Below are 56,695 nucleotides of genomic sequence, written 5' to 3'. Positions count from 1 at the left end.
CGGCTGACCGTCGTACGGGGGCTGACCACCGGCAAGGCGCTGGTGGACTGGCAGCCGGCCGTCGTCCACCCGAAGCTGAAGTCCGGCGAGAAGCTGGTGACCGGGGCCGCCAAGAACCCGGAGATCGAGGCCGTCGACCACGAGGGGCGGGTGCTGACCAAGGAGAAGTACCCCTCCCTCGGGTTCGTCCTGGACGCGCTGCGGCAGAAGTACGGGGCCAAGGCCAACGGCACACCGGGCGTGGAGACCTGGATCGAGGGCGGCGCCGAGGGCACACCCAACCAGACGCTGCTCACCCTGGCCAAGGGCAAGCCCGGCAAGCTGACGACGACGCTCGACGCGGACGTCCAGGCGGCGGCCGAGCGGGCCGTGAAGGACTTCGCGGAGTCCTCCGTGGTGGCGATCGAACCGTCCAACGGGGAGATCCGGGCCGTCGCGGACAACCGCAAGGACGGCTTCCCGGCCTCGCTCCAGGCGTCCGTCGCCCCCGGCTCCACGATGAAGATCGTGACCGGCGCGATGATCATCCAGAACGGGGTGGGCGGGGCGGACCAGCCGGTCGAGTGTCCGGCGACGGTTCCGTGGGAGGGCTACACCTTCCACAACCTCAAGGACTTCACCATCCCGCACGGCACCCTGACCGACGCGTTCGCCCAGTCCTGCAACACCGCCTTCATCAAGCCGGTGAAGCCGCTCACCGGAAAGGGTGTCGCCGGGACCGCGCTCGGCCGGACCGCCCGGGACTACTTCGGGCTCGGCCAGAACAACTGGAAGCTCGGCGGCGTGAAGTCCTTCGACGGCAGCGTCCCGGAGTCCTCCGGCGTGGAGACCGCCGCGTCCTACATCGGGCAGGGCAAGGTCCAGATGAGCCCGCTCGACATGGCGTCCGTCTCGGCCACCGTGATCAACCGCGGCTTCCGCCAGCCGGTGATCGTGCCGCAGAACCTGGACGGCCGCGAACTGGCCACCGCCGAGCCGCTGCCGGGCCCGCTCGCCTCCCAGCTCCAGCAGATGATGCACGCGGCGACCACCGGCAGCGGAACGGCCGTGGGCGCGATGGCGGGGGTGCCCGGACCCAAGGGCGCCAAGACCGGCTCGGCCGAGGTCGACCAGCAGGGCAAGTCCAACAGCTGGTTCACCGGGTACGGCAACGGGCTGGCCGCCGCGGCCCTCGTCCAGTCGGGCGGCCACGGCGTGGACGCTGCGGGGCCGATCGTGGCGCGGGTGCTGCGGGCGGGGTGACGTGGAGGGGGTAAAGGGGTGACGCGGGGCACGGGGAAACGGCCTCGCACGCCCCCCGCGGCTACCGCTAGCGTGCGGGGACATGAGTGCTCAAGAATCCCCTGCCCACCCCCGGTTCGCCGAGGCGCTGCGCGCCCTCGGGCTCGCCGTGGAGGTACGCCGCTTCCCGGACGCGACCAGGACCGCCGCCGAGGCCGCCGCCGCCATCGGCTGCGACATCAGCGAGATCGTCAAGTCGCTGGTCTTCGAGGCGGACGGGGTCCCGGTGATCGTCCTGATGGACGGCTCGTCGCGGGTGGACGTCGAGCTCGTACGGCGTGAGCTGGGCGCGGAGAAGGTGAAGCGGGCGGGGGCCGAGCTCGTACGGGAGACGACCGGTTACGCGATCGGCGGTGTGCCGCCCTTCGGCCATGTGCGCCGCACCCGCGTCCTCGCCGACCGCGCGCTGCTCGACCACGACGTGGTCTGGGCGGCCGCCGGCACGCCTCACACGGTCTTCCCGCTCGACCCGAAGACGCTGATCGGGCACGCCGGCGGCACCTTGGCCGACGTGCGCGAGCGCACCGCGTGAGCCTGGCGGTCGCGCTGGCCGTCCTGCTCGCCGCCGTCACCCACGCGTCCTGGAACGCGATGGCGCACACGATCAAGGACCAGCTGGTCGCGTTCACGCTGATAGGCGGCGGGGCGACGGCGATCGGCGCGGTGCTCGCGCTGTTCACACCGCTGCCCGCGTCCGGCGCCTGGCCGTACCTCATCGCCTCGGCGGCGCTGCACACCGGCTACCAGGCGCTCTTGATGCGCTCCTTCAGCCTCGGCGACTTCGGGCAGATGTATCCGATCGCGCGGGGTACGGCGCCGCTGGTGGTGACCGTGCTGGCGGTGCTGTTCGTCGGCGAGAGCCTGAACGCGTGGCAGGCTTCGGGGGTGGCGGTCGCCTCGGCGGGCCTGGTCGGGATGGCGCTGTGGGGCATCCGGGGCTCGGGGGCCCGGCCGCACTGGCCGGCGCTGCTGGCCGCGCTGGCGACGGGCCTGTCGATCGCGGCGTACACCGTCGTCGACGGCGTCGGCGTCCGCGCGTCGGGCACGCCCGTGGGCTATATCGCGTGGCTGATGATCCTGGAGGGGCTGCTGATCCCGGGGTACGCGGTGTTCCGGCGCCGGGGCGCCCTGTGGGAGCAGCTGCGGCCGTACGCCGCGCGCGGCCTGCTGGGGGCGGCCCTGTCCATGACGGCCTACGGCCTGGTCCTGTGGGCCCAGACGCGGGCGCCACTGGCTCCTGTGGCGGCGCTGCGGGAGTCGAGCATCATCGTGGGGGCGGGGATCGGGGCGCTGCTGTTCAAGGAGCGGTTCGGGGGTGTGCGGATCGCTGCGGCGGGGGTGTTGGTGGTGGGGATCGGGCTGATGCTGCGAGCGGGGTGACCGGGGGTGCGATCCCCCACCCCGCCCCTTCCCTAAACCCGCCGGGGGTGGGTGGGGGCCGGGCCCCCGGGCCCCGTACCGGTCGCGGGACCTGCGGCCCCGCACCCCGCTGCGGGTTCGTCTGCGACCCGGTGGCGGGCTGGTCGCGCAGTTCCCCGCGCCCCTCAGGTAGTCGGCCGCAGCCGGACAACCCAGCTCAGCCACAGGCTTTCAGGGGCGCGGGGAACTGCGCGAGAAGCGGCCACGACCCGCGGACGAACGGGGGTTTGGGGGCGCGGGGAACTGCGCGGGAGGCGGCCACCGGCCCGCAGACGAAGGCCGGGCACCCTAGGGGCGCGGGGAACTGCGCGAGCGACCACCCACGCAGCCGCAGACAAAGGCCGGGCACAAAACGGTGGCGTGTCGCGTTCAATGGACCGGGCGCGGAGATCGCCGCAGTGGCAAGAACAGGAGCGGGCGTGGACGTGCAGGGCTCGGTCGACCCGGGATACGAGGCGGTCAGGGCCGCGTTCGTCCAGAACTTCACCCACCGCGGAGACCGCGGCGCCGCCGTCGCCGTCTACCGCAACGGGCGCAAGGTCGTCGACCTGTGGGGCGGGACCAAGGACGTCGACGGCGACGCCCCCTGGGCCGTCGACACCGCCCAGATCGTCCGCTCCGCCACCAAGGGCCTGGCCGCCGCCGTCCCGCTCCTGCTCCACCAGCGCGGCCAGCTGGACCTGGACGCGCCCGTCGCCACGTACTGGCCCGAGTTCAAGGCCAACGGCAAGGACCGCGCCCTCGTCCGCCATCTGCTGGCCCACCGCGCCGGCGTGCCCGCCCTGGACCGGCCCCTCACCCCGGCCGAGGCCGCCGACGGCGAGTCGGGGGCGGCCGCGGTCGCCGCGCAGACGCCGTTCTGGGAGCCGGGCAGCGGACACGGGTACCACGCCCAGACGTACAGCTGGCTGCTCGGCGAGCTCGTGCGGCGCGTCACCGGCCGCACGCTCGGCCGCTGGGTCGCCGAGGAGATCGCCCGGCCGCTGGGGGCCGACTTCTGGATCGGGCTGCCGGAGGACGAAGCCGCGAGGGTGGGGCGCGTGGGGCCGGCCGAGGCGCCCCGAGCGTCCGGTGCCATCACGCTGCGGCCCAAGCCCGCCGTCGCCGCCGCCTACGCCGACCCCGGCTCCCTCACCCGCCGCGCGTTCGGCGCCATCGACCCGCTCCCGGACGAGAACGACCCCGCCTACCGGGCCGCCGAACTCGCCGCTTCGGCGGGCATCTCGACCGCCCGGGGCCTCGCCCGGTTCTACGCGGCCACGATCGGGGAGGTGGACGGGCGGCGGCTCTTCGCGCCCGCCACCGTCGCCCTGGCCCGGACCGAGGAGTCCGCCGGCCCGGACCGCGTCCTCGTCGTCAACACCCGCTTCGGGCTCGGGTACATGCTGCACGGGCCCGCGTCCCCCCTCCTGGGCCCCGGCTCCTTCGGGCACCCGGGCCGCGGCGGCTCCCTGGGGTTCGCCGACCCGGAGTCCGGCATCGCCTTCGGCTATGTCACCAACGGCCTCCAGAAGGGCGTCACCGCCGACCCGCGCGCCCAGGCCCTGGTGCGCGCGGTCCGGGACGCCCTCACCCCGTAACGCCGCTCACGCCTTGGCGGCGGCCGCCCTCGGGTCGAAGCCGAACGGCAGCTCCAGGCGGTGGGTGCGCATCAGGTCCTCGTCCGAGAGGACGTCCACCGTCTTGCCGTCCGCCGCGATGGTGCCGCCGCTGAGGATCACCGAACGGCCGCACAGCTCGAGGGCGTACGGCAGGTCGTGCGTGACCATCAGCACCGTGACGTCCAACGCCCGCAGGATGTCGGCCAGTTCACGGCGGGAGGCCGGGTCCAGGTTGGACGACGGCTCGTCCAGGACCAGGATCTCCGGTTCCATCGCGAGCACCGTGGCCACCGCGACCCGGCGGCGCTGGCCGAAGGAGAGGTGGTGCGGGGGCCGGTCGGCGAACTCCGCCATCCCCACCCGCTCCAGGGCCGTGCGCACCCGCGCGTCCAGCTCCGCCCCGCGCATCCCGGACGCGGCCGGGCCGAACGCCACGTCCTCCCGGACGGTGGGCATGAACAGCTGGTCGTCGGGGTCCTGGAAGACGATGCCGACCCGGCGGCGGATCTCCGCCAGATTGCGCTTCTCCACCGGCAGCCCGGCCACCTTCACCGAGCCCGCGCCGCCGGTCAGGATGCCGTTGAGGTGCAGGACCAGGGTGGTCTTGCCGGCGCCGTTGGGGCCGAGCAGCGCGACCCGCTCGCCGCGCCCCACCGTCAGGTCGACGCCGAACAGGGCCTGGTGGCCGTCGGGGTAGGCGAAGGCCAGCCCGCTCACCTCGAGGGAGGCGGGGGCAGCGGAAGAAGTCATCGACGTAGTCACAGAGTCCACCCCAACAGACAGATCACCAGAGCCGACGCGGGGAGCGCCGCCGCGTACCGCCACTGCGCACCGGTCGCCGTCACCTCGTCGATGACCGGCATCGAACCCGCGTAACCGCGGCTGACCATGGCCAGATGGACCCGCTCACCGCGCTCGTACGAGCGGATGAAGAGCGCGCCCGCCGACTTGGCGAGGACGCCCCAGGACTTCAGGCCGCTCGCCTCGAAGCCGCGTGAGCGGCGGGCGATCGACATCCGGCGCATCTCGTCCGTGATCACGTCGCCGTAGCGGATCATGAACGACGCGATCTGGACGAGCAGGGACGGGAGCCTGAGCCGCTGGAGGCCCAGCAGCAGGGCCCGCAGGTCCGTCGTGGCGGCCAGGATCACCGAGGCGGCGACCCCGAGCGTGCCCTTGGCGAGCACGTTCCACGCGCCCCACAGCCCGTTCTCGCTCATCGACAGGCCGAGCACGTGCACCTGCTCGCCCGGCACCACGAACGGCATCAGCACCGCGAACGTCACGAACGGGATCTCGATCAGCAGCCGCTTGAGCAGGAAGCCCGCCGGGATCCGGGCGGTGGCCGCCACCGCCGCGATCAGCACCGCGTACAGACCGAAGGCCCAGACCGCCTCGCGCGGGGTCGAGACGACCACGATCACGAAGAGGAAGACGGCCGTGAGCTTGCAGTGCGGGGGCAGCGCGTGGACCGGCGAGGCGGCCTGCCGGTAGAGCTTGTGCGTGTGGCCGGCGCCCATGTCAGACCTTCTCGGTCTCGGGCAGGGCGGTGGGTGTGGCCTCGGCGGCGCTGCCGCGGCGGCGGCGCACCACCCAGAAGATGCCGCTGCCGACGCCGACGGTCACCGCGACGCCGATCATGCCCGCGAGGCCCGTGGCGACCCGGTCGTTGCCGATGTCCTTGACCGAGTAGCCCGCGAGCGGCGAGTCCTCGGTGGCGTGCTTCTTCTCCTGGGTGTCGATGCCCTTGTCGTGGGCGACCTTCTCCAGGCCGTCGGGCGAGGCGGAGGCGTAGAAGGAGAAGAAGCCGGCCAGCAGCAGGGCGGCGACGACGAACGCGGCGCGCACCTTGTGCGTGGAGCGGGCCGCGGCGGGTACGGGCTCGGGAGCGGGGGCGTCGACCAGTTCGCCGCCCACCCGCAGCTTCAGCGGGGTGTGCAGTCCGCGGGCCCCGTGGACGAGGTCGGGCCGTACGGCGATGACCGCGCCCACGGTGAGCGCGGTGATCGCGGCCTCGCCGATGCCGATGAGGACGTGCACGCCGACCATCGCGGTGAGCACCTTGCCGATGGGGACGTCGGTGGTGCCGCCGGCCGCGTAGATCGCGGTGAAGGCGAGGGCGGCGGCCGGAACGGAGAGGAGGGCGGCGACGAAGGTGGCCGCGGTGATGGAGCTCCGCCTGCGGGGCAGCACCTTCACCAGGCCGCGGAAGACGGTGTACGCCACGACCGTCGTCACGATCGCCATGTCGGTGATGTTGACGCCGAGCGCGGTGAGGCCGCCGTCGGCGAAGAGGATGCCCTGCATGAGCAGTACGACGGAGACACAGAGGACGCCGGTGTACGGACCGACGAGTATCGCCGCGAGCGCCCCGCCGAGCAGATGGCCGCTGGTGCCCGCGGCCACCGGGAAGTTCAGCATCTGCACGGCGAAGATGAACGCCGCGACCAGGCCCGCGAGCGGGGCCGTCTTCTCGTCGAGTTCACGTCGGGCCCCGCGCAGGCTGACCGCGATGGCGGCCGCCGCGCCGACTCCGGCTACCGCGGAGACGGGGGCGTTGATGAATCCGTCCGGGACATGCATGGGTGGTCTCCGCTGGGCCTGGATGGCTGGAACCGTTCGAAGGAACCGCTCGATGATAGTCGTGCACCTGCGAACGGGTCGCAAGAGCGCATACGCGAGATTTACCAACCGTTCTCGCGCCCGGCGCGCCCCCGAAAATATGCGACATTTAATGACAAAGAACATGAAGAGCTGCGCTGAGTGAGTGTGAGGAGCGACTGATGTCCCCCGCCGTCGAGGAACACGCCCGCGCGAGGATCGTCTCGGACGCCCCGCACCACCGCCCCGTTCCGGTCGCCCTGCGCTACGACCCCGCCGAGGACCCGCTGGCCGTGTGCTTCGCCTTTCCCGGCGGCAACGAGTGGGTCTTCCCGCGCTCCCTCCTGGAGGCCGGGCTGCGCGGCCCGACCCGCCGCGGCGACGTCGCCGTCTGGCCCTGCGGACGGGCCCAGACCGTGCTGGAGTTCCACTCGCCGGACGGAGTCGCGGTGGTCCAGTTCGACAGCTCGCCACTGGTCCGCTTTCTGCGTCACACCTACAGCGTGACGCCCGCGCCGAGCGGACGGCCGTAGTCGCCCGGGCGTAGCCGGACGTACGCAACGAAAGAGCCGGCCCCTAACGCGTGCTGCGTAGGGGCCGGCTCCGGCCGCACGGTCCCGTCCCCACAGGCCGTGGGCGTCACGGGGTGACGGGTCAGACGCGCGCGAGCTCGCGGTCGTCGTCGCCGTCCGACGCCTTGGCGGCGTGGGCCTTCAGGCCCTCACCCTCGACGTCGACGTTCGGCAGGACCTTGTCCAGCCAGCGCGGCAGCCACCAGGCCTTGGAGCCGAGCAGCGCGAGCACCGCCGGGACGATGGCCATCCGGACCACGAAGGCGTCGAAGAAGACCGCGATCGCCAGGGCGAAGCCGATCATCTTGATCATCTGGTCGCTGGCCCCGATGAAGCCGGAGAAGACCGCGATCATGATCACCGCGGCGGCGGTGACCACCCGGGCGCCGTGCCGGAAACCGGTCACGATCGCCTGGCCCGGGCGCTCGCCGTGGACGAAGGCCTCGCGCATCCGGGTGACCAGGAAGACCTCGTAGTCCATGGCCAGACCGAAGACCACACCGACCATGAAGATCGGCATCATCGACATGATCGGGCCGGGGTTCTCCACCCCGAAGAGCCCGCCGAGCCAGCCCCACTGGAAGACCGCGACGACCGCGCCGAGGGCGGCGACCACCGAGAGCAGGAAGCCGAGGGCCGCCTTGAGCGGGACCAGGATGGAACGGAAGACCACCATCAGGAGCAGGAAGGCCAGGCCCACCACGAGCGCCAGATAGGGCAGCAGCGCGTCGTTCATGCGCTGGGAGAAGTCGATGTTCATCGCGGTCGCGCCGGTGACCAGGACCTCGGCCTTGGTCTGCGACCTGATGTCCTTGCCCGCGTCCCGGATCGACTGGACCAGGTCCTCGGTGTCCGTGGAGGACGGCTTGGATTTCGGGATGACCGTGATGGTCGCGGTGTCGCCCTCCTTGTTGAGGGCGGGCGCCATGACCTCGGCGACGTCGGGAAGCTTCTTGATGGTGTCCGAGGTGCGGTCGGCCGCGGCCTTGGCACCGCCGGACGCCTTGGCGCCGTCCACGACGATCATCAGCGGGCCGTTGAAGCCCGGGCCGAAGCCGTCGGAGAGGGTGTCGTAGGCGCGGCGCTGGGTCGTCGAGGTCGGCTGCGAGCCGTCGTCGGGCAGACCCATCTCCAGGGAGGCGGCCGGGACGGCGATGGCGCCGAGCCCGATCACACCGGCGAGCAGCACCCAGATCGGCCTGCGCAGCACGAAGCTGGACCAGCGGGTGCCCATGTTCGGCTTGGCCTCGCTCGGGGCCTCGACCGTGCCGGCCTCCATCTTCTTGCGGGTGCGGCGGCCGAAGACGCGCTTGCCCGCGAAGCCGAGCACCGCCGGGATCAGGGTGAGCGCGATCAGTACGGCGATGACGACCGTACCGGCCGCGGCCACGCCCATCTTGGTGAGCATCGGGATGTTGACGACCGCGAGGCCGCACAGCGCGATGACGACGGTCAGACCGGCGAAGACGACCGCGGAACCGGCCGTTCCGACGGCCCGGCCGATGGCCTCCTCGCGGTCCCGGCCCTCGCGGAGCTCAGCCCGGTAGCGCGAGACGATGAAGAGCGCGTAGTCGATGCCGACCGCGAGGCCGATCATCGAGGCCAGCGTGGAGGTGGTGTTGCCGAGGTCCAGGACGTTGGCGAGCGCGGTGATGGTCGAGACGCCGATGCCCACGCCGATGATGGCGGTGATCAGCGGGAGACCGGCCGCGATCAGCGAGCCGAAGGTGATCATCAGCACGATGCCGGCGATCACCACACCGATGATCTCGCCGGAGCCCGTCTCGGGCTTGGCCTGGAGCGCGTCACCGCCGATCTCGACGGTGAGCCCGGCCTTCTCGGCGGCCTTGCCGGAGTCCTCCAGCGACTTGCGGTCGCTGTCCTCCAGGGCCATGCCGTTGACCTTGTACTTCACGGATATGTACGCGGTCGAGCCGTCCTTGGAGACGGCGTTCGCCTGGTACGGGTCGGTCACCGAGGCGACCTGCTTCGAGCCCTTGGGCAGGTCGGCGACGACCTTGTTGACCTGGTCCTTGCTGGCCGGGTCGTTCATCGTCTTGCCGGCCGGGGCCTTGAAGACGATGCGGGCGGTGGCGCCGTCGGCGCTGCCTCCCGGGAAGCGCTGCTCCAGCAGGTCGAAGGCCTTCTGGGCCTCCGTGCCGGGCATCGAGAAGGAGCTGGCGGAAGGAGTGGAGGCGGACGCGGCGCCGAATCCGGCGAGGAACAGCAGCGCCACCCACACGAGGGCGACATAGCGGCGGCGCCGGAAGGCGAACCTGCCGAGTCGGTAGAGGAACGTGGCCACGAGGGCGTACTCCCGATCGGTCGTTGGCTTACAGGGCGTGGATGACCAGCCCGACGACGAGAGCGGCGTACGTCAGGTGGGGCAGGTTGGTGGGGAGCTAGACGGGATCGCCGAGGGCGGGGAGGACCACGGCGTCGATGTAGTTTCCGAGGAAGGCCTTGTCGATCGCCTTGTCCTCGACGAGCTGCCGGGCGACGAAGGCGCCGACCAGCATGTGTACGACATAGGGGAGCGCGGGGTTGTCCGCGCGGACCTCGCCGCGTTCCACCGCACGCCGCAGCACCTGGTCGAGGCCGGTGATCTCCGGCTCGATCAGCACTTCGCGCAGCGCCTGGTGGAGGTCCGGGTTGTCGTGGACGGCGTGCATCAGACCCCGCATCAGCGCGGAGTCCTTCTCCAGCTTGCAGTCGTCCTCAAGACCGACCAGCTCGTGGAAGTCGCGGCGCAGCGAGCCGGTGTCGATCTCATGGAGAGCCGACGGCTTGTTGTGCCGCAGCGCACGGGCGACCAGCTCCGGCTTGTTCCCCCACTGACGGTAGAGGGTGGCCTTGCTGGAGCGGGTACGGGCGGCGACGGCGTCCATCGTCAGGGCGTCGTAACCGACCTCGCGCAGCAGGTCGAGCACCGACTCGTACAGCTCTGCCTCACGTTCGGCCGTGAGCCTGCTTGCCATTCTCGACCTCCCATCCGAACGAAACGGTTTCGTACTCGTTCGAATGTAACGCCTTCATCGAGCGAAACGAAATCGTTTCGCTTGTGTTCTGTGCCACAACTGCCCAGGGTCCATAAGTTGCCGCACTCCCGTGGCGCGGAAAGCATTGACGAGTGAGCGACGCACCCGAGGACGACCAGCAGCCGGCGCCCGTCACCGACGGCGCCTACCTTCGCTTCCCGCATCTGCACGACGACTTGCTCTGCTTCGCCGCCGAGGACGACCTGTGGGTCGCGCCCCTCGTCCCGGCCGGCCACAGCCCCTCCCGGGCCTGGCGGGTCACGGTCGACGGCACCAAGGTCAGCCACCCGCGGTTCTCCCCCGACGGCAGCCAGATCGCGTACACGACCTGGCGCAGCCTGGACCCGGAGATCCATCTGGCCCCAGTCGCGGGCGGCCCGGCCCGGCGGCTGACCTACTGGGGATCGACCGACACCCGGGTCTGCGGCTGGACCCCCGACGGCCACATCCTGGCCGTCTCCTCGCACGGCCAGCCCTTCTCGTACTTCTCCTGGGCCTACAGCGTCCCCACCGACGGCTCCCCCGGCGGGCGGCTGCCCTGGGGCCCGGTCTCCGACATCGCCTGCGCCGACCTCGACGGCGAGCGCCGCACCCTGCTGCTCACCGGGAAGCCGCCGCACGAGCCCGCCGCCTGGAAGCGCTACCGGGGCGGCGCCATGGGCCGGCTGTGGCTGCACGGCAAGCGGCTGCTGCCGGACATCGGCGGCCATCTCGACTCGGTGATGTTCGTGGCGGACCGGATCGCCTTCCTCTCCGACCACGAGGGCGTCGGCAACCTCTACTCCTGTCTGCCCGACGGCTCCGACCTGCGCCGCCACACCGACCACGACGAGTACTACGCCCGGCACGCCTCCTCGGACGGGCGCCGGGTGGTCTACCAGTGCGCGGGCGACCTGTGGATCGTGGACGCGCTCACCCCCGACTCGGCGCCCCGCCGCCTGGACGTGCGCCTGGGCGGTCCGCGCGCCGGGCGCCGCACCTACCAGGTGCCCGCGGCCAGCCATGTGGACGCGCTCTCGGTCGACACCACCGGCCGGGCCAGCGCGATCGTGGTGCGCGGCAGCCTGTACTGGCTCACCCACCGCGACGGCCCGGCCCGCACGATCACCGACACCGCGGGGGTACGGGTGCGCCTGCCCGAGATGCTCGGCACCGGCGGCCAGGTGGCGTATGTGACGGACGCGGACGGCGAGGACGCGGTCGAGATCGCCTACCTCCCCCGCGCCAGCGGCGACCGCGAGCCCCGGCGGCTGGCCTCCGGCGAGCTGGGCCGGGTCCAGGAGCTGCTCTCCGACCCGGAGGGCGAGCGCCTCGCGATCGCCTCGCACGACGGCCGGCTGCTGCTCATCGACGCCGGTGAGGACTCCGACGGCGAGGTCACCGAGCTGATCCGCTCGCTCAACGGCCCCGTCCGCGATCTGGCGTTCTCCCCCGACGGCAACTGGCTGACCTGGTCCCACCCGGGCATCGGCCGCTCACTGCGGCAGATCAAGATGGCCCGGATCGCGGGCCCCGGCGCCCGGCTGATCGTGGATGTGACCAACGGCCGCTTCGAGGACGAGAACCCGGTGTTCACCCGGGACGGCCGCTATCTCGCGTTCCTGTCCTGGCGCGGCTTCGACCCGGTGTACGACGTGCACACCGGCGACCTCTCCTTCCCGCTGGGCTGCCGTCCGTATCTCGTCCCGCTCTCCTCGGCCACCCCCTCGCCGTTCGCGCTGCTGCCCGACGGGCGCCCGGCCGCGGGCGGGCTCGACCCGCTGGAGGAGTCGGGCGACGGCACGGTCACCGTGGAGGTGGAGGGCCTGGAGAGCAGGGTGACGCCGTTCCCGGTGGCCGCCTCCAAGTACTCGGCGCTCCACCCGGTCTCCGGCGGCGGCCTGGTGTGGCTGCGGTGGCCGATCTCGGGCGCGCTGGGCGAGACCTTCGCCAACCCGGCGGACACCTCGGGCCGCCCGACCCTGGAGCACTTCGACATCACCAAGGCCCGCAAGACCGAACTCGTCGACCACCTCGACTGGTTCGCGGTGAGCGGCGACGGCAGCCGGCTGGTGGTCGTGGACGAGGGCGACCTGCGGGCCGTGCCCGCCACCGAGTCCGGCGACAGCGACTCCACCATCTACCTCGACCTGCGCCGGATCCTGCACGAGGTCGACCCGCCCTCCGAGTGGCGCCAGGCCTACGACGAGGCGGGCCGGATCATCCGCGCCTACTTCTGGGAGCCGCAGATGTGCGGCATCGACTGGAAGGCGGTGCTCGACCAGTACCGCCCGCTGGTCGAACGGGTCGCCTCCCCCGACGAGTTCGCGGACCTGCTGCGCGAGGTGCTGGGCGAGCTGGGCACCTCGCACGCGTACGTCTCGGCCGCGCGCCGCAACGAGGGGCCGCCCCACTACCAGCGCCCCCAGGGGCTGCTCGGCGCCAACTTCGTGCACCGCGAGGAGGGCTGGATGGTGCGGCGCATCCTGCCCGGCGACTCCTCCGACTCCAAGGCCCGCTCGCCGCTGGCCGGCACCGGCATCCGCGAGGGCGCGGTGCTCACCCATGTCGACGGCCGCCCGGTGGACCCGGTGGCGGGCCCCTTCCCGCTGCTCGCCGGCTCGGGGGGCACCACGGTCGAGCTGACCTTCCAGCCCGCCGAGGGCGAGGGCCGCTCCCGCCGGGTCGCGGTCGTGCCCCTGGTGGACGAGCGCCCGCTGCGCTACCAGGACTGGGTGGCCAAGCGCCGTGCGGTGGTACGGGAGCTGAGCGGCGAAAAGTGTGGCTATCTGCACATCCCGGACATGGGCGGCTCGGGATGGGCCCAGTTCAACCGGGATCTGCGCCTGGAGATGTCCCGCCCGGCGCTGATCGTCGACGTACGCGGCAACGCGGGCGGCCACATCAGCGAGCTGGTGATCGAGAAGCTCACCCGGAAGATCATCGGCTGGGACCTGACCCGGGACGCCCAGCCGGTCTCGTACGCCTCCAACGCGCCCCGGGGCCCGGTGGTGGCCCTGGCCGACGAGGCGACCTCGTCCGACGGCGACATGATCACGGCGGCCTTCCGGCTGCTGCGCCTGGGGCCGGTGGTGGGCCAGCGCACCTGGGGCGGGGTGGTCGGGATGACCGGGCGCCACACGCTGGGGGACGGCACGGTGATCACGGTGCCGATGAACGCGGCCTGGTTCGACAGCTACCACTGGTCGATCGAGAACCACGGGGTGGAGCCGGACCTGGAGATCCTGCGCACGCCGCTGGACTGGGCGGAGGGGCGCCACGCCCAGCTGGACGACGCGGTGCGGCTGGCGCTGGACCTGCTCGCGGGCACGCCGGCGGCGTCGCCGCCCGGGTACACGAACACTCCGGATCGGCGACGGCCCGAGCTCCCACCGAGGTGATGCGTCTGCGGCTGATCCGTGGCTGCTCGCGCCCCTAAAACCAGACTTCGTCTGCCGGTGCGTGGTGGGCTGGTCGCGCAGTTCCCCGCGCCCCTAGGGGGTTGCGGTCAGCCGGGGCTTTTAGGGGCGCGGGGAACTGCGCGAGAAGCGGCCACCGGCCCGCAGACGAAGGCGGGTTTAGGGGCGCGGGGAACTGCGCGGCCAGCCCGCCACCGGCCCGCAGACCGGCTCACACCTCGTCCGCGCCCTCCGCCAGGCGGCGGTCCATCGCAAGGGACAGTTCCGCCTCGACCACATGCTTGGCCAGCGGGCGGAGGCGAGACACGTCCTGGTCCGAGGCGTGGGCGTGGAGCAGGTCGACGAACAGGGCCGCCAGCGCGTCCGCGTGGGCGCGGACCTCGCGGCCCGCCGCGAGCACCGCGGCCAGCGGAACGCCCTCACGTACCAGCGCGGCCGAGACGTCGAGCAGCCGCCGGCTGATGTGGACGATCTCCTCGCCGTCGACCGCGAGATAGCCGAGGTCGAGCGCGGCCGCCAGGTTCTCCGGCGTCACCTCGCCCGCGAAGTGGTCGGCCAGCGCCTCGGGCGTCAGCCGGACCGGCGTCTCCTCGGTCGGCTCGACGAGCCCGAGCGCCTCGCCCGCGTCCCGGCCCGACTCGAACGCGGCGGTCAGGTCCGCGATGCCGGAGAGGGTGTGGCCGCGTTCGAGCAGGGCGGCGATGGTGTGCAGCCGGGCCAGATGCCGCTCGTCGTACCAGGCGATCCGGCCCTCCCGCCGCGGTGGCGGGATGAGCCCGCGCTCACGGTAGAACCGCAGCGTGCGTACGGTGATGCCGGCCTTCGCGGCCAGCTCCTCCATGCGGTACTCGCGGGGCGCGGCCGGTCCGCCGCCCCCGGGCCCGCTCTCCACTCCTGCGTCTGCCACGTCCGCCAGCCTATGTTGTACCGCCAGTAACTTTCCCCGGCCGGACCCCTACCGCTCGGTATGCCGCTGCTCTACTCTCCCAATTGCGCCAGTGATTACTGGCAGAGTCGCGTCATACAGACTCTCCGCACAGACGTCCTGCATGGAGGCGGTGGCATGGCCCAGCACGAGCGCAAGCCCGAGCACGTACGGGTGGCGGTGATCGGGTCCGGATTCGGCGGGCTCGGGGCCGCGGTCCGGCTGCGGCGCGAGGGGATCACCGACTTCGTCGTCCTGGAGCGGGCCGGTTCGGTCGGCGGGACCTGGCGGGACAACAGCTATCCCGGATGCGCCTGCGACGTACCGTCGCACCTGTACTCGTTCTCCTTCGCGCCCAACCCGGACTGGCCGCGCACCTTCTCCGGGCAGGAGCACATCCGGGCCTATCTGGAGCACGTCGCCGACACCTTCCGGCTGCGCCCGCACATCCGCTTCGACCACGAAGTGACGCTGATGCGATGGGACGGCGAGCAGCTGTACTGGGTGATCGAGTGCGGCAACGGAGAGGTGCTGCACGCCGACGTCGTGGTCTCCGCGACCGGCCCGCTCTCCGACCCCAAGATCCCCGAGATCCCCGGCCTGGACACCTTCCCCGGCAAGGTCTTCCACTCCGCCCGCTGGGACCACGACTACGACCTGCGCGGCAAGCGCGTCGCCATGATCGGCACCGGCGCCTCCGCGATCCAGATCGTCCCGGCCATCCAGCCCGAGGTGCGCACCCTCACCCTCTTCCAGCGCACCCCGCCCTGGGTCATGCCGCGCGTCGACCGGGCGATCAGCGCGCCCGAGCGCTGGCTGCACCGGCAGCTGCCGTTCACCGGGGCCGCCCGCCGCGGACTGCTGTGGGGCATAAGGGAGTTGCAGGTCAGCGCGTTCACCAAGCGTCCGGGCGAGCTGGGCCTGGTGGAGTCGCTGGCCAAGCGGAACATGGCCCGGGCCATCAAGGACCCGGCGCTGCGCGCCAAGCTGACGCCGGACTACCGCATCGGCTGCAAGCGGATCCTGCTGTCCAGCGAGTACTACCCGACGCTGGCCAAGCCCAATGTGGACCTCGTCGCCGCCGGGCTCAGCGAGGTGCGCGGCTCCACCCTGGTGGCCGCCGACGGCACCGAGACCGAGGCCGACGCGATCGTCTTCGGCACCGGCTTCCACGTCACCGACATGCCGATCGCCGACCGCGTGGTCGGCGCCGAGGGGCACACCCTCGCGGAGGCGTGGAAGGGCGGCATGGAGTCGCTGCGCGGCGCCACCGCCGCCGGGTTCCCCAACTGGATGACGATCATCGGGCCCAACACCGGCCTCGGCAACTCCTCGATGATCCTGATGATCGAGTCGCAGCTCAGCTATATGGCCGACTATCTGCGGCAGTTGGACGTCCTCGGCGGCCGGGTCGCCCTCGCCGCCCGGCCGTCCGCCGTCGGCGCCTGGAACCGCCGCGTCCAGGAGCGCATGAAGCGGACCGTGTGGAACACCGGCGGCTGCACCAGCTGGTACCTGGACGCGAGCGGGCGCAACACCACCATCTGGCCCGGCACCACCGGCGAGTTCCGCAAGGAGACCCGCGCGGTCGACCTCGGGGAGTACGAGGTGGTCCGCGCCCGGGCCGCCGAGCCCGCCCCGGCGGCGGCCGAGCCCCGCAAGGGACGCAAGGCGTCCGGCGCCCCCGAGGCGGTGGCCTCGTGAGACGCCCCGCACACGTCACCTCGGGCCTCTTCGCCCCGCCCGAGCCCTCCCGTACGCTCACCGCTCTCTCCGCCGACGGCGCCCGGCTGCACGTCGAGGTGCACGGGCCCGAGGGCGCCCCGGCCGTCGTCCTCGCACACGGCTGGACCTGTTCGACCGCCTTCTGGGCCGCGCAGATCCGCGCCCTGGCCGGCGACCACCGGGTCGTCGTCTACGACCAGCGCGGCCACGGCCGTACTGCCGCGAGCGCCCAGTGCTCCGCCGACGCGCTCGCCGACGACCTGGAGGCCGTGCTGGCCGCGACGCTCGCGCCGGGCGAGAAGGCGGTGCTCGCCGGGCACTCCATGGGCGGGATGACGCTGATGGCCGCGGCCCGCCGCCCCGGGCTGCGCGAACACGCGGCCGCGGTGCTGCTCTGCTCCACCGGCAGCTCCCGGCTGGTCGCCGAGTCCCTGGTGGTGCCGCTGCGGCCGGGCCGGCTGCGCACCCGCCTCACCGCCGCGGTCCTCGGCTCCAGGGCGCCGCTCGGGCCGGTCACGCCGGTGGCCAAGAAGGTCCTGCGGTACGCGACGATGGGCCCCGGGGCCGCGCCGGACCGGATAGAGGCGTGCGCCAGGATCGTGCACGGCTGCGCCCGCGGCCCCCGCCACGCCTGGTCGCAGGTGCTGGCCGAGCTGGAGATCGACGCCCTGGTGCGGGAGTTGCGGGTGCCCACCGCCGTGGTGGCGGGCACGGCCGACCGGCTCACCCCGCCGGTGCACGCCCGCCGGATCGCGGCGGCGCTGCCGGTCTGCGTGGGCCTCACCGAGCTGACCGGCGTCGGCCACATGACCCCGGTCGAGGTCCCCGAAGTCGTCACGGAACGCATCCGTGAACTGGTTCGTACGTATGTGACGGTCGAGGAGGACGTGGCATGAGCAGGGTGAGCCTTGAGGGGCAGGTCGCGGTCGTCACGGGCGCGGCCCGGGGCGTGGGCGAGCTGCTGGCGCGCAAGCTGTCGGCGCGCGGCGCCAAGGTGGCCCTGGTCGGCCTGGAGCCGGACGAGCTGAAGCGGGTGGCGGCGCGGCTGCACACCGAGTGCGAGTCGTGGTTCGCGGACGTCACCGACCACGAGGCGATGGCCCGGGTCGCGGGCGAGGTCAAGGAGCGCTTCGGCAAGGTCGACATCGTGGTCGCCAACGCGGGCGTCGCCTCGGGCGGCCCGTTCGTGGACTCCGACCCGGACGCCTGGCGCCGGGTGATCGAGGTGAACCTGATCGGCGGCGCGGTCACCGCCCGCGCCTTCCTGCCCGTACTCATGGAGAGCCGGGGCTACTTCCTCCAGATCGCCTCGCTCGCCGCGATCACCCCGGCGCCGATGATGACCGCCTACTGCGCCTCCAAGTCGGGCGTGGAGGCCTTCGCGCACAGCCTGCGGGCCGAGGTGGGCCACAAGGGCGTACGGGTCGGGGTCGGGTATCTGTCCTGGACCGACACGGACATGGTGCGCGGGGCGGACCAGGACGAGGTGATGCGCGAGCTGCGCCAGCGGCTGCCGTGGCCGTCCAACCGCACCTATCCGCTGGGCCCGGCCGTCGACCGGATCGTGGCGGGCGTCGAGCGCCGCTCCTCGCACGTGTACGCGCAGTGGTGGCTGCGGGGGATGCAGTCGGTGCGCGGCTATCTGCCGGCGCTGATCGGCTCGGTGGGGCAGCGCGAGATGCGCCGCTTCGAGCCCCGGCTCGGCGCGGTCAGCCGGGGGCTCGTGGGGGCGGGAGGCGCCGCCGACGAGCAGGAACGCACCCTCCGTGACCTTCCGTAACTGACCGAAATGCGCCTTGCGTCCCCTCGTGCCACGCTGGTCGAGGCCCGGCGGAGCCGCGGGAACAGCCCCGGCACCCGGCCCCTCACATCCTCGTAGGAGTGCACACGATGGGCATCAAGGACGAGATGCAGAACAAGGCGAAGCAGGCCCAGAACAAGGGCAAGCAGGCGATGCAGTCCAAGAAGGGCCAGGCCCAGGACCAGTCCCGCCAGGCCCAGGACAGGGGCCAGGACGAGTCCCAGCGGGCCCAGCAGCAGGCCCAGGACAAGTTCGACATGGACTACGACGTCTAGCCGTACTCCACGCGAAGGAAGCGGCGCGCCCCGGGCCCGGGGTGCGCCGCTTTCGCGTCCCCGCCCGCGTTCCTACTGGCCGTACGCCACCGTCACCGGCGCGTGGTCGCTCCAGCGCTCCTCGTGGGTGGCGGCGCGCTCCACATAGCCCTTGACCGCGCGGGCCGCCAGGCCCGGCGTGGCCAGGTGGTAGTCGATGCGCCAGCCCGAGTCGTTGTCGAAGGCCCGGCCGCGGTAGGACCACCAGGAGTACGGGCCCTCCTGGTCGGGGTGCAGCTCGCGCACCACGTCCACGTAACCGCCCTCGGCGGCGTCGAGCACGCGCGAGAGCCACTCGCGCTCCTCCGGCAGGAAGCCCGCGTTCTTCTTGTTGGCCCGCCAGTTCTTGAGGTCGGCCTCGCGGTGGGCGATGTTCCAGTCGCCGCAGACGACGACCTCGCGCCCGTCCGCCGCGGCGCGCGCCCGGAGCTCCTTGAGATAGGGCAGGAACTCCCCCATGAACCGGTACTTCTCGTCCTGCTTCTCCGTCCCGGCCTCACCCGAGGGCAGATAGAGGCTCGCCACGGTGACACCGGGAAGGTCGGCCTCCACATAGCGCCCGCCGCCGTCGAACTCCGCGCTGCCGAACCCGACCCGCACCCGCTCCGGCTCGCGGCGGGTGTAGAGCGAGACCCCGGCCCGGCCCTTGGCCGCGGCGGGGGCGTGCACCACATGCCACCCCTCGGGCTCGCGCACCTCGGCGGTGAGCTGCTGCGGCTCGGCCCGTACCTCCTGGAGACACACGACGTCGGCGTCGGAGGCGGCCAGCCACTGAAGGAACCCCTTCTTGGCGGCGGCGCGGAGCCCGTTTACATTCACAGTGGTAACAGTGAGCACCCGCGCACCCTACCCACCCGGTCCCCGTGATCGCCTGCATAGAAGTACGCTGTAGCGCATGAATATCCGCACTCTGGGGTACGACCACCCGGACGCCGTGAAGCTCAACGACCAGGTGCAGCTCGAATACGCCGAGCGCTACGAGGACGAGGGCGACGCCACACCGCTCGACGCCTCCATGTTCCTGCCGCCGCGCGGGCTGTATCTGATCGCGTACGACGAGCAGGAGCGCCCGGTGGCCACCGGCGGCTGGCGCACCCAGGACAAGAACGCCGAGGGCTACTCGGACGGCGACGCCGAGCTGAAGCGCATGTACGTCATACCCGAGGCCCGGGGCCGGGGTCTGGCCCGCCGCATCCTCGCCCTCCTGGAGGCCGACGCCCGCGCCGCCGGGCGCACCCGTATGGTCCTGGAGACCGGCGACCAGCAGCCCGAGGCGCTCGCCCTCTACGCCTCCAGCGGCTACACCGTCTGCGAGAAGTTCGGCCACTACCGCTTCCACGACAACAGCATCTGCTACGCCAAGTCCCTGGTGCCGTGACGCCGCTGGCCGGCCGGGCACGTCGGCACCCGTCCCGGCTTGTCATGAGCCCATCCCCGGCCAGCGGTTAGGCTGCTGAGCGCACGCGCACCACACGGGGGATCCTGCATGAGCGACGACACACTGCCCGAGCCGTCCCAGCTGCCACTGTCGCCGGACGAGCTGAAGCGGCACCACTCCGCGTGGGCCGCGGGCGTCACCAAGGCCCCGCCCGCCGACAGCTATGTGGACCCGCTCACGCCGGTCTTCCCGCAGGGGCCGCCGCTCACCGGCTCGCCCCTGCTCAAGCCTCCCCTCCAGAGCCCGCCGCTCCAGGGCCCATCCCTCCAGGGGCCGCCGCTCGCGGCCACTCCGGACTTCCGGCTCGGGCCGTACCCGCCCGCCGCGCCCTCGGGCCCGCCCCAGGACGCGCTGCGGATCGCGCCCGGCGTCCTCACCGCGGCGGCGGGCCGCGCGGACGAGATCCACACGGCGTTCACCAAGCCCGCGGCCGCGCTGGAGGACCCCGCGCAGAAGGCGTCGGCGGCGATGGACGGCTGGGAGTCGGCCAAGGCGATCCGTACGGCTGCCAAGCAGTGGGAGAAGCAGGCCGGCACCGTGGCCGGCTGGCTGGGCCGGATCTCCGAGAGCCTGCGCGTGGGGGCGCGGGACTACCGCACGACCGACGCCGCCGTGGACGAGTCGCTCAAGGGCATCGTCCCGCGCCGCTCGAAGCTGGAGGGGCTGTAAGTGCCGTCGTTCTACCGGGAGATCCTGGACACCGACCTCGGCCCGCTGCAGAAGCTCGCCGACCAGTGGCGCACCACCCACAAGGACCTGACCGGGCTGCCCAAGCGGGTCCACGACGAGGTGCTGACCCCGCTGCGCGACAAGGGGTACTGGGAGGGCGCGGCCGCCCCGTACGCCTGGCGGATGATCGACGACATCGAGCGCCAGATCCAGGCGGCCGCCAAGGTCGCACAGGCGGCGATCGGGGTCCTCGACGACGCGCTCGGCGAACTCAAGGCCGTGCAGAAGGACCTGAAGGACGCCGTCCGGCGTGCCCAGGAGCGCGGCCTGTACATCGACTCCGAGGGCGCCGTCTCCCCCGACATGGTCCACGGCGTCTGCAAGGTGGTCGAGAAGGACTCGGACGACGCCAAGGCCATCGAGGGCGCCCAGCGGGAGATCGTCGACATCGTGAAGCGCGGGGTGGTCGCCGACCGGAACCTGGCCTTCTCCCTGATGTCGGACATCGGGCTCGGCGACTGGTTCAACACCGACCCGCGGCACACGAACATCGACACGACCAACACCATCAGCCAGGACGACTACAACCGCTTCGACCTGGCGATGCAGGGCAAGGACCCGTATCCGCGCCGCCAGGGCGACGACCCGTACTCGCTGGGCTGGGACTGGGTCTCGGGCAGCGGGCCGCGCGAGCGCGAGTACCACGACGGCGACCGGATGACCGAGCTGATCAAGTCCAGCGTCAGCATGGAGCAGCTGCGCGCGGACACCCTCGCCAACTGGCGCAAGGACGGCAACGACGAGGGCACCGTCAACTACTCGATCTCCAAGGGCGGAAAGCTCGGCGCCCTGGGCAAGCTCGTCTTCACCGACCTGCCCGCGATCGCCACCGGCGACGAGGACCACCTGGGCGAGGCGTTCGTCGGCTCGTACTCCCTGGACTACACGGTCAAGGGCCAGGACCCCGACGGCTCCCTCGTCGTCGAGTACACGCTCAAGAACAAGACCAGCAACGAGTCCTTCCTCCACTACGTGGGCTATTACGACTGGCTGAAGAAGACCAATCGCGACGACGGCGTCTTCTCCACCGTCGGACAGCACATGACCTGGACCGAACGCATCCCGGCAGCAGGGAAGTAACCACCGTGCCCCACCCCGTCCGACGCGCCCTCGGCGCCGTCGCCGCCCTCGCGGTCCTGCCCGCCACGCTCACCGCGTGCGGCTCGGACGCCCTTGAGCGCTGCGTCCCGGCCGCCGCCGAGTCCGCGACCCCCGGCGAGCTCGTCGGCCGCTACGAGGGCGCGCACGAGGCCGACGGGGTGCGTCTGACGCTGTCCCCGGGCGGCGCCATGACGGCGCAGAAGTGGCCCACCGGCGACTACCACCGCGCCGAGCTGGGCAAGGCGTTCAACGGCTCCGGCACCTGGGAGATCGAGCCCGCCACCTCGGCCACCCACCGGGCGCTGCTGCGCCTGCACTTCACGAAGCCGGCGCTGTTCCTCCAGGGCGACACCCTCGACAAGCTCACCATCGGCACCGACGCGACCCGCACGGACCTCTACGAGGACTTCGACCCCGACGTCTGCCCCGACTTCCGGCTCCGGCTCCAGAAGTCCTGACGGACGGGCGCCTGCCGTCCGAGCCGGGGCGACCGGGCCCGAACGGGCCGTCCGGGCACATGAGAAGAGCCCCTGCCGGATTTCTCCGACAGGGGCTCTTCCCTGTTGTTGTGGACCTGAGGGGATTCGAACCCCTGACCCCCTCGATGCGAACGAGGTGCGCTACCGGACTGCGCCACAGGCCCTTGCAACGGGTGAAACATTAGCACCCCGATGGGGGTGCTTGGAAATCCGGTCCCCGCTGGTCAGCGAGACGGGCCTCACTCGTTGGCCGCGCGGGGCCGGTCGTCGTCCGCGTACTGGTCGAAGAGCGGGGTCCGGCGGCTGCCCGGCGACGTGCGGCGACGGGGCGCCGGAGGGGCCGGGGTCGCCGGGTCCGCGGTGGAGGAGCGGGCCGAGGACCAGGTGTCCGGGGCGCCCAGGTCGATGCTGCCGGTGGCGCGCGGGGCGACCGGGGCCGTCACATAGGTCGGCAGCGGCACCGGGACCGGCTCCCAGCTGTCGCCGCGCTCGGGGCCGCGCTCGCGCTGCTGGTCGACCCACTCGGCGTGGTCGGTCTGCTCCACCAGCGCGCGCCGGTCGGCCTCCTGCGGGGAGACGGCGGGCTCGGGCTCGGGGGCGGGGTGCGCCTCCGGCTCGTCCTCGGTCTCCGCGACGGCGGCCGGCTGGCGGCGCGGCTGGCGCTCGCGCAGCCGCTGCGCGGCCGCCTCGGCGCGCCGCCGGTCCATGACGAACGCGAACCTGCGCCGCTCCCGCGCCCGCAGATGCACGATGTACGCGCTGAGCAGGACGGCCGGGATCGCGGGCGCCCACAGGAAGCCGAGGCCGCCGACCGCCGCCACGACCGCGCCCAGCGTGAAGGCGAGGAAGAGCAACACCGTCGTACGCCGGCGGCGCGCGAGCACCGCGCTGCGCCGGGCGCGACGGGCACGCTCGGCGGCGTCCGGAGAACGTCTGTCACGCCGGCGCCCGTCGGGCTGCCGCGCGCCCCCTGCTCGCTCCTCACCACGGCGCTCAGCGCCCCGGCGCTCCTCGGGACGCGGCTCCTCGGCGGGCTCGGATCGGGCCTCCTCGGGACGCGGCTCCTCGCGTCCGGCCGGCCGCTGCACCCCGGCACCCGTGGGGTGCTGTCGGGGCACGGCGAAGTCCCGGACGTCGACGCCCTGGCCGGGGTCCACCAGGGACTCCGTGGGCGCGTCCGGGTCGGCGTCGGGGACGGGGTCGCCAGAACCTCGCTGCCTCAGCTCCTTGGCGTACCGGCGCTCCATGGCCGACCGTCCGGACAGCAGCCGGATGGCGGTGCTGAAGCGTTCCGTCGGACGGGCCTCGTTGAGCTCGTCCTGCCTGCGGAGCCACATCGGCACCAAGTAGGCGGCCCAGGCCCCGACGATGACTGCGTAGATGAGGCCGCTGCTGCTCACACCCCACACGGTAGAGGGACGGGCGCGAAGGGATACGCCAATTGAGCCGGTGTGTCGCACGATCTGGCTGATATCACCGGCTTTTTTTGTGATTCTTCAGATCGGTTCGTGGTCGCACCCCGACCGAATTCGAACGCTTATTTCATTTATCGTGGTGAGCCCGGCGTGCCTGCTTCCACCTGTACAGCAGCCCCTCGGGCACCTCTTCCGCCGTCAGCGCGTACACCAGGTGGTCCCGCCAGCCGCCGTCGATGTGGAGATAGCGCGGGCGCAGCCCCTCCTCGCGGAATCCGAGTTTCTCCACCACCCGCCGGCTCGGCCCGTTCTCGGGGCGAATGCAGACCTCCATGCGGTGCAGCCCGACCGTACGGAAGCAGTGGTCGGTGGCGAGGGCGACGGCCGTGGGCATCACGCCCCGGCCCGCCACATCGCGGTCGACCCAGTAGCCGACGTGCCCCGAGCACATCGAGCCCCAGGTGATCCCGGCGACGGTCAGCTGCCCGACGAGGCGGCCCTGGTACTCGATCACGAACGGCAGCATCCGGCCCGCGTTCGCCTCGGCGCGCAGATGCCGGACCATCTGCCGGTAGGTGGGCCGCTGGGCGGGCGGGGCGCCGGGCGCGGGCGGCGGGATGGTCGCCTCCCAGGGCCGCAGCCACTCGCGGTTGCGCCGGTTCACCTCGCGCCAGGTCCGCTGGTCGCGCAGCCTTATGGGGCGCAGGAGCACCTCGCCGTCCGCCAGCTCGACCGGCCATGATGGGACGTTCAGCTTGGGCTCCCCGCGGGTCTGGGGTGGTCGCCGCCCCGGATCTGGTCGACGGCGTGCAGCAACAGCCGCTCCAGGACCGCCAGTCCGTCACGGACGCCGCCGGGGGAGCCCGGCAGGTTCACGATCAGCGTGCCGCCGCCCGCGACCCCGGCGAGGCCCCGGGAGAGCGCCGCGGTCGGCACCTTCGCCAGGCCCTCGGCGCGGATCGCCTCGGGGATGCCGGGCACCTCGTAGTCGATGACCCGGCGGGTGGCGTCGGGGGTGCGGTCGGTGGGCGAGATGCCGGTGCCGCCGGTGGTGACGACGACGTCGTACCCGGCGGCCGCGCCCGCGCGCAGCGCCTGCTCGACGGGGTCGCCGTCGGGCACCACCAGCGGCCCGTCCACGGCGAAGCCCAGCCCGGCCAGGCCCTCGGCGAGGATCGGGCCGCCCTTGTCCTCGTACACCCCGGCCGCCGCGCGGTTGGAGGCGGTGACGACGAGCGCCGCGTACGGGGCGAGCAGCGCGGCGCCGAGGCCCGCCGAGTCGCCGGGGAAGGGGGGTGCGTTCTCCACGCCGGGGCGCGCGCGGCCCCCGTCCGGCGCCGTCACGGCGTGGCTCCGTGCGCCTGCGGGCGGGACCAGTCGCCCGACTTGCCGCCGGTCTTGGTCTCGACCCGTACGTCCGTGATGACGGCCGCCTTGTCCACGGCCTTCACCATGTCCACGACGGTGAGCGCGGCCACCGACACGGCGGTCAGCGCCTCCATCTCGACGCCCGTGCGGTCGGTCGTCTTCACCGTCGCCAGGATCTCCACGGCGTCGTCCGCGACCGTGAGGTCCAGCTTCACCCCGGAGACCGCCAGCGGGTGGCAGAGCGGGATCAGGTCCGGGGTGCGCTTGGCGCCCATGATCCCGGCGATCCGGGCGGTCGCCAGGGCGTCGCCCTTGGGCACGCCCTCGCCGCGCAGCAGCTCGATGACCCGCGGCGAGACGCGGACCCGGCCGCTCGCGCGCGCGGTGCGGGCCGTCACGTCCTTCTCGGAGACATCGACCATCCGGGCCGCGCCCGCCTCGTCGATGTGCGTCAGCCTGCCTTGCGTACTCATGGTGTGGCGCTCCCGGTCCGGCCTGTGTGGGCAGACACGCTACCGCCACCCCGGCCCGGTCAGCCGAGCAGGACCACCTCCACTTCGGAGCCGGGTTCCACGGACGTGACGTCCTCGGGGACGACGATCAGGCAGTCCGCCTGGGCCAGGGCCGCGATCAGATGCGACCCGGAGCCGCCGACCGGGGTGACGGCTCCCTCGCGCGCGTCGTAGGTCCCGCGCAGGAACTGGCGCCGGGCCGCCGGGGAGGTGAGCGCCTTGTCGGCGCTGAGCGCGGCACGCACGCGTGGCCGGTGCACGTCCGGCAGGCCCATCAGGGTGCGGATCGCGGGGCGGACGAACAGCTCGAACGAGACGTACGACGACACCGGGTTGCCCGGCAGCGCGAGCAGCGGGGTGTGGTCGGGGCCGATCGAGCCGAAGCCCTGGGGCTTGCCGGGCTGCATGGCGAGCTTGCGGAAGTCGATGCCGCCGCCCGGCTCGTCCTCGTCGCCCACCGAGGACAGCGCCTCCTTGACGACGTCGTACGCCCCCACGCTCACGCCGCCCGTGGTCACCAGCAGATCGGCGCGGATCAGCTGGTCCTCGATGGTGGCGCGCAGCGTCTCGGCGTCGTCGGTGACCGCGCCCACCCGGTAGGCGATCGCTCCCGCGTCGCGCGCGGCGGCGGCCAGCGCGAAGCTGTTGGAGTCGTAGATCTGGCCCTCGGCCAACTTCTCTCCGGGCTGCACGAGTTCGCTGCCGGTGGAGACGACGACCACGCGCGGGCGCGGGCGGACCTTCACGGTGCCCCGGCCGATCGCCGCGAGCAGGCCGATCTGGGGCGGGCCGAGGACGGTGCCGGCGGCCAGCGCGAGGTCACCCGCCCGCACGTCGCTGCCGCGCGCGCGGACGTGCGCGCGGGCCTCGGCGGGCCGGTGCACCCGGACCTCGCCGCTCGCGCCCTCGGGCGCGTCACTGGCGGCGCGCATACCGGTGGCCGCGCCCCGCCCCGTACCGCCGTCGGTCCACTCGACCGGGACGACGGCCTCGGCGCCGGGCGGCAGCGGGGCGCCGGTCATGATCCGGGCGGCCTCGCCGGGGCCGACGGCCGGGAGGTCGCCGCTGCCGGCGGCGACGTCCCCGATCACGGTCAGCACCGCGGGGAACTCCTCGCTGGCGCCCGCCACGTCCGCCACGCGCACCGCGTACCCGTCCATCGAGCTGTTGTCGAAGGGGGGCAGCGCGAGCGGCACCGTGACGTCCTCGACCAGGACGCAGCCCTGGGCGTCGGGCAGTTGCAGCTCGATGGGTTCGAGCGGCTCGACGGCGGCGAGGACGTCCTCCAGGTGCTCGTCGACCGACCAGATCGTGTTGCTCAAGGTGCCTGCATCTCCTCGGTCACGTAACTGCGAAGCCAGGCCTTGAAGTCGGGGCCCAGGTCTTCACGTTCGCACGCGAGTCTGACAATGGCACGCAGATAGTCGCCGCGGTCGCCGGTGTCATAGCGGCGGCCCTTGAAGACCACGCCGTGCACCGGGCCGCCGACCTTCTCGTCGGCGGCCAGCTGCTGGAGCGCGTCGGTGAGCTGGATCTCGCCGCCGCGGCCCGGCTCGGTCTGGCGCAGTATCGCGAAGACCGCGGGATCCAGGACGTAGCGCCCGATGATGGCGAGGTTGCTGGGGGCGTCCGCCGGGTCGGGCTTCTCCACCAGGCCGGTGATCCGTACGACGTCGCCGTGGCCGGTGGGCTCGACGGCCGCGCAGCCGTAGAGGTGGATCTGCGAGGGCTCGACCTCCATCAGGGCGATCACACTGCCGCCCTCGCGCTCCTGGATCTCCACCATGCGCGAGAGCAGCGGGTCGCGCGCGTCGATGAGGTCGTCGCCCAGGAGCACCGCGAAGGGCTCGTCGCCCACGTGGGGCGCGGCGCACAGCACGGCGTGGCCCAGGCCCCTGGGGTCGCCCTGGCGCACATAGTGCATCGCGGCGAGGTCGCTGGACTCCCGGACCTTGGCGAGCCGGGCCTCGTCCCCCTTGCGGGAGAGGGCCTCCTCCAGCTCATAGTTGCGGTCGAAGTGGTCCTCCAGGGGCCGCTTGTTGCGCCCCGTGATCATCAGCACGTCCGAGAGGCCGGCGGCGACCGCCTCCTCGACCACGTACTGGATCGCGGGCTTGTCGACGACCGGCAGCATCTCCTTGGGGGTGGCCTTGGTGGCCGGCAGGAAGCGGGTGCCGAGGCCTGCCGCCGGAATGACAGCCTTGGTGATCCGTGGGGACGACTGAGTCATGCGCAGCACACTAACCGCTGCGTAGGGGCGGAAGATTATCCTCCGGTTAATTCGGCCTCATAAACCGGCATTTGAGGGGATTGTGAAAACACTGTGAGTGATGGTGCAGCCGAAAAGGCCCTCTTGCGCGCGGAACTGCTGGGTGTCCGGCGGCTCCTGACAGCGGACGAGGTGCGCGGGGCGGCCGAGGAGCTGGCCCGGCAGGCGCTCGTCCTCCCCGAGCTCGCGGCGGTGGGGACGGTCGCCGCGTACGTCTCGGTGGGGCGCGAACCCGGGACGCACGCGCTGCTCGACGCACTGCGCGCGCGGGGGGTTCGCGTCCTGCTGCCCGTACTGCAATCGGACAATGACCTGGACTGGGCGGAGTACGAGGGCGCGGACCGGCTCGAACCGGCCGGGCGCGGGCTCCTGGAGCCGTCCGGGATCCGGCTCGGCCCGGCCGCCGTGCTGGAGGCCGACACCGTGCTGCTGCCCGGTCTCGCCGTCGACGCGCGCGGGATGCGCCTGGGCCGGGGCGGCGGCTCGTACGACCGGGTGCTCGCCCGGATCGCGGCGGCGGGCCACGACCCCGCGCGCGTGGTGCTGCTCTACGCGAACGAGGTGGTCGCGCGGGTTCCGGAGGAACCGCACGACCACCCCGTTCAAGCGGTGGTCACCCCGAAGGGGGTGACCCGCTTCAGGGCCTGACCCGCTTCACGGCCTGAGCCGCCGCGCTCGAGCCGTCGCCCTCACAAGAAGGCCGAGGGTCACGGCTTGAGCGTCAGCGTGTCGACCGTCGACGCGCCGACCGCCTTGGCGCTGAAGGACCAGTCCAGCTGCTCGCCCTTGGCCCACTTCCCGGTCTGGTCCGTGTAGTGCGCGCTGTAGGCGTGGCCGGAGGCGCCGGTGAGGTTGATCCACTTCGACTTGTCGAAGTCCTTCAGGTTCACCACCATCCGCATCGACGGCACCCAGGTGACCGCGTAGTCGCCGCCGCCCGCGTTCCAGCCCGTGGCGTCGACCGCCGCCTCGCCGCCGCCCAGGTTCCAGGGGCCGCGGTTGAGGAGGAACTGCACGAAGCCGGGGCCGTCGGTGCCGAGGGTCTGGTTCTTCAGCATCAGCTGGTGCAGCCGGCCCCAGCTCCAGCCGGTGACGTCCTTGCCGAGCTTGGCCGTCAGCTCCCAGCGGGCGTCCTTCATCGCGCGCGCCAGCAGCTGGTCACGGGTCTTGGTGGCCGGGTCCAGACGGCTCTTGGGCGTCTGCCACCACTCGTTCTTCTCGTCGTTGAAGATCCGCCGGACCACCTCGAACCAGCGGTCGCCGCCGTCGGGCTGCGCCGAGTCCGCGTCGCGCTGGCCGCACTCGCGCACCAGCCCGTTGAGGTCGTCCACCGGGCCGGAGCTGTCCGGCGGACGCACGTTCAGGCACTCGCCCTCGACCCGCAGCTCCTTGGGGAGCTTGTTGCCGAACGCCAGCTTGAGGACGTTGCGCCACACCGCGTTGAAGTAGGCGGCCGCCCCGGAGTCCGGCTCCTGGGTGTAGTCCCAGCCCTCCAGCAGCTTCTGCGCCTCCCGTACGGCCGGGTCGGGGACGTCGACCTTCAGCAGCGCGGGCGTCAGCAGCGCGGCGATCTCGCTGCTGTTGTCCATCTGCATCTTCTGCATGTCCTCGGTGGAGACCTTGCCGCCGTCCTTGGTCTTCGACTCGATGAGGTCGTTGATCCGCTGGCTGCGGGTGCCGTAGCCCCAGTCCTTGGTCAGCAGGTACGGGTACTTCTTCTCGTCGATCACGGCCTGGTTGGCGGTGACGATGTAGCCGCGCTTGGGGTCGAGCTCGTACGGGAGCTGGTCGAAGGGGATGTACTTCTTCCAGTCGTACCGGGAGTCCCAGCCCGGGGCGGGCACCGAGCCGTCGACGCCCTTGGCGCGGACCGGGATCTTCCCCGGCGCCTGGTAGCCGATGTGGCCCTTGGTGTCGGCGTAGATCAGGTTCTGCGAGGGGACCTCGAAGTCCTTGGCCGCCGCCCGGAAGGACTTGAAGTCCTTGGCGCGGTCGAGCTCGAAGACCGCGTCCATGGACTTGCCCGGATCCAGGGCGGTCCACTTCAGCGCCACCGCGTACCCCTCGCCCCGGTCCGGGGCGGAGGTGGCGACGGGGGCCTTCTTGCCGACCTTCTCCAGCTCGTCGTCACGGTCGGAGACCAGCGGGCCGTTCTCGGTCTCGCGCACGGTGATCGTCTTGCTCTTGCCGCCGGCGACCTTGATGACCTCCTCGCGCGTGCGAAGGGCCTGCTGCTGGTTGTCGCGCAGATAGGTGCCGCCGGGGGCGATCTTCTCTAGGTAGAGGTCGGTCACATCGGCGCCGAGGTTGGTGAACCCCCAGGAGATGTCCTGGTTGTGGCCGATGACCACACCGGGCATTCCGGAGAAGGTGTAGCCCGCCACGTCGAAGCCGCACTTCGCGGAGACCGTACGGCAGTGCAGGCCCATCTGGTACCAGAGCGACGGCATCATCGGCGCGAGATGCGGGTCGTTGGCGAGCAGCGGCATACCGGTCGTCGTGTACCTGCCGGAGACGACCCAGGAGTTGGAGCCGATGCCGCTGCCGCTGGGACCGAGCAGCGCCGGGATCTTGTCCAGGCTCTCGGAGAGGCGCGCGAGCTGCGCCTGCGCGCCCTGTGTCGCCCCCTGGACCGTCGAGCCCGTGCCGGAGCCGGTGCTCGGCTCACGGCTGGGGTCGTACTTGCCGGTGATCTTGTTGACCGAGCCCCCGTCGACGATCGGTCGGTGGGTCGCTGTCGGGTACGGCGGGTAGAGGTCCTTGATCTGCTTGGGGGTGAGCCGACTGGCCATCAGGGACCGGTCGATCTCGTCCTGCATGTTGCCACGCAGGTCCCAGGCCATCGCCTTGAGCCAGGCCACCGAGTCGACCGGCGTCCACTTCTCGACCTTGTAGTCGTGGACGAAGTCCAGCGCCGCGTACTCCAGGGAGATGTCCTTGGGGCCCTTGCCCTCCAGATAGGCGTTGACACCGGCGGCGTACGCCTGGAGGTACTTCTTCGTCTGCGGTGACAGCTTGGTGTCGTACTCCTGCTGCGCGACCCGGCGCCAGCCGAGAGTGCGCAGGAAGGCGTCGGTCTCGACCTGGTCCTTGCCGAACATCTCCGACAGCCGGCCGGAGGTCATGTGGCGGCGGACGTCCATCTCCCAGAAGCGGTCCTGGGCCTGGACGAAGCCCTGGGCCATGAAGAGGTCGGTGTCGTTGTCCGCGTAGACCTGCGGCACCCCGTAGTCGTCGCGCTTGACCTCGACCGGGCCGCCGGTGAGGCCCTTGAGCTGGATCGACCCCGTGGTCTGCGGAAAGGAGGCGCGAACGGTGCTGATGCTCCAGTACGCGCCGTAACCGACACCCGCTACGAGCGCCAGCACCAGGACGATCAGGATCAGGCGGGCACGGCGTCCCTTCTTCCTTTTCGTCTTGGCGGAAGGGGCGGTTGTGTTGGCGGGCATCGCTGTCCTTCGAGGGGCAGGGTGGTCCTAGGTGCTGGAGCAACCATAGGCGCAGCGACTGACAGCCCCGGACGCGGTGTCTTTTATGAGCGTCAGCCCGTCCTACTGACACGTTCTTGCGTAAAGAACTCGTCAAAGATTAGGTAAGGTAACGAAGTACCGGTGGCCGGAGGAACGTTCCGGCACCGGTGCGTGAGGGCGCCTGACGGCGCGTGAGGGGAAGGATCGGCCACTGACTGTCCACCATCTCAACGAGCTCCTGCTCATCTGCTCGCTCGTCCTGCTCATCGCCGTCGCGGCGGTGCGCGTCTCCTCCCGCAGCGGGCTGCCGAGCCTGCTCCTGTATCTCGGGATCGGGATCGCCATAGGGCAGGACGGAATCTTCGATGTCCAGTTCGACAATGCCGAGATGACCCAGGTCATCGGCTATGCCGCCCTGGTGGTGATCCTGGCCGAGGGCGGTCTGGGCACCAAGTGGAAGGAGATCCGCCCGGCGTTGCCGGCGGCGATCGTGCTCTCGGTCGTCGGTGTCGCGGTGAGCGTGGGGGTCACCGCGGCCGGTGCGCACTATCTGGTCGGGCTCGAATGGCGGCAGTCACTGATCATCGGCGCGGTGGTGTCCTCGACGGACGCCGCGGCCGTCTTCTCCGTCCTGCGCCGGGTCCCGCTGCCGTCCCGGATCACCGGCGTCCTGGAGGCCGAGTCGGGCTTCAACGACGCCCCGGTCGTCATCCTGGTCGTCGCCTTCTCCACACCGGGCCCGGTGGACTCCTGGTACGTACTGGTCGGCAAGATCGCCCTTGAGCTGGCGATCGGCGCCGGGATCGGCCTCGCGGTCGGCTGGCTGGGCTCCTGGGGCCTGCGGCACGTGGCGCTGCCCGCGTCCGGCCTCTACCCGATCGCCGTGATGGCGATCGCCGTCACCGCCTACGCGGCGGGCGCCATGGCCCACGGCTCCGGCTTCCTCGCCGTCTATCTGGCCTCGATGGTCCTCGGCAACGCCAAGCTGCCGCACTGGCCCGCCACCCGGGGCTTCGCGGACGGCCTGGGCTGGATCGCCCAGATCGGCATGTTCGTCCTGCTCGGCCTGCTCGTCACCCCGCACGAGCTGCCGGACGACTTCTGGCCCGCCGTGATCATCGGCCTGGTCCTGACGATGGTGGCCCGGCCGTTCGCGGTACTGGTCAGCCTGGCGCCCTTCCGGATGCCGTGGCAGGAGAAGGCCCTGATGTCCTGGGCCGGGCTGCGCGGCGCCGTGCCCATCATCCTGGCCACCATCCCCATGGTCTCCGGGATCGACGGCAGCGAGCGCGTCTTCAACATCGTCTTCGTCCTGGTCGTCGTCTACACCCTGGTCCAGGGCCCCACCCTGCCCTGGCTGGCCCGCAAGCTGGAGATCTCCGACATCGAGACCGCCGCCGACCTGGGCATCGAGTCCGCCCCGCTGGAGCGGCTGCGCGGCCATCTGCTGTCGGTGGCGATCCCGCCGGAGTCACGGATGCACGGCGTCGAGGTGCACGAGCTGCGCCTGCCGCCGGGAGCCGCGGTCACCCTGGTCGTGCGCGACGGGACGAGCTTCGTGCCGGGGCCGACGACCGTGCTGCGGCGCGGCGACGAGCTCCTCGTGGTGGCCACCGATCCGGTACGGGACGCGGCCGAGGCCCGGCTGCGGGCGGTCGGCCAGGGCGGAAAGCTGGCCGGGTGGCTGGGGACGGGCGGGGCGGCGCCGCGCGCGTAGTCCCGGCCGCGGCGGACGGGTGCGCGCCGGATGGGTGCGCGCCGGGGCCGCGCCAGCTCGTCGCGGGCCGCGTCCCGTCCCCGCCCGCCGACTCGGGGAACACCCGGAAGAAGATCCGGTTAATCACAGGTGTGATCTCGGTCATCCGTGCGCTTTCACAGGCACGGAGTCGAATCCCCCTGTACCATGAAGGCACACCACTGATCGACCAACTCTGCCTGACGCAGAGCTGGCGCGACCGTATGGCGGTCGGAGGCTCTCGCAGTGAGCCCCGGCATCTACCGCAGTTCCGCGCAAGAGGACAGCTCTCGGCGGCGCCCGTACCCACCGGTACGAGGGGCGCGCTACCAGGCGGCAGAAAGGCAAGGACCGTGGCATCCACGGTCGCTTCCGAGCGTCGCCCGGGCTACGGGCAGCTCCTGCGCACTCCCGGCGCACTCTCGTTCCTCCTGCCCGGCTTCGCCGCCCGGCAGCCCTTCGCGATGCTCACCATCAGCATCGTGCTCCTCGTCCAGCACACCACCGGCTCGTACGGCAGCGCCGGTGCCGTGGCCGCCGTCACCGGCGTCTCCATGGCCCTGTTCGCCCCGCAGAGCGGCAAGCTCGCCGACCGCTTCGGCCAGCGCGCCGTGCTGCTCCCCGGCGTCCTCGTGCACACCGCCTCCGGCTCCGTGCTGATCGCGCTGGCGCTGGCCGGCGCGCCCCTGTGGGCGCTGTTCCTGGCCGCCGTCCCGACCGGCGCCTCGGTGCCGCAGATCGGCCCGATGGTCCGGGCCCGCTGGGCCGCCAAGCTCGACGGCTCGCCCCTGATGTCCACGGCCGCGGCCTTCGAGTCGGTGACCGACGAGTTCACCTTCGTCATCGGCCCGGTCCTGGCGACCGCGCTGTGCACCGGCGTCCACCCGGCGGCCGGACTGGTCACCGAGGCCGCGCTGACCCTGGTCGGCGGCCTGCTCTTCGCCTCCCAGCACCGCACCCAGCCGCAGCCCAGCCGCGCCGCCGCGGACCACGCGCGCGTGGAGCACGTCTCCGCGCTCTCCATCCCCGGTGTGCGGGTGCTCGCCGTGTCCTTCCTCGGCATCGGCGCCGTCTTCGGCGGTATGCAGGTCTCGCTGACCGCGTTCTCCGAGGAGATCGGCAACCCCGGCGCCAACGGTCTGCTGTACGGGATCTTCGCCGCGGGCAACATGCTGGCGGGCATCGCGTGCGGCGCCATCGCCTGGAAGTCCGCGCCCCGGACGCGGCTGATCGCGGGTTACACCGGCCTGACCCTGGCCGCCTCGGGCCTGTGGGCGATGCACTCGGCGGTGCTGCTCGGCGGCCTCGGCCTGATCGTCGGCCTCTGCATCGCCCCGGCCCTGATCACCGGCTACACCCTGGTCGAGTCGCTGGTCCCGGCCTCCGCCCGGACCGAGGCCTTCACCTGGCTGACCGGCGCCGTGGCGCTGGGCCAGGCCGGCGCGGTCACCGTGGCCGGCCGACTGGCCGACGGCCACGGCTCCAGCGCGGGCTTCCTGGTGCCCCTGGCGGGCACCGCGCTCGCCCTGGTCACGCTGGTCTCGCTGCGCTCGCGACTGGCGCCGCGCGCCTCGGGACGGACCGTCGCGCGTAGTGGCGTCGGTCACCGAGTTCCCGTGACGGTGGACTGATCCAGCGGAATACGTCACTATGGACCGTCGTTAGCACTCATCGAGTGAGAGTGCCAGGAGGAAGACAAGTGCCGACCTACCAGTACCAGTGCACCGAGTGCGGCGAAGGCCTCGAGGCGGTGCAGAAGTTCACCGACGACGCCCTGACCGTCTGCCCCAACTGCGACGGACGCCTGAAGAAGGTCTTCTCGGCCGTCGGCATCGTCTTCAAGGGCTCCGGCTTCTACCGCAACGACAGCCGCGGCGCCTCGTCGAGCAGCTCGCCCGCCTCCTCGGCCGCCAAGCCGTCGACGTCGTCGAGCTCGGACTCTAAGCCCGCCGCGTCGGCGTCCTCGACGTCCTCCTCCTCGTCGAGCTCCACCAGCTCGTCGTCGGCCGCCTGACCCGGCCGCACGAGCCCAGGACACCCCAGGACCCCGCCGTCCCCGACGGCGGGGTCCTCGGCATGCCGGTACCCGTTCTGGCCGCCGATCGCCCCGGCTAGGGTGCTGCGCATGGCTAACGCAGAGCGCGCGGCGAACGGCAGGTCCTCACAAGGCGCGGAGATCGGCGTCATCGGCGGCTCCGGTTTCTACTCCTTCCTGGAGGACGTCACCGAGATCCAGGTCGACACCCCGTACGGCAGCCCCAGCGACTCCCTGTTCCTGGGCGAGGTCGCGGGTCGCCGGGTCGCCTTCCTGCCCCGGCACGGCCGCGGCCACCACCTCCCGCCGCACCGCATCAACTACCGCGCCAACCTGTGGGCCCTGCGCTCGGTGGGCGTGCGCCAGGTGCTCGGCCCGTGCGCGGTGGGCGGGCTGCGGCCCGAGTACGGACCGGGCACGCTGCTCGTGCCGGACCAGCTGGTGGACCGTACGAAGTCGCGCGTCCAGACGTACTACGACGGCTGTCCGCTGCCCGACGGCACGGTCCCGAACGTCGTGCACGTGGCGCTGGCCGACCCGTACTGTCCCGAGGGCCGCAAGGCCGCGCTCGCCGCCGCGCGCGGGCGGGACTGGGAGCCGGTGGACGGCGGCACGCTGGTCGTCGTCGAGGGCCCGCGCTTCTCCACGCGCGCGGAGTCGCGGTGGCACGCCGCGATGGGCTGGTCGGTGGTGGGCATGACCGGCCACCCCGAGGCGGTGCTCGCCCGCGAACTGGGGCTCTGCTACACGACGATGACCCTGGTCACCGACCTGGACGCGGGCGCGGAGACCGGAGAGGGCGTCTCCCACGAGGAAGTGCTGCGGGTCTTCGCGGCCAATGTGGACCGCCTGCGGTCGGTGCTCTTCGACGCGGTGGAGGCGCTGCCGACGGGCGAGCGCGACTGCTTGTGCACTCGGGCGCTGGATGGGTTGGACACGGGGATTCGGCTGCCGTAGGAGGGCGGGTCGGTGGTCCGGCTCGGCCCCGCCGAGCGGGCGGGTCCCATCGGTCGGTTCAGGTCGCTCTTTCCCGTACGGGTGAGGGAGTTGTCCACAACCGGCGAGTAATCCACAGGGCTCGGCGGGAAGTTGGCGGGGCGGGGATCGTGAGGAGCGTTCGAGCAGCACCTGCTCCTCACGATCGGTGGTGACCTGCCATGTCCTGGCACCCTTCCCTGCCCGCCTCTCCCCCGCCCGCCGCTCCCCCTCCTTCCCCGGCGCCCGAGCCCGCCGGCGTGCCTCTCTTCCCGCCGCTGCGAGTGCGCGGGAGTCGGCACCGGCTGCGACGTGCGGTGCGGCGCCGCAGACGGGCGATGGCGGCCGGGCTCGCGGTGGCGGCGGCCGCACTGGCGGCGGTGGGTGCGCGGGCCCCGGGGCATACGGACGCGGGGCCCGCGGAATCCGCTGCCGTCACGGCGGCGAGCGCGGCGGGCCTCCGGCAGCCGGGCGCGGCCCCCGGGCCCGCATCCCGCCCCGCCCGCAAGCCCGTTGACGTGGTGTCGGCGCCGGTGCGGATCGCGGACGCGGAGACCGTACGGCTGCTGCGGCCCGGCGACCGGGTCGATGTGATCGCGGCCGCGGCCCCGCCCGCGGGCGGCTCGGGCGGTTCGGTCGGCTCGGGCGAGGCGCGCCTGGTCGCCTCGGGTGCGCGGGTGACCGACGTGCCCCGGCCGCGCGGGCCGTCCTCCGACGAGGGGGCGCTGGTCGTCCTGTCCGTCCCCCGCGCCACCGCCACGGCCCTCGCGGGTGCCGGTGCGAGCTCCCGACTGGCGGTGGCCTGGTGCTGAGTCATCCGGCCCCGAATCGCACGGGCTTCCAGTCAAGTCACCTGTTTGCGTACGCGGATTGGACAGCGCGGCCATGCGCTGACGTAGGTTGCGGAACGGTTTGCTCCACCCCCTGCACCTGCGAAGAGAGGCTCACTCGTGACCGACGAGAAGAAGGGCGACGGCCTGATGGCGGGCTTCAAGGCCTTCCTGTTGCGCGGCAACGTGATCGACCTGGCCGTCGCGGTGGTCATCGGCGCCGCGTTCACCACCATCGTGAACTCGGTCGTGAAGGGCGTCATCAACCCCCTGGTCGGCGCGTTCGGGACGAAGGACCTGAACAGCTACAGCTCGTGCCTCAAGGGCCCGTGCCAGTTCGACACAAAGACGGGCGAGGCCGTCTCCGGCATCCCGATCATGTGGGGCATGGTCCTCAGCGCGGTGCTGAGCTTCCTCATCACGGCGGCCGTCGTGTACTTCCTGATGGTCCTGCCGATGGCCAAGGTCCTGGCCAAGCGCGCCCAGCACGACCGGGCGAGGGAGGGCGTCCAGGAGACCCTGGAGATCAGCGAGCTGGAGGTGCTCAAGGAGATCCGCGACGCCCTGGTCTCCCAACGTGGCTCGGGGCACACCGCGCCATAGCGGAAGGCCCCGGGGCGGGTCAGATGTGGTGGGGCGGCTTCTCGTCGAGGAAGCGCGCGAGATCGGCCGCGCCGCCGGTCGCGGGGGCCCGCTCACCCCACCCGCGGTCCGTGTCGTCCGAGGACTGCTGGTCCAGCGGATCGTCGAAGACCAGCGCGGGCCTGGGCTTCGGGTCGGACACCGGCTTCGCATCGCGCGGTCCGGGGGCGGGGGCGGTACTCATAGGTCCAGGGTACGGCGAGCGGCGTCCCGGTGCGGCGGTGGTCGGCGCGGGTGCGCTGCGACGGCGGTTGGCGCGGGTGCGGCGGGGCGGTGGTCGGCGTGGGTGCGGTGCGGCGGTGGTCGGCGTGGGTGCGGCAGGAACGCCGGCTGCGGGGCTCGCCCCCGACCCCTTCCCCGCCCGGGACCGCGCCCGCCCCATTCCTCCCCGCTCCCCCCTCCCCCCTCCTCCCTCCTCCTCAGCGGTCCTTCGGGTCGAGCAGCCAGAGGCCGAGGACCACGAGGAACGAGAGGCCGAGGAAACCCGTGCCCCACCAGGCGGTTGCGGTGTGGCCCTTCATCCACTCGTTGACGATCACCGTGAGCCCCCAGAGCTCCCCGACGACCACGGTGATCGCCAGGGCCAGGCGGGCCGTCAGCTTCGAGGACCGCTCGGGCTCCTGCTCGGTGCCCGCACCGGGGCCGGGACCCGTGCGGCGGGTCCGGGGATCGCCGTATCCACTGGTGGCGCGGATCTGGGGATACCGGCTCCGTACGGGACGGTTCAGCCGGGGCTGGGCACTGCCGGCGGTGTACGGGGGCGGCGCGGGCACGGTGGCGTCACCGCTTCCGCCGGGGCCGTGGTCGGCGCTCATGTGCGCTCGCTCCTCTCGGTCTCGGCCCGCGTTCCCGGGCAGCCGAGCCGGGCCGCCAGGTCCGGGCGCTGCTCACCGAACTGCCGGCACATGGCGGCCTTGACCCCCTCGCCGGAGCGGGTGGTGGCGACCGCCCAGACACTGCCGTCGATCTCCTCCACGAGGAGCACCTTCGGCAGCGGCCGGGGCGGCGGTCCGGCGGTCACCTCACCGGTGCGGGCGTCGAAGACGCCCTCGTGGCAGGGGCAGTACAGCTCGCCCTCGCTGCCCCGGTCCTCGCGCCACAGGACGGCGCAGGCCAGATGCGTGCAGACGGCGGAGTAACCGACCAAGGTGCCGTCCTTGAGACGGACGCCGACCGCCCGGTCGTCGTCGCCGGGGAAGCGGAAGGCGATGGCCTCGCCGGGGCGGAGCCGGTCGGCGACGCGCTTCGGCTTGGGGACGTCCACGCTGTCCCCGTGCCGGTGGAGCACGCCTCCGGCGACGGCCACCGCGCCGACGGCGAGCCCACCGGAGACGGTGGTGACGATCCGCAGATAGTCGCGGCGGGTGGTCAGCGAGTCGGCGGCGACGCGGTCGCGCAGGGCCTCCTGCGCGGGGTCGGGCCAGGGGGCGGCGGCACCCGGGGACTGGTCGGTCGGGCTCATCGGACCGTCCTTCCGTTCACCTCGACGATCGGGAGACCGCCGGGGACCGGCCACTGGACCTTGTCGGCGGGGACGACCATGGCCACGCCGGTGGACACGACGACATCGCCGAACGTGAAGGAGTCGGCGACCTGGACGCCGGGGCGCTCGGCGCGGAGCTCCTCGACGGTTCCGTAGAAGAGGGCGCCGGTGGGGCAGACCGTGGCGCACATGGGGGCGAGGCCATAGGCGGTGCGGTCGTAGCAGAGGTTGCACTTCATCTGCAGCTTCGCCTGGAGGTCGATCTTCGGTACGCCGAAGGGGCAGGCGTTGACGCAGTTGGCGCAGCCGATGCAGCGGGTAGTGTCGGCCTGCTGCACCACACCGTCCGCGGTCACCAGGATCGCGTCGGCGGGACACACCTCGGCGCAGGGGGCGACCGGGTCCTCGCAGTGCATACAGACCGTGGGAAGGGAGGCGACCGAGTGCCCCTCGTCGGGGTAGTCGAGATGGATCATGGATTTGCCCCGGTGCGAGTCGCACTCGCGGCAGGCCGAGACACAGGCCTGGCAGCCGATGCACCGCCCGGGGTCGATGAAGATCGTTCTGCCCATCATGGCGGGCGTCAGCCCCTCTCGGCGGTGCCGCGCCCCTGCGGGGACGTGGGCGGCAGCGGGTCGGTGCGGGAGGCCTCGGCCGCCGGGTAGGCCAGATGGCCGGGCGCGGTCGGGGGCGCGGGGACCTCGGCGACCCGGTCGCCGGGCTCGATGCGGCAGGCGCAGACCTTGTACTCGGGAATCTTGGAACGGGGGTCGAGAGCGTCGATGGTGAGCGCGTTGGCGGCCGTGGGAACCGGCCAGTGGTACGGGATGAAGACGGTGTCGGGGCGGATCGCCTCGGTGACCAGGGCGGGGAAGACCTCGCTGGCACGCCGGGTGACGACGCGGACCGGCTCGCCGTTGCGGAAGCCGTGCGAGGGGTGGACCTCGACCCAGGGGCGCGGGGTCTGCTCGACGAGCGCGCCGAGCCGGCGCGTCTGGTTGCCGGAGAGGAAGTGCGCCACGGTCCGGCCGGTGGTGAGGGAGAGGGGGTGCTCGTCGTCGTACGGGTCCATCGGCGCGTGCCATTCGACGACCTGCATATGAATCCTGCCGTCGGGGTGCCAGGTCCGCCCGTCCTCGAAGAGGCGGGGGGTGCCGGGGTGGTCGGTGGAGGGGCAGGGCCAGGCGATCCCGCCGGTCTCCTCCAGGCGCTCGTAGGTGATGCCGTAGTAGTCGTTTACCGTCCCGGCGGAGGCGACGCGCAGCTCGTCGAAGACCTCGCGCGAGCCGGCGAAGGCGAACTTGTCCCCCGCGCCCAGGCGTTGGGCGAGCTGGCAGATCACCCAGGTGTCGGTGCGCACCCCGGCGGGTGGCTCCTGGGCCTTGTTGTGCTTGACGACCCGGGCCTCGGCGTTGGCCATCACGCCTTCGTCCTCGGCCCAGGTGGTGACGGGGAAGACCACATGCGCGTTGGCCGCGGTCTCGGAGAGGAAGAAGTCGAATTGGGCGTGGAAGTCGAGGGCGTCGTAGCCCTCCTTGACGACCTTGTAGTTCGGGAGGGAGACGAAGGGGTTGTTGCAGATACCGATGAGGCCGCGGATCTCCTGGCGGCGCATCTGATGGACCATCTCCATCATCGAGGTCCCGGCGGGCGGGAGTTCGGACTCCTCGATGCCCCAGATCTCGCAGATCTGCCGGCGGTGCTCGGCGTTCATGATGGAGCGCCCGCCGGGCAGCAGGTCGGCCTTCTGGCCGTGCTCGCGGCCGCCCTGGCCGTTGCCCTGGCCGGTGATGGTGCCGTAGCCGGCGCCGGGCCTGCCGAGGTTGCCGGTGGCGACGCAGAGGTTGATCACGGAGAGGCAGTTTTCGACGCCCTGCGAGTGGTGCTCGATGCCCCGGGCGTGCCAGGCCATGGCCCGGGGGGCGCGGGCGAAGGTGCGGGCGACCTCGACGATCTGGGCCGCCGGGACCCCGCAGATCTCGGCGGCCCGCTCGGGGGGATACTCGGCGGCCTTGTCCCGGACCTCCGCCCAGCCCGTGGTGTGGGCGGCGACATAGGCCTCGTCGACGAGGTCCTCCTTGACGACGACGTGGAGGAGCGCGTTGAAGAACGCCGAGTCGGTGCCGGGCTTGAGGGCCACGTGGATGTCGGCGGTGCGGGCGACCGCCGTCTCGCGCGGGTCGACCACGATCAGGGTGGCGCCCCGGTCGCGCGCCCCCCACACGTACTGGGTCATCACGGGGAAGCACTCCCCGACGTTGGACCCGGCGATGAGCAGGCAGTCGGTGAGGAGGATGTCGGAGAAGGGGTTGGCGGCGCGGTCGATGCCGAAGGCGAGCTTGTTGGCGCCCGCAGCGGAGACCATGCACAGCCGCCCGTTGTAGTCGACGTGCCGCGTCTTCAGCGCGACCCGGGCGAACTTGCCCACCAGATAGGTCTTCTCGGAGAAGAGGCTGGCCCCGCCGAGCAGTCCGAAGGCGTCGTTGCCGTGGGCGGCCTGGACACGGCGGATCGCGGCGGCCGTGAAGTCCAGCGCCTCCTCCCAGGACGCCTCCCGGAAGGGCTCGTCGCGGGAGCGGCGCAGCAGCGGGGCGGTGAGCCGGTCGGGGTGGTTGACCTGCTGGTACGCGTTGATGCCCTTGGGGCACAGGCGCATCCGGTTGATGTCGTGGTTGCGGGGCTCGACGCCGAAGACCTTGCCGCCGCGGTCCACCCGGAGATACATCCCGCACTGCACCCCGCAGAAGCAGCAGTGGGTGGGGACCAGGGTCTCGCCGTCCTGGTCGGCGCGCCACCGGTCGGCCGGGATGCCGCCCGCGTCCCGGAAGGAGCGGGTGCCGGGCGGGGCGAGGGAGGGGTCCAGCGGGAGCCGGTTCACTTGTAGCCCTTCTTGACGTGCGCGAGGTAGGCGGTGCCGCGCAGCACCCGCTTGCAGCGCGGGCAGTACTCGGCCCAGGCGTCGAAGCCGAGGTGCAGGTCGCGCATGGTCCCCCGCAGGTTCTCGACGTAGGGGGCGGTGTCGAGGGGCTCGCCGCAGCGGCGGCACGGGAAGACCTGCTCGTCCTGGCGGGCGGTGTACTTGAACAGCTGCATCCCGACGGCGGCCGGCCGCTGGACGATGTGGAAGAACTTCCCGAACGGGATGTAGATCAGCGTCAGCACCACCGCCACCATGTGCAGCACAGCCAGGAACTCGTAGCCCCCGCCGTGCAGGAAGAGCGACGAGAAGGTGAGGAGGAGGCCGGTCACGGAGATGACGATCAGCAGGAGCAGCGGGACCAGGTCGTAGGCGAAGCGCTGGCCGGTGATCGCGCCGCGGTCCTTCATCCGGCGCCACAGGAAGTACGAGGCGCCGGGGATGACCAGGACGGCGGCGATGTCGAGGCCGTGGAACATCAGCCAGCCGAGGAGGTTCAGCGAGCCGAAGCCGAGGATCCTCACTCCCCAGAGCCGCATCTCGTAGCCGGGTCCGGAACCGGTCGACGAGGTGAAGGTGAACCAGCCCCAGGTGAGGGGGAAGGTGATCGCGGCGGCCAGCAGACAGCCCCAGAAGATCAGCTGGTGGGCGGCCCAGCGGGCGTGCGAGCGGGCGCCCAGGAACTTCTGGAGGCCGAGGTAGGTGGCGGCCATCTTCGGCAGGGCGGTGGGTGCCTTGCGGAAGTTGGCGGCGGAGAACAGGCTGCGCCAGCCCTGTCGGAAGAGACGGCGGGCGCCCGGGGAGGAGATCCAGACGGTGTAGCGGTAGGCGACGCCGAAGGCGAGGAAGACGGTGGCGCAGGCGTAGGGCAGCAGGGCGGCGTCGAAGTCCCTGAGCCGGCGGCTGCCGAAGACGATGGCGAGGATCAGCAGGAGGGAGGCGGCGGTACCGGCGGCGGTCGCGCGCAGCGCGACGGCGGGCTTCGCTGCGGCGGGCCGCGCCGCGGGAGTCTTCGCTGCGGGGGGCTCGGTCACCCGGACACCGTAGGTGTATCTGACCGGTTATCACCTCTTTTGACGGCGGCGGGGTGAAGCCTTCAGTCAGATGGCAGCCAGCGGGGAGCCGCGGGGCAGCCGCCGAAAGACCGTGGGAGGCGGAGCCCGCGCCGCCGCTGCCGCGCCGGGGGCGCAGGTGCCGCTGCCCACGCTCATGCCCTCGCCCTCGCCCGCGCCCTCCCTCTCGCCCACGCCCACGCCCACGCCCACGCCGTAAGGCAACCCGCCCGCGTGCCCCCCTTGCCGCCGTCCCGCCGTCCCCGTCTGGTCTCCTTGGCCCATGCCCCGCATGACCGCACGCAGCCGCCACGAGGAACACCGGGCGGCGACGCCCCTGGAACTCTTCTTCGACCTCTGTTTCGTCGTCGCCGTCGCCCAGGCGGGCGCCCGGCTCGTCCACTCGCTCGCCGAGGGCCACCTCGGCGCCGGTCTCGCCGGGTACGCGGCCGTCTTCTTCGCCATCTGGTGGGCCTGGATGAACTTCACCTGGTTCGCCTCGGCGTACGACAGCGACGACGCGCTCTACCGGGTGGTCACGCTCGTCCAGATCACCGGCGTCCTCATCCTCGCCGCCGGGGTGCCGCGCGCCTTCGACGACAGCGACTTCACCGTCTGCGTCATCGGCTACATCGTGATGCGGCTCGCTCTGACCAGCCAGTGGCTGCGCGCCGCGCGCAACGCGGCGGACCCGGGCGAGCGGCGGATGGCGCTGCTGTACGCGGCCGGGCTCGTGGTGTGCCAGCTCGGCTGGGTCGGGCTGCTGTTCGTGCCGGCCGGCACCGCCCGCTCCTGGGTGTTCGTGGTGCTGGCCGCCGCCGAAGTCGCCGTCCCCGTGATCGCCGAGCGCGGCGCGCAGAGCACCTGGCACCCGCACCACATCGCCGAGCGGTACGGGCTGTTCACCCTGATCGTGCTCGGTGAGACGGTCGCCGCCGCCACCGTCGCCGTACAGGAGGCGCTGGACGAGCACGAGGCGCTCGGCGAGCTGCTGCCGATCGCGGGCGGCGGGCTGCTGATCGTCTTCGCCGCCTGGTGGATCTACTTCGCCGTGCCGATCGCCGGGCATCTGAGGTCGAACAGTCAGGCGTTCGCCTGGGGGTACGGACACTTCGTCATCCTCGGCTCGGCCGCCGCCATCGGGGCCGGGATGGAGGTGGCGGTCGAGCAGGCCGTCGGCAAGGCGCACATCTCCACGGCGGCGGCCTCGGCCGCCGTCACCGTGCCCGCCGCGCTGTTCCTGCTCACCGTGTGGGCGCTGCACTCGCGCCACTTCAAACGCACCCTCGCCCAGCAACTCGTGCTGCCCGTCGCGGCGGTGGCGATCCTGGCCTGCACCTTCGCCGGGCACGGCGCCGTCCTCGCCGCCGGTCTGGTGGCCGCCGCCACGGTGGCGGCGGGGGTGGCCCTGAGCAGTCGCGGCCCGGAGGGGACCGGCCCTAGGGTCGATGCCCATGGCTGACACCCAGAAGGCCCACGCGGCCGACTCGATCACCGATGTGCCCGGCTTCCTCGTCGGGCACGCCCGTGTCCCCGGTGAGCGCGCCCTGAGCGGCACCACCGTCGTGCTCGCCCCGGCGCCCAGCGCCGTCGCCGCCGTCGATGTGCGCGGCGGTGGGCCCGGCACCCGGGAGACCGATGCCCTGGACCCGCGCAACGTCGTCGAGCGGATCGACGCCGTGGTGCTGACGGGCGGCAGCGCGTACGGACTCGACGCCGCCGGCGGGGTGATGGCCTGGCTGGAGGAGCGGGGGCGCGGGGTACGGGTGGGGCCCGAGGCGCACCAGGTCGTGCCGGTCGTCCCGGCCGCCTGCGTCTTCGACCTCGGGCGCGGCGGCGACTGGCGCGCCCGCCCGGACGCGGCGACCGGCCGGGCCGCCTGCGAGGCGGCGGGCACCGAGGTCGCCCAGGGCGGCGTCGGCGCCGGGACCGGCGCGGTCGCGGGCGGCCTCAAGGGCGGAATCGGCACCGCGAGCACCGTGCTGCCCTGCGGCGCCACCGTCGGCGCGCTGGTGGTCGCCAACGCCGCGGGGTCGGTGGTGGACCCCGCCACCGGCGCCCTGTACGGGCTGTCGGGGCGCGTCGCGTACCCCGCGCCCGAAGTCCACGAAGCGGCCTCGAAGCGGCTCGGCGAGGCGCGGGCCAACGCCGGGCTGCCGCCCCTGAACACCACGCTCGCGGTCGTCGCCACCGACGCGCCGCTCACCCGGCCGCAGGCGCAGAAGCTCGCGGGGACCTCGCACGACGGGCTGGCCCGGGCGGTCCGCCCGGTGCATCTGATGCACGACGGCGACACCGTCTTCGCCCTCGCCACGGGGAGCGGGGAGCCGCTGTCGCCGGCCGACCTCAACCTCGTACTGGCGGCGGGCGCGGACCTGGTGGCCCGGGCGATCACCAAGGCGGTCCTCGCCGCCGAGGGCGTGGACGGGCCGGGCGGGACGTTTCCGTCCTACCGGGAGCTGTACGGGAGTTGAGGACCTGCGCCCTCCGCCGGCCGGGCGCCCGCCCTTGTCACGATCGGGCGCCCGCCCGTGTGTCGTGAGTCACAGGCGGCGCCCGCAACCGTTCCACCCATGTGGATGCTCTGTGCACGTACTGGAGTGACGTACGCACAGATGGAGCAGCCAAGTGATCTCGCCCGACACCGCCGCGCAGCCGCGATCCCGCACCCCGCAGCAACTGCGCACCCGGCGGCGGGCGTTCGCCGCCGCCTCCGCGCTGCTGCTCGGCGCCCTGACCCTGACCGCCTGCGGCGGCAGCGCGTCCGGCTCCGACAAGGGCGACGGCAAGGGCAAGGGCGGCGACGCGGCCGCCGCCCGGGACGTCTCCACGCTGAAGATCACCATCTCGGCGAAGAACGGCTCCACCGACGCCAGCATCAACAGCACCGCCGTCACCGCCCAGGGCGGCAAGCTGACCCAGGTCACCATGGTCGAGGCGCAGACCGGGAAGGCCGTGGCCGGAGCGCTCGCCGCCGACGGGCTGTCCTGGAAGCCCACCGCGAAGGTGCAGCGCGGCACCCCGTACAAGATCATGGCGACCGGCAAGGACGACAAGGGGCGGCCCGCGACCGAGAACTCGGCCTTCACCACGGTCTCCTCGAAGGACAGCTTCATCGGCACCTACACGCCGGACAACGGTGCGAAGGTCGGCGTCGGCATGCCGGTCTCCTTCGAGTTCAACAAGGTGATCACCGACAAGAAGGCCGTCCAGTCGCACATCACCGTCAGCTCCAGCAGCGGCCAGCAGGTGGTCGGCCACTGGTTCGGCAGCCAGCGGCTCGACTTCCGGCCGCAGGACTACTGGAAGGCCGGGTCCACGGTGACGATGAAGATCGACCTGGACGGGGTGCGGGGCGGCAAGGGCATCACCGGCGTGCAGTCCAAGACCGTCACCTTCACCATCGGCCGCAACCAGGTCTCCACGGTCGACGCCAAGACGCAGCAGATGACCGTGCAGCAGGACGGCAGGACGGTCAAGACCATCCCGGTCTCCACGGGCAGCGCCGAACACTCCACGTACAACGGCCAGATGGTGATCTCCGAGAAGTTCACCGAGACGCGGATGAACGGCGCGACCGTCAACTTCGGCGGTGAGTACGACATCAAGGACGTGCCGCACGCGATGCGCCTGTCCACCTCGGGGACCTTCCTGCACGGCAACTACTGGTACAAGGGCGACCCGTTCGGCAACACGGGAACAAGCCACGGCTGCGTGGGACTCCGCGACGTCCAGGGCGCCCAGGGCGACACCCCCGCCAAGTGGTTCTTCGATCACTCGCTGGTCGGTGACGTGGTGACCGTGAAGGGCTCGCCGGACAAGACGATCGCCCCCGACAACGGCCTGAACGGCTGGAACATGGGGTGGGCCGAGTGGCAGGCGGGCAGCGCCGTCTGACGGCCCGTCGACGCGCGGCCCGGTGATCCACGCCGGGCCGCGCCGACCGGTGATCCACGCCGTTCCAAGCCGATGAGAATGTTTCGGCCATGCCCGCTGCGCGAAGCGCGCACAAGGGCTACGTTGAGCACCCTCTACGTGACGAACAGCTACGGCGGGGAGACGCCTTGGTGCCCAACGAGTGCGAGTACGAGACGGCCGAGGAACACCTCACCGGCCTGCTCGGCCGCGCGCTGAACTCGTTCGACCTCCCGGACGAACTGGTGGAGAGCCTCGACTCGGCCCTCGCGCACGCCACTTCGCTGCACTCGTCGCTGCATGCCTCCGGCGGCCCCGGCCGCCCCCGGCTCAGCCGCGAGACCTACCGCCACACCTATCTCCTGCTCGACGGCGCCGCGGTCACCCTCTGGGAGGTCGTGCACGGCCGGGGCAACGAGGTGTACGCGGACGAGGAGAGCGCTCTGGTGGCGGCGGCCCGGCTGCGCGAGCGGGTGCTGCCGGAGCTCGCGCCCGGGTTCGCGGAGGACGACCTGGACCCGGGCCTGACCGGCCTCGAAGTCCTCGGCGGGCTGGCGCCGGTGGAGCGCGCCGGGCCCAGCAGGACGTACGAGGCGGACGCCTCGGCCGACCACGCGCGGCGGCTGCTGCGCCGCGCCGAGAACCCGGACCGGCCCGGCGAGAGCGTGGCCCGGCTGCTGCGCGGCGCCCTCGCCCACCGCATCACCCGGGCCCTGGGCGGCCGCGGCGGGGTCTCCGGGCGCGGCGGGGCCATCCTGTACGAGCACGCGTTCCTGCTCCTGGACGGCGTCGAGCTGAGCCTGTGGGAGGTCGAGCACACGGCGACGCCGGACGGCAGCCATATGTGCGAGGTGTACGCGGCGGAGGACTCGGCTCGGGCGGCGATGGAGCGCCGGACGCGGGTCTCCTGACCCCTCGCGCGGCGGACCGCGGCGAGCGGGAGACGAAGAAGACGCCGGGCGGGACGGAGAGTTCTCCGTCCCGCCCGGCGTCTTCGTGCCTCAGCGGCTCAGGCTCACGGCGTCAGCGCCGGCTCCTTGGCGGCCTCGTCGGCCGGGGACTCGTCCGCCCCGCCCTCCAGGTGCTGCTTCGGCCTGGCCGGCAGCAGGAACATCCCGACGAAGATCAGCGCACAGACACCCGCCACGACCCACAGCGAGCGCTGGAAGGCGTCGGAGAAGGCCGGGCCGATCTCGGCGAGCTGGAGGTCGTCGTCGATGGCGCCGAAGAAGACCACCGCCACCAGGCCGAGGCCCAGCGCGTTGCCCATCTGCTGCACGGTGTTGATCAGGCCGGACGCCGAACCCGCGTGCTCCTGCGGGACCTCGGAGAGGACCGCGTCGGTGAGCGGGGCGACGATCAGGCCCATGCCGATGCCGAGGATCACCAGCGGCAGCGCCATCTGCCAGGACTCGATGTCCATGCCGAAGTGGTGCGCCTCCCAGATGTAGACCAGCATGCCGACGAGGGTCACCAGCGCGCCCGCCTGGAGCACCTTGCGGCCGAACTTGGGCACCAGCGACTGGACGGACATGCCCGCCGCCGCCGACATGGCGATGGAGAACGGGATACCGGTCAGACCGGCCCGCAGCGCGCTCCAGCCCAGGCCTATCTGCATGTACAGCGTCCACACCAGGAAGAAGATGCCCATCGCGATACCGAAGGTCATCTGCACCGCGATGCCGGCCGCGAAGCTCTTCACCCGGAACAGCGAGAGCTCCACCAGCGGCGAGCCGTCCTTGCGCGCCTTGACCCGCTCGTACGCCACCAGCGCGCCGAAGACGACCAGGCTGCCGACCATCGAGAGGTGGCCCCACAGCGGCCAGCCCAGCTCACGGCCGCGGGTCAGCGGGTAGAGCAGCATCAGCAGACCGAGGGTGACCAGCGCGACGCCCACCAGGTCGAGCTTGAGGGCCTTGGGCGCCTTGGACTCGCTGATGAACTTGGCGCCGAGGACGAGACCGGCGACGCCGACCGGCAGGTTGATCAGGAAGATCGGCCGCCACTCCAGGCCGAACAGGTTCCACTCGGTCAGCAGCGCGCCCAGGATCGGGCCGGAGACCGCGCCCAGGCCGATGACCGCGCCGAACATGCCGAACACCTTGCCGCGCTCCTCCGCCGGGAAGGTCGCGTGGATGATCGAGAGGACCTGCGGCACCATCAGGGAGGCCATACCGCCCTGGAGGATGCGGGAGGCGACCAGCATCTCCGGGTTGGCCGCGAAGCCGCACAGGGCCGAGGCGATGGTGAAGCCGGTCATGCCTATGAGGAAGAGCTTCTTGCGGCCGTGGATGTCGCCGAGGCGGCCACCGGTGATCAGACCGGCGGCGAAGGCCAGGGCGTACCCCGCGGTGATCCACTGGATCGAGGAGAACGTCGCTCCGGTGTCCTTCTGGATCGAGGGGATCGCTACGTTGACGATCGTGACGTCGACCAGGTCCATGAAGGCCGCGGTCATCACGATGGCCAGGGCGAACCACCGTCGGCGGTCGTTCACGGCGGCCGCTGTGCCGGGGCCCGCGGCTTCTGGGGAAGTGGTCGTGGTGGAGGTCATGGAAGAGAAGTTAGACCGTATGTAGGTCAGACCGCGTCCTAATTTTGCCGCATCCTGGATCTCATGACGGACACCCCGGCTCGGCTCCTGCAGCTCCTGTCCCTGCTCCAGACGCCGCGCGAGTGGCCCGGCGGTGAACTCGCCGAGCGGCTCGGCGTCTCGCGGCGCACGGTCCGCCGCGACGTCGACCGGCTGCGCGACCTCGGCTATCCGGTCCAGGCGACGCTGGGCGCGGACGGCGGGTACCGGCTGGTGGCCGGGAAGGCGATGCCCCCGCTGGTCCTCGACGACGAGGAGGCGGTGGCCATCGCGGTGGGGCTGCGGGCGGGCGCGGGGCACGCGGTGGACGGGGTGGAGGAGGCGTCGGTCCGGGCGCTGGCCAAGCTGGAGCAGGTGCTGCCGTCCCGGCTGCGGCACCGGGTCTCCAGCCTCCAGGCGGCGACGATGCCGCTGGTGGGGCCGTGGCGCGGGGACGGCGCCAGCGTCGACCCGCACACGCTGACCGTGATGGCGTCGGCGGTCACCGGCAAGGAGCGGCTGCGCTTCGACTACCGCAAGGGCGACGGCAGCGAGTCGCGCCGCCAGGTCGAGCCGTACCGGCTGGTGTCGACGGGGCGGCGGTGGTACCTCGTGGCGTACGACATCGAGCGCGAGGACTGGCGTACGTTCCGGGTCGACCGGGTGGCCTCGCCGTTCGCGACCGGGTCGCGGTTCGCGCCCCGGGAGCTGCCCGCGCAGGACGCGGCGGAGTTCGTGAGCCGGTCGCTGTCGCGGATGCAGCCGGAGCTGGACCTGGACGTGACGTTCGAGGCGCCCGCCGACTTCGTGGCGGCGCGGCTGACCCACATGGGCACACCGGTGCCGCTCGGGCCGGCTCGCTGCCGGCTGCGGGTGCGGGTGTCGGAGTCGCTGGAGTGGGTGGCGATCCGGCTGGCGCTGGTGGACTGCGAGTTCGCGGTGGCCTCGCCCGGGGTGCTGGCGGAGTACCTGGCGGACCTGGGGTCCCGGCTGACGCGGGCGGCGGGGCCGGAGCCCTCGTTCGGACAGGGGTGAGCCCCCGGCACCAGGGGGGGAGGGTGCCGGGGGCTCGTCTTGGGGGGGGGTGGGACGGCTTCGTCACGCCGCCGCGTCGAAGCCCGTGTCCCTTGCCATCTTCTTCAGTTCCAGCAGTGCGTGCTTCTCGATCTGGCGGATGCGCTCGCGGGTGAGGCCGTGCTCCTTGCCGACCTCCGTCAGGGTGCGCTCGCGGCCGTCGTCGATCCCGTACCGCATCTTGATGATGGAGGCGGTGCGCTGGTCGAGCTTGCCGATCAGGTCGTCGAGCTCCTCGCTGCGCAGCAGCGTCAGCACGGACTGCTCCGGCGAGATCGCCGAGGTGTCCTCCAGGAGGTCGCCGAACTGGGTCTCGCCCTGGTCGTCGACCGACATGTTGAGCGAGACCGGGTCGCGCGCCCAGTCCAGGACGTCGGTGACCCGCTCCGGTGTGGAGCCCAGCTCCGCGGCCACCTCGGCGGCCTCCGGCTCCCGGCCGTTCTCCCGGTTGAACTCGCGCTGGACGCGGCGGATCCGGCCCAGCTCCTCGACCAGGTGGACGGGGAGGCGGATGGTGCGGGACTGGTCGGCTATCGAACGGGTGATGGCCTGGCGGATCCACCAGGTCGCGTACGTCGAGAACTTGAAGCCCTTGGCGTAGTCGAACTTCTCCACCGCGCGGACCAGGCCCGCGTTGCCCTCCTGGATCAGGTCCAGCAGGGGCAGGCCCGCCCTGGGGTAGCGCCGGGCCACGGCGACGACGAGGCGGAGGTTGGAACGGATGAAGAGGTCCTTGGCCCGCTCGCCGGCGGCGGCCAGGGCTTCGAGTTCCTCGTGAGAGGCGCCGCCCGCCTTGCTCTCCACCTCGCCGTCGAGGATCTGGCGTGCGTACACACCGGCCTCGATGGTCTGGGAGAGCTCGACCTCCTTGGCGGCGTCGAGCAGCGGCGTCCGCGCGATCTCGTCGAGGTACATCCCGACCAGGTCGCGGTCGGCGATCTCCCCGCTGACGGCGCGAACACTGCTCCCCGACCCGGATCCGCTGTTCGCGGTCCGACGGGCGACGGCGCGGGTTGCCATGCGTGCTCCCTTGCTGTGTAGGTCGCGACACCCTCCCGGGTGCCCTGCATCCGATGGAAACAACGGCTGGAATCCGGACAGAATTCCCGTCCCGCCCATCGATTTTCCGGATCATGCAGTACCCTGTGCCGCCACCGCTGGCGTACGGATGCTGCGGGAACGTACAGAGACGCAGGTCAGACCCGGTGCCGAGGCTTCGGGTACCCGGCTGTGACCACCTTCCACATGAGACCGGCGTCACACCCGAAACAGTTGCCTTCACCCCGGAAGAGCCTCATCCCCGTTCGCTCTCTCCGCCCGTGAAGACGACCCCCGCCGCCTCCTGGTTGCTCGGGATGTCCAAACTGCCCGAATTCCCCAGGTACCCTCTCCCGGCCGGTTCGCACGGACCTCTCCAGCGCCTCCTTGTTGGTATCTTGTTCAACTTTCAAGGAGTGGTCGTACAGTGGAGACCATGACCACCACCCCTGCCGAGGAGCCGCGCTGGCTCAGTGACGAGGAGCAGCGCACCTGGCGCGCCTACCTCCACGCCACGACGCTTCTGGAAGACCATCTGGACCGCCAGCTCCAGCGGGACGCCGGCATGCCGCACATCTACTACGGGCTGCTCATCCAGCTCTCCGAGGCGCCTCGGCGGCGGCTGCGGATGACCGAGCTGGCCATCGGTGCCAAGATCACCCGGTCCCGGCTCTCGCACGCGATCGCGCGCCTGGAGAAGAACGGCTGGGTGCGCCGCGAGGAGTGCCCCTCCGACAAGCGCGGCCAGTTCGCGGCGCTCACCGACGAGGGCTTCGCGGTCGTGGAGCGCACCGCGCCGGGCCATGTGGGCGCCGTGCGCCAGGCGCTGTTCGACCGGCTCAGCCCCGAGCAGACCGAGCAGCTCGGGCAGATCATGCGGGTGCTCGCCGAGGGCCTCCAGCCCAAGGACGCGAACGCGGACCTGCCCTGGCTCCGCTGAGCCGGACAGGTCCGCGCCTGGTGCTTTCGCTGCTTCCCGCCTACGCGTCCCCCACGTGGGCGGTGGGCGTCAGTGGGCGACCACCGGCACCCGGATCTCGTCCTCGACGCCCTCGGCGTCACCGGAGCCGGTGAGCGAACCGGTGTCCGGGCGGCCGGTGTTGACGAGGGTGAACGCGATCGCCGAGGCGACCACCAGGATGCCGACCGCCCACCAGATGGCACTGGTGAAGCCGTGCACCATCGCCTGGAGCTTCAGCAGCTCCAGGCTCTTGGCCCCGGCGGCGTGCGAGGTGGCGTACGCCGTGGTGGCCGAGGCCGCGATGGTGTTCAGCAGGGCCGTACCGATGGCGCCGCCCACCTGCTGGGAGGTGTTGACCATGGCGGAGGCGACACCCGCGTCACGCGGCTCGACCCCGATGGTGGCCAGCGACATGGCCGGCATGAAGGCGGTGCCCATGCCGAGGCCGAGCAGGATCTGGGCCGGCAGGATCAGCCCGGCGTACGAGGTGTCGATCTGGAGCTGGGTCAGGATCAGCATGCCGACGCCGGCGGTCAGGAAGCCGGGGCCCATCAGCAGGCGCGGCGCCACCCGGGTCATCAGCCGGGCACCGATCTGGGTGGAACCGGTGATCATGCCCGCGATCATCGGCAGGAAGGCGAAGCCGGTCTTGACCGGCGAGTAGCCCTTCACGACCTGGAGGTAGTACGTCAGGAAGAGGAAGAGGCCGAACATCGCGATGATCGCCAGGCCCAGGGAGAGGTAGACCCCGCCCCGGTTGCGGTTGGTGACCACGCGCAGCGGCAGCAGCGGGTGCTTGACCTTGGCCTCGGTGGCGACGAAGGCGATCAGCAGGACGGCCGAGGCGACGAACATCGAGACGGTCAGCGTGTCGGACCAGCCGGCCGACTCGGCGCGGGTGAAGCCGTACACCAGGGCGACCAGACCGAGGGTGGACAGGACCACGCCCGGGACGTCCAGCGGCGAGCGGTTGCGGGTGCCGGAGGGCTCGCGGATGACGAAGTAGGCACCGGCGGCCGCGACGATCGCGAACGGGATGTTGACGAAGAAGGTCCAGCGCCAGTTCAGGTACTCGGTGAGGAAGCCGCCGAGGATCAGACCGACGGCGCCGCCGCCACCGGCGATCGCGCCGTAGATGCCGAATGCCTTGGCGCGCTCCTTGGCGTCGGTGAACATCACCGCGAGCAGCGAGAGCGCGGCGGGCGCGAGCAGCGCGCCGAACGCGCCCTGGAGCGCGCGGGAGCCGAGCAGCATGGCCTCGCCGGTGGCCGCGCCGCCGAGCGCGGAGGCCGCGGCGAAGCCGAGCAGACCCACGACGAAGGTGCGCTTGCGTCCCCAGAGGTCGGCTATGCGGCCGCCGAAGAGCAGCAGACCGCCGAAGGCAAGGGCGTAGGCCGTGATGACCCACTGCTTGTTGCCGTCGGAGATGCCCAGGTCGGTCTGGGCGGAGGGCAGGGCGATGTTCACGATCGTCGCGTCGAGCACGACCATCAGCTGGGCGAGCGCGATGAAGGCGAGGGCCTTCCAGCGACTGGGGTCAGGAGCGAGGTCCTGGGCTGGAGCCTGGACTGTTTTCGACATGGGTGTAGCCACCTTGGGACGCGTTGTACTGAAAAGCGGAGTACGGAAGTTGCTGGTGCGCGGAGCGGAGGTGCCGCCCGGTCGCGGGATCGGTTACGGCTGGCTGAGGTCCTGCAGGGTCGCCGCCGTCCCCGGCAGCCCGGACCTCGCCGGGGCCATGAGCCCGTCGAGGAAGAGCTGGAGATGGCGGTGGACGAACCGGTCCATGTTCGGGCACGCGGTGCCCGGCAGCGGCCGGGTGAGCTGGGTGAGGGCGACCATCAGATCGCCCACGTCGACGTCGTCGCGCAGCTGGCCGCTGCGCCGGGCCCGCGCCATGAGGTCCCGGACGGCCTCGTCCAGTCGCCCCCGGGCGCCGTCGATCTCCGGCAGGTTCTTGTCGAAGCCCTCGGAGAGCATCGGGCACAGGGCCCCGATGCGCTCGTCGGCGGCCGCGAACACGAACCGCCGCAGCGCGGCGAAGGCGTCGGGCTCCTCGGCGGTCGCGGTCTCCGCGGCCGTCGAGACCCGCTCCATGACCGCCAGGACCACGCTGGTGATCAGCTCGGCGCGGTCCTTGAAGTGCCGGTAGAGCGTGGCGTTGCCGATGCCCGCGCGCTTGGCGATCTCGTCGAGCGGCACCATGGCGCCCTCCTCGACGAACATCTCGCGCGCGGCCGCGATGATCCGCTCCCGGTTGCGCAGGGCGTCGGCCCGCGGCCGCGGGGCGCGACGGGGCTCCGCGGTGGTCGGGGTGGCGGTGGACACGGCTCGCTCCTTCTGGCGTTCGAAGTCGTACGACTCGGGGTGGTGCGACTTTGACGGATCGAAGTCGGCTTCCGCACCGGAAGCGGGGAAGCTCTCCCCGTTTCGGCGGGACACAGGTGCAAACGGGGAAACGCTCCCCGGATATTTCCGGCCGCCGGACTTGTTTTCTGTGACCTGAGTCACACCTTCCGGTGCCCGGAACCACACGCGCGGCCCACCCAGCGCGCGCTCGCGACACGCCCGACACAGGGTGATCGCACGAGCGCAGTCAGGAACGGGCCTGCTGCCGGTGGGCGAAGGCGAGCGTGCGCGTATGGAGGAGTCCGGCAGATCCCGCCGTCGGATATCCGACGGGCCGAGCGACCCGCGCCGCCGCCGCACACTGGCGGGCGCGGCCCTCGCCGCCGTGGTGCTCGCCTCGATGACCTCGGGCAGCACCACCCTGGCGCCCCCCTTGCGGGCGTCGGCCGGCCCGGTGGCCACCGGCGGCGAGGCGGCGCTCGGCCCCTGCCGGATCACCGCCACGCTCGGCGTGCAGATGTCGGAGGGCCTGCCCACCCCGCCCGGCTACGCCCACTCCACCGGCACCGTCCGCGCCCTCACCCTGATGGTCGACTTCCCGGACGCGCAGGGCACCGAGCCGGCGCTCAGCCGGTACGCGGAGTTCTTCCCGCAGACCACCCAGTGGTTCCGCACCGCGTCATACGGGCGCCTGGAGTACAAGCCCGACATCCCCGTCCCGCAGTGGCTGCGGATGCCGCAGTCGTTCGCGGCGTACGGCATAGAGCGCGGCTCGCCGTACGAGCCGGGCTACCGGCGGCTGGTCAAGGACATCGTGGCGGCGGCCGACTCACGGGTGAACTTCGCGGCGTACGACCTGGTGAACATCCTGATGTCGCCGAACGCGGGCCCGTCCGCGCTGGACACGGTCCTCTCGGTGACGTTCTCCGGCAACGAGGACGCGCCGCTGGCGGACGGCGTGCCGCTCTCCAACACGTCCTTCGTCTACAGCCGCCAGGACGACGGCTCCGGCTCCTACCGCGAGACCGGCTACCGGGTGCTGCCGCACGAGAACGGCCATGTCTTCGGGCTGCCCGACCTGTACACGCCCGAGGGCGGGGGCGCGGTGGGCCACTGGGACATCATGTCCGAGGACTGGGGCGCCAACAACGACATGCTCGGCTGGCACAAGTGGAAGCTGGGGTGGCTCGACAACTCCCAGGTGGGGTGCTCGTCGGCGCGGGCGGGGGTGAGCGAGTACGTACTGAGCCCGCTGTCGGCGGCGGGCACGGGCCGCAAGCTCATCTTCGTGCCGCTGTCGGACGAGAGCGGGTACGCGGTGGAGGTGCGCACCCGCACCGGGAACGACGAGGCGGTGTGCAAGCCGGGGGTGCTGGTGTACCGGGTCAGTACGGATGTGGACACCGGGCGGGGGCCCATCACCGTGGCGGACAGCGCGAAGGACAGCGGCGGGTGTACGCGGCGTCCCAACGTGCACGCGGAGCTGTCGGACGCGCCGTTCGCGGCGGGGGAGACGTTCGTGGACCGGGAGCGGGGGGTGCGGGTGGGTGTGGTGGGGGTGGATGGGGCGGGGAACTACCGGGTGCGGGTGACGCGGGGGTGAGGTGAGGTTGTCGCTCGGCTGCGGCTGAGTGGTGGGTTGCTCGCGCAGTTCCCCGCGC

53 protein-coding genes and 1 tRNA gene (1 of these 54 only partly in view) are annotated in these 56,695 nt (G+C 72.0%); 28 read left to right on the top strand and 26 right to left on the bottom strand.

Annotated elements, in window-relative coordinates:
• The 4 genes from ABD236_RS16875 to ABD236_RS16860 form a co-directional block, all read left to right on the top strand.
• On the top strand, nt 1–1,242 hold the 3' portion of the coding sequence (locus ABD236_RS16875) for a penicillin-binding transpeptidase domain-containing protein (RefSeq protein WP_344074531.1). Its footprint begins 399 nt before the window's first position; only the last 1,242 of its 1,641 coding nucleotides appear in the window; its start codon lies beyond the left edge, outside the window; its stop codon occupies nt 1,240–1,242.
• Between the two features lie 82 nt (nt 1,243–1,324).
• Complete coding sequence (locus ABD236_RS16870) at nt 1,325–1,813, top strand: YbaK/EbsC family protein (RefSeq protein ID WP_344074530.1); 489 nt, start codon at nt 1,325–1,327, stop codon at nt 1,811–1,813.
• Nucleotides 1,810–2,661 carry an EamA family transporter gene (locus ABD236_RS16865; RefSeq protein ID WP_344074529.1) on the top strand — a complete coding sequence of 284 codons (852 nt, stop codon included), beginning with the start codon at nt 1,810–1,812 and terminating at the stop codon, nt 2,659–2,661. Before ABD236_RS16870 ends, ABD236_RS16865 begins: the two co-directional genes overlap by 4 nt.
• A 458-nt stretch (nt 2,662–3,119) precedes the next feature.
• On the top strand, nt 3,120–4,280 hold the full coding sequence (locus ABD236_RS16860) for a serine hydrolase domain-containing protein (RefSeq protein WP_344074528.1): 1,161 nt from the start codon (nt 3,120–3,122) through the stop codon (nt 4,278–4,280).
• A 6-nt stretch (nt 4,281–4,286) separates the two neighbouring features.
• Here ABD236_RS16860 and ABD236_RS16855 read toward each other — a convergent pair whose 3' ends face one another.
• From ABD236_RS16855 to ABD236_RS16845, 3 genes are read right to left on the bottom strand one after another with little or no spacing between them, the layout of a single operon-like run.
• The gene (locus ABD236_RS16855; protein ID WP_344074527.1) at nt 4,287–5,051 is read right to left on the bottom strand and encodes an energy-coupling factor ABC transporter ATP-binding protein; all 765 of its coding nucleotides are present in this window, start codon (nt 5,049–5,051) and stop codon (nt 4,287–4,289) included.
• An 8-nt stretch (nt 5,052–5,059) separates the two neighbouring features.
• The gene (gene cbiQ, locus ABD236_RS16850) at nt 5,060–5,821 is read right to left on the bottom strand and encodes a cobalt ECF transporter T component CbiQ (protein WP_344074526.1); all 762 of its coding nucleotides are present in this window, start codon (nt 5,819–5,821) and stop codon (nt 5,060–5,062) included.
• A 1-nt stretch (nt 5,822) separates the two neighbouring features.
• A complete protein-coding gene (locus ABD236_RS16845) occupies nt 5,823–6,884 on the bottom strand; it encodes an energy-coupling factor ABC transporter permease (RefSeq protein WP_344074525.1) in 1,062 nt (353 codons plus the stop codon).
• A 200-nt stretch (nt 6,885–7,084) separates the two neighbouring features.
• Here ABD236_RS16845 and ABD236_RS16840 point away from each other — a divergent pair, with 200 nt between their 5' ends.
• Nucleotides 7,085–7,435, top strand: a complete 351-nt coding sequence (locus ABD236_RS16840; protein ID WP_344074524.1) for an SsgA family sporulation/cell division regulator — start codon at nt 7,085–7,087, stop codon at nt 7,433–7,435.
• A gap of 121 nt (nt 7,436–7,556) precedes the next feature.
• Here ABD236_RS16840 and ABD236_RS16835 read toward each other — a convergent pair whose 3' ends face one another.
• On the bottom strand, nt 7,557–9,779 hold the full coding sequence (locus ABD236_RS16835; RefSeq protein WP_344074523.1) for an MMPL family transporter: 2,223 nt from the start codon (nt 9,777–9,779) through the stop codon (nt 7,557–7,559).
• A gap of 97 nt (nt 9,780–9,876) precedes the next feature.
• Entirely contained in the window at nt 9,877–10,452 is a 576-nt protein-coding gene (locus ABD236_RS16830; protein ID WP_344074522.1) for a TetR/AcrR family transcriptional regulator, read from the bottom strand.
• A 152-nt stretch (nt 10,453–10,604) separates the two neighbouring features.
• On the opposite strand from ABD236_RS16830, the gene ABD236_RS16825 reads away from it, so the two are divergent.
• Complete coding sequence (locus ABD236_RS16825; protein WP_344074521.1) at nt 10,605–13,892, top strand: S41 family peptidase; 3,288 nt, start codon at nt 10,605–10,607, stop codon at nt 13,890–13,892.
• 229 nt (nt 13,893–14,121) lie between these two features.
• Here ABD236_RS16825 and ABD236_RS16820 read toward each other — a convergent pair whose 3' ends face one another.
• The gene (locus ABD236_RS16820) at nt 14,122–14,751 is read right to left on the bottom strand and encodes a MerR family transcriptional regulator (RefSeq protein WP_344074552.1); all 630 of its coding nucleotides are present in this window, start codon (nt 14,749–14,751) and stop codon (nt 14,122–14,124) included.
• 222 nt (nt 14,752–14,973) lie between these two features.
• On the opposite strand from ABD236_RS16820, the gene ABD236_RS16815 reads away from it, so the two are divergent.
• From ABD236_RS16815 to ABD236_RS16800, 4 genes are all read left to right on the top strand, one after another.
• Nucleotides 14,974–16,539, top strand: coding sequence for a flavin-containing monooxygenase (locus tag ABD236_RS16815; RefSeq protein WP_344074520.1), 1,566 nt, complete (start codon nt 14,974–14,976; stop codon nt 16,537–16,539).
• Entirely contained in the window at nt 16,536–17,456 is a 921-nt protein-coding gene (locus ABD236_RS16810) for an alpha/beta fold hydrolase (RefSeq protein ID WP_344074519.1), read from the top strand. The genes ABD236_RS16815 and ABD236_RS16810 overlap by 4 nt, the downstream gene beginning before the upstream one ends.
• Nucleotides 17,453–18,340, top strand: a complete 888-nt coding sequence (locus tag ABD236_RS16805) for an SDR family oxidoreductase (RefSeq protein WP_344074518.1) — start codon at nt 17,453–17,455, stop codon at nt 18,338–18,340. The genes ABD236_RS16810 and ABD236_RS16805 overlap by 4 nt, the downstream gene beginning before the upstream one ends.
• Before the next feature lie 110 nt (nt 18,341–18,450).
• On the top strand, nt 18,451–18,636 hold the full coding sequence (locus tag ABD236_RS16800; protein WP_344074517.1) for a hypothetical protein: 186 nt from the start codon (nt 18,451–18,453) through the stop codon (nt 18,634–18,636).
• Between the two features lie 72 nt (nt 18,637–18,708).
• Here the strand turns inward: ABD236_RS16800 and ABD236_RS16795 are convergent, their stop codons facing one another.
• Nucleotides 18,709–19,512, bottom strand: a complete 804-nt coding sequence (locus tag ABD236_RS16795; RefSeq protein ID WP_344074516.1) for an exodeoxyribonuclease III — start codon at nt 19,510–19,512, stop codon at nt 18,709–18,711.
• 58 nt (nt 19,513–19,570) lie between these two features.
• Between ABD236_RS16795 and ABD236_RS16790 the strand changes: the two genes are divergently transcribed.
• From ABD236_RS16790 to ABD236_RS16775, 4 genes are all read left to right on the top strand, one after another.
• Nucleotides 19,571–20,053 carry a GNAT family N-acetyltransferase gene (locus ABD236_RS16790; protein ID WP_344074515.1) on the top strand — a complete coding sequence of 161 codons (483 nt, stop codon included), beginning with the start codon at nt 19,571–19,573 and terminating at the stop codon, nt 20,051–20,053.
• A gap of 108 nt (nt 20,054–20,161) precedes the next feature.
• A complete protein-coding gene (locus ABD236_RS16785; protein ID WP_344074514.1) occupies nt 20,162–20,782 on the top strand; it encodes a WXG100 family type VII secretion target in 621 nt (206 codons plus the stop codon).
• The gene (locus ABD236_RS16780; protein WP_344074513.1) at nt 20,783–21,922 is read left to right on the top strand and encodes a hypothetical protein; all 1,140 of its coding nucleotides are present in this window, start codon (nt 20,783–20,785) and stop codon (nt 21,920–21,922) included.
• 5 nt (nt 21,923–21,927) lie between these two features.
• Nucleotides 21,928–22,401 carry a hypothetical protein gene (locus ABD236_RS16775; protein ID WP_344074512.1) on the top strand — a complete coding sequence of 158 codons (474 nt, stop codon included), beginning with the start codon at nt 21,928–21,930 and terminating at the stop codon, nt 22,399–22,401.
• Nucleotides 22,402–22,512: 111 nt separating this feature from the next.
• Here ABD236_RS16775 and ABD236_RS16770 read toward each other — a convergent pair.
• The 7 genes from ABD236_RS16770 to galU all read right to left on the bottom strand — a co-directional run bounded on the left by ABD236_RS16770 (nt 22,513) and on the right by galU (nt 27,947).
• A tRNA-Ala gene (locus ABD236_RS16770) sits at nt 22,513–22,586 on the bottom strand.
• 75 nt (nt 22,587–22,661) lie between these two features.
• Nucleotides 22,662–23,822 carry a divisome protein SepX/GlpR gene (gene sepX / locus ABD236_RS16765; protein ID WP_344074511.1) on the bottom strand — a complete coding sequence of 387 codons (1,161 nt, stop codon included), beginning with the start codon at nt 23,820–23,822 and terminating at the stop codon, nt 22,662–22,664.
• Between the two features lie 142 nt (nt 23,823–23,964).
• On the bottom strand, nt 23,965–24,591 hold the full coding sequence (locus ABD236_RS16760; protein WP_344074551.1) for a GNAT family N-acetyltransferase: 627 nt from the start codon (nt 24,589–24,591) through the stop codon (nt 23,965–23,967).
• Nucleotides 24,588–25,094 (bottom strand): MogA/MoaB family molybdenum cofactor biosynthesis protein, encoded by a 507-nt coding sequence (locus ABD236_RS16755; RefSeq protein ID WP_425543889.1) that lies wholly within the window; start codon nt 25,092–25,094, stop codon nt 24,588–24,590. The genes ABD236_RS16760 and ABD236_RS16755 overlap by 4 nt, the downstream gene beginning before the upstream one ends.
• Nucleotides 25,095–25,177: 83 nt before the next feature.
• Complete coding sequence (gene moaC, locus ABD236_RS16750) at nt 25,178–25,678, bottom strand: cyclic pyranopterin monophosphate synthase MoaC (protein WP_344074509.1); 501 nt, start codon at nt 25,676–25,678, stop codon at nt 25,178–25,180.
• A 59-nt stretch (nt 25,679–25,737) separates the two neighbouring features.
• The gene (glp, locus tag ABD236_RS16745) at nt 25,738–27,039 is read right to left on the bottom strand and encodes a molybdotransferase-like divisome protein Glp (RefSeq protein ID WP_344074507.1); all 1,302 of its coding nucleotides are present in this window, start codon (nt 27,037–27,039) and stop codon (nt 25,738–25,740) included.
• Nucleotides 27,036–27,947, bottom strand: a complete 912-nt coding sequence (gene galU / locus ABD236_RS16740) for a UTP--glucose-1-phosphate uridylyltransferase GalU (protein ID WP_344074506.1) — start codon at nt 27,945–27,947, stop codon at nt 27,036–27,038. Before galU ends, glp begins: the two co-directional genes overlap by 4 nt.
• Before the next feature lie 123 nt (nt 27,948–28,070).
• Here galU and ABD236_RS16735 point away from each other — a divergent pair, with 123 nt between their 5' ends.
• Complete coding sequence (locus ABD236_RS16735; protein ID WP_425543885.1) at nt 28,071–28,634, top strand: 5-formyltetrahydrofolate cyclo-ligase; 564 nt, start codon at nt 28,071–28,073, stop codon at nt 28,632–28,634.
• A gap of 59 nt (nt 28,635–28,693) precedes the next feature.
• On the opposite strand, the gene ABD236_RS16730 is transcribed toward ABD236_RS16735, so the two are convergent.
• On the bottom strand, nt 28,694–31,435 hold the full coding sequence (locus ABD236_RS16730; protein ID WP_344074504.1) for a penicillin acylase family protein: 2,742 nt from the start codon (nt 31,433–31,435) through the stop codon (nt 28,694–28,696).
• 202 nt (nt 31,436–31,637) lie between these two features.
• On the opposite strand from ABD236_RS16730, the gene ABD236_RS16725 reads away from it, so the two are divergent.
• From ABD236_RS16725 to mscL, 6 genes are all read left to right on the top strand, one after another.
• The gene (locus ABD236_RS16725; protein ID WP_344074549.1) at nt 31,638–33,173 is read left to right on the top strand and encodes a potassium/proton antiporter; all 1,536 of its coding nucleotides are present in this window, start codon (nt 31,638–31,640) and stop codon (nt 33,171–33,173) included.
• A gap of 371 nt (nt 33,174–33,544) precedes the next feature.
• Nucleotides 33,545–34,822: an MFS transporter gene (locus ABD236_RS16720; protein ID WP_344074503.1), complete on the top strand. Its 1,278-nt coding sequence runs from the start codon at nt 33,545–33,547 to the stop codon at nt 34,820–34,822.
• Between the two features lie 68 nt (nt 34,823–34,890).
• Nucleotides 34,891–35,205 carry an FmdB family zinc ribbon protein gene (locus ABD236_RS16715; protein ID WP_344074501.1) on the top strand — a complete coding sequence of 105 codons (315 nt, stop codon included), beginning with the start codon at nt 34,891–34,893 and terminating at the stop codon, nt 35,203–35,205.
• A 111-nt stretch (nt 35,206–35,316) separates the two neighbouring features.
• Complete coding sequence (locus ABD236_RS16710) at nt 35,317–36,183, top strand: S-methyl-5'-thioadenosine phosphorylase (protein ID WP_344074500.1); 867 nt, start codon at nt 35,317–35,319, stop codon at nt 36,181–36,183.
• A gap of 200 nt (nt 36,184–36,383) precedes the next feature.
• On the top strand, nt 36,384–37,013 hold the full coding sequence (locus ABD236_RS16705) for a hypothetical protein (protein ID WP_344074499.1): 630 nt from the start codon (nt 36,384–36,386) through the stop codon (nt 37,011–37,013).
• A 138-nt stretch (nt 37,014–37,151) separates the two neighbouring features.
• Nucleotides 37,152–37,634 carry a large conductance mechanosensitive channel protein MscL gene (gene mscL / locus ABD236_RS16700; protein ID WP_425543884.1) on the top strand — a complete coding sequence of 161 codons (483 nt, stop codon included), beginning with the start codon at nt 37,152–37,154 and terminating at the stop codon, nt 37,632–37,634.
• A 19-nt stretch (nt 37,635–37,653) separates the two neighbouring features.
• On the opposite strand, the gene ABD236_RS16695 is transcribed toward mscL, so the two are convergent.
• The 7 genes from ABD236_RS16695 to ABD236_RS16665 form a co-directional block, all read right to left on the bottom strand.
• On the bottom strand, nt 37,654–37,857 hold the full coding sequence (locus ABD236_RS16695) for a hypothetical protein (RefSeq protein WP_344074498.1): 204 nt from the start codon (nt 37,855–37,857) through the stop codon (nt 37,654–37,656).
• 235 nt (nt 37,858–38,092) lie between these two features.
• Nucleotides 38,093–38,488: a hypothetical protein gene (locus ABD236_RS16690; RefSeq protein WP_344074497.1), complete on the bottom strand. Its 396-nt coding sequence runs from the start codon at nt 38,486–38,488 to the stop codon at nt 38,093–38,095.
• Nucleotides 38,485–39,135, bottom strand: a complete 651-nt coding sequence (locus ABD236_RS16685) for a QcrA and Rieske domain-containing protein (protein WP_344074496.1) — start codon at nt 39,133–39,135, stop codon at nt 38,485–38,487. Before ABD236_RS16685 ends, ABD236_RS16690 begins: the two co-directional genes overlap by 4 nt.
• On the bottom strand, nt 39,132–39,731 hold the full coding sequence (locus ABD236_RS16680; protein WP_101388734.1) for a 4Fe-4S dicluster domain-containing protein: 600 nt from the start codon (nt 39,729–39,731) through the stop codon (nt 39,132–39,134). Before ABD236_RS16680 ends, ABD236_RS16685 begins: the two co-directional genes overlap by 4 nt.
• 8 nt (nt 39,732–39,739) lie before the next feature.
• Nucleotides 39,740–42,034 carry a molybdopterin oxidoreductase family protein gene (locus tag ABD236_RS16675; protein ID WP_344074495.1) on the bottom strand — a complete coding sequence of 765 codons (2,295 nt, stop codon included), beginning with the start codon at nt 42,032–42,034 and terminating at the stop codon, nt 39,740–39,742.
• Nucleotides 42,031–43,107, bottom strand: coding sequence for an MFS transporter (locus ABD236_RS16670; protein WP_344074493.1), 1,077 nt, complete (start codon nt 43,105–43,107; stop codon nt 42,031–42,033). Before ABD236_RS16670 ends, ABD236_RS16675 begins: the two co-directional genes overlap by 4 nt.
• A gap of 66 nt (nt 43,108–43,173) precedes the next feature.
• On the bottom strand, nt 43,174–43,338 hold the full coding sequence (locus ABD236_RS16665) for a hypothetical protein (RefSeq protein ID WP_344074492.1): 165 nt from the start codon (nt 43,336–43,338) through the stop codon (nt 43,174–43,176).
• 70 nt (nt 43,339–43,408) lie between these two features.
• Between ABD236_RS16665 and ABD236_RS16660 the strand changes: the two genes are divergently transcribed.
• The 4 genes from ABD236_RS16660 (at nt 43,409) to ABD236_RS16645 (ending at nt 47,951) form a co-directional block, all read left to right on the top strand.
• Nucleotides 43,409–44,587, top strand: a complete 1,179-nt coding sequence (locus ABD236_RS16660) for a low temperature requirement protein A (protein ID WP_344074490.1) — start codon at nt 43,409–43,411, stop codon at nt 44,585–44,587.
• Nucleotides 44,580–45,599, top strand: coding sequence for a P1 family peptidase (locus ABD236_RS16655; protein WP_344074489.1), 1,020 nt, complete (start codon nt 44,580–44,582; stop codon nt 45,597–45,599). Before ABD236_RS16660 ends, ABD236_RS16655 begins: the two co-directional genes overlap by 8 nt.
• Nucleotides 45,600–45,756: 157 nt before the next feature.
• Nucleotides 45,757–47,022 carry a L,D-transpeptidase gene (locus tag ABD236_RS16650; protein ID WP_425543888.1) on the top strand — a complete coding sequence of 422 codons (1,266 nt, stop codon included), beginning with the start codon at nt 45,757–45,759 and terminating at the stop codon, nt 47,020–47,022.
• Nucleotides 47,023–47,189: 167 nt separating this feature from the next.
• Entirely contained in the window at nt 47,190–47,951 is a 762-nt protein-coding gene (locus ABD236_RS16645; RefSeq protein ID WP_344074488.1) for a DUF6227 family protein, read from the top strand.
• 104 nt (nt 47,952–48,055) lie between these two features.
• Here ABD236_RS16645 and ABD236_RS16640 read toward each other — a convergent pair whose 3' ends face one another.
• Nucleotides 48,056–49,594, bottom strand: coding sequence for an MFS transporter (locus ABD236_RS16640; RefSeq protein ID WP_344074487.1), 1,539 nt, complete (start codon nt 49,592–49,594; stop codon nt 48,056–48,058).
• 63 nt (nt 49,595–49,657) lie between these two features.
• Between ABD236_RS16640 and ABD236_RS16635 the strand changes: the two genes are divergently transcribed.
• Nucleotides 49,658–50,647 carry a helix-turn-helix transcriptional regulator gene (locus ABD236_RS16635; protein WP_344074486.1) on the top strand — a complete coding sequence of 330 codons (990 nt, stop codon included), beginning with the start codon at nt 49,658–49,660 and terminating at the stop codon, nt 50,645–50,647.
• A gap of 63 nt (nt 50,648–50,710) precedes the next feature.
• On the opposite strand, the gene ABD236_RS16630 is transcribed toward ABD236_RS16635, so the two are convergent.
• Complete coding sequence (locus tag ABD236_RS16630; protein ID WP_344074484.1) at nt 50,711–51,706, bottom strand: sigma-70 family RNA polymerase sigma factor; 996 nt, start codon at nt 51,704–51,706, stop codon at nt 50,711–50,713.
• Nucleotides 51,707–52,151: 445 nt separating this feature from the next.
• Between ABD236_RS16630 and ABD236_RS16625 the strand changes: the two genes are divergently transcribed.
• Nucleotides 52,152–52,664, top strand: coding sequence for a MarR family winged helix-turn-helix transcriptional regulator (locus ABD236_RS16625; RefSeq protein ID WP_425543883.1), 513 nt, complete (start codon nt 52,152–52,154; stop codon nt 52,662–52,664).
• A 69-nt stretch (nt 52,665–52,733) separates the two neighbouring features.
• Here the strand turns inward: ABD236_RS16625 and ABD236_RS16620 are convergent, their stop codons facing one another.
• Together ABD236_RS16620 and ABD236_RS16615 are read right to left on the bottom strand one after the other, a co-directional pair.
• Nucleotides 52,734–54,266, bottom strand: coding sequence for an MFS transporter (locus ABD236_RS16620; RefSeq protein WP_344074482.1), 1,533 nt, complete (start codon nt 54,264–54,266; stop codon nt 52,734–52,736).
• Between the two features lie 93 nt (nt 54,267–54,359).
• Nucleotides 54,360–55,013: a TetR/AcrR family transcriptional regulator gene (locus ABD236_RS16615; protein WP_344074481.1), complete on the bottom strand. Its 654-nt coding sequence runs from the start codon at nt 55,011–55,013 to the stop codon at nt 54,360–54,362.
• Between the two features lie 313 nt (nt 55,014–55,326).
• Here ABD236_RS16615 and ABD236_RS16610 point away from each other — a divergent pair, with 313 nt between their 5' ends.
• Complete coding sequence (locus tag ABD236_RS16610) at nt 55,327–56,637, top strand: M6 family metalloprotease domain-containing protein (protein WP_344074480.1); 1,311 nt, start codon at nt 55,327–55,329, stop codon at nt 56,635–56,637.
• The last annotated feature ends 58 nt before the right edge of the window (nt 56,638–56,695 follow it).

The sequence above is a fragment of the Streptomyces crystallinus genome, from assembly GCF_039521265.1.
GTDB classification, from domain to species: Bacteria; Actinomycetota; Actinomycetes; order Streptomycetales; family Streptomycetaceae; genus Streptomyces; species Streptomyces crystallinus.
This window is presented reverse-complemented; position numbering and strand designations above follow the sequence as displayed.

What these genes read in the sequence shown, in the direction of transcription:
- ABD236_RS16660 (WP_344074490.1), top strand. Translation starts at nt 43,409, where the DNA reads ATGCCCCGCATGACCGCACGCAGCCGCCACGAGGAACACCGGGCGGCG.
- ABD236_RS16855 (WP_344074527.1), bottom strand. Translation starts at nt 5,051, where the DNA reads ATGACTTCTTCCGCTGCCCCCGCCTCCCTCGAGGTGAGCGGGCTGGCC.
- ABD236_RS16695 (WP_344074498.1), bottom strand. Translation starts at nt 37,857, where the DNA reads ATGAGTACCGCCCCCGCCCCCGGACCGCGCGATGCGAAGCCGGTGTCC.
- ABD236_RS16830 (WP_344074522.1), bottom strand. Translation starts at nt 10,452, where the DNA reads ATGGCAAGCAGGCTCACGGCCGAACGTGAGGCAGAGCTGTACGAGTCG.
- ABD236_RS16620 (WP_344074482.1), bottom strand. Translation starts at nt 54,266, where the DNA reads ATGTCGAAAACAGTCCAGGCTCCAGCCCAGGACCTCGCTCCTGACCCC.
- ABD236_RS16845 (WP_344074525.1), bottom strand. Translation starts at nt 6,884, where the DNA reads ATGCATGTCCCGGACGGATTCATCAACGCCCCCGTCTCCGCGGTAGCC.
- ABD236_RS16685 (WP_344074496.1), bottom strand. Translation starts at nt 39,135, where the DNA reads ATGAGCCCGACCGACCAGTCCCCGGGTGCCGCCGCCCCCTGGCCCGAC.
- ABD236_RS16655 (WP_344074489.1), top strand. Translation starts at nt 44,580, where the DNA reads ATGGCTGACACCCAGAAGGCCCACGCGGCCGACTCGATCACCGATGTG.
- ABD236_RS16785 (WP_344074514.1), top strand. Translation starts at nt 20,162, where the DNA reads ATGAGCGACGACACACTGCCCGAGCCGTCCCAGCTGCCACTGTCGCCG.
- ABD236_RS16680 (WP_101388734.1), bottom strand. Translation starts at nt 39,731, where the DNA reads ATGATGGGCAGAACGATCTTCATCGACCCCGGGCGGTGCATCGGCTGC.
- ABD236_RS16805 (WP_344074518.1), top strand. Translation starts at nt 17,453, where the DNA reads ATGAGCAGGGTGAGCCTTGAGGGGCAGGTCGCGGTCGTCACGGGCGCG.
- ABD236_RS16840 (WP_344074524.1), top strand. Translation starts at nt 7,085, where the DNA reads ATGTCCCCCGCCGTCGAGGAACACGCCCGCGCGAGGATCGTCTCGGAC.
- ABD236_RS16815 (WP_344074520.1), top strand. Translation starts at nt 14,974, where the DNA reads ATGGCCCAGCACGAGCGCAAGCCCGAGCACGTACGGGTGGCGGTGATC.
- ABD236_RS16640 (WP_344074487.1), bottom strand. Translation starts at nt 49,594, where the DNA reads ATGACCTCCACCACGACCACTTCCCCAGAAGCCGCGGGCCCCGGCACA.
- ABD236_RS16790 (WP_344074515.1), top strand. Translation starts at nt 19,571, where the DNA reads ATGAATATCCGCACTCTGGGGTACGACCACCCGGACGCCGTGAAGCTC.
- ABD236_RS16730 (WP_344074504.1), bottom strand. Translation starts at nt 31,435, where the DNA reads ATGCCCGCCAACACAACCGCCCCTTCCGCCAAGACGAAAAGGAAGAAG.
- ABD236_RS16710 (WP_344074500.1), top strand. Translation starts at nt 35,317, where the DNA reads ATGGCTAACGCAGAGCGCGCGGCGAACGGCAGGTCCTCACAAGGCGCG.
- moaC (WP_344074509.1), bottom strand. Translation starts at nt 25,678, where the DNA reads ATGAGTACGCAAGGCAGGCTGACGCACATCGACGAGGCGGGCGCGGCC.
- ABD236_RS16630 (WP_344074484.1), bottom strand. Translation starts at nt 51,706, where the DNA reads ATGGCAACCCGCGCCGTCGCCCGTCGGACCGCGAACAGCGGATCCGGG.
- ABD236_RS16705 (WP_344074499.1), top strand. Translation starts at nt 36,384, where the DNA reads ATGTCCTGGCACCCTTCCCTGCCCGCCTCTCCCCCGCCCGCCGCTCCC.
- ABD236_RS16870 (WP_344074530.1), top strand. Translation starts at nt 1,325, where the DNA reads ATGAGTGCTCAAGAATCCCCTGCCCACCCCCGGTTCGCCGAGGCGCTG.
- galU (WP_344074506.1), bottom strand. Translation starts at nt 27,947, where the DNA reads ATGACTCAGTCGTCCCCACGGATCACCAAGGCTGTCATTCCGGCGGCA.
- ABD236_RS16800 (WP_344074517.1), top strand. Translation starts at nt 18,451, where the DNA reads ATGGGCATCAAGGACGAGATGCAGAACAAGGCGAAGCAGGCCCAGAAC.
- ABD236_RS16635 (WP_344074486.1), top strand. Translation starts at nt 49,658, where the DNA reads ATGACGGACACCCCGGCTCGGCTCCTGCAGCTCCTGTCCCTGCTCCAG.
- ABD236_RS16820 (WP_344074552.1), bottom strand. Translation starts at nt 14,751, where the DNA reads ATGGAGGAGCTGGCCGCGAAGGCCGGCATCACCGTACGCACGCTGCGG.
- ABD236_RS16690 (WP_344074497.1), bottom strand. Translation starts at nt 38,488, where the DNA reads ATGAGCGCCGACCACGGCCCCGGCGGAAGCGGTGACGCCACCGTGCCC.
- ABD236_RS16610 (WP_344074480.1), top strand. Translation starts at nt 55,327, where the DNA reads ATGGAGGAGTCCGGCAGATCCCGCCGTCGGATATCCGACGGGCCGAGC.
- cbiQ (WP_344074526.1), bottom strand. Translation starts at nt 5,821, where the DNA reads ATGGGCGCCGGCCACACGCACAAGCTCTACCGGCAGGCCGCCTCGCCG.